The 56,142-nt window shown below is 44.8% G+C and carries 55 protein-coding genes (1 of these 55 cut by a window edge); 17 read left to right on the top strand and 38 right to left on the bottom strand.

Features of this window, described 5'->3' with window-relative positions; translation table 11 throughout:
* Positions 1-126: 126 nt before the first annotated feature.
* The 5 genes from QUB08_RS01725 to QUB08_RS01705 form a co-directional block, all read right to left on the bottom strand.
* Entirely contained in the window at positions 127-396 is a 270-nt protein-coding gene (locus QUB08_RS01725; protein WP_333222904.1) for a FitA-like ribbon-helix-helix domain-containing protein, read from the bottom strand.
* A 194-nt stretch (positions 397-590) separates the two neighbouring features.
* Positions 591-3,263 (bottom strand): protein-arginine deiminase family protein, encoded by a 2,673-nt coding sequence (locus QUB08_RS01720; protein WP_333222902.1) that lies wholly within the window; start codon positions 3,261-3,263, stop codon positions 591-593.
* A gap of 101 nt (positions 3,264-3,364) precedes the next feature.
* Positions 3,365-3,706 carry a DUF5615 family PIN-like protein gene (locus QUB08_RS01715; RefSeq protein ID WP_333222900.1) on the bottom strand — a complete coding sequence of 114 codons (342 nt, stop codon included), beginning with the start codon at positions 3,704-3,706 and terminating at the stop codon, positions 3,365-3,367.
* A gap of 3 nt (positions 3,707-3,709) precedes the next feature.
* Positions 3,710-4,036, bottom strand: a complete 327-nt coding sequence (locus QUB08_RS01710; protein ID WP_333136494.1) for a DUF433 domain-containing protein — start codon at positions 4,034-4,036, stop codon at positions 3,710-3,712.
* Positions 4,037-4,047: 11 nt separating this feature from the next.
* On the bottom strand, positions 4,048-4,221 hold the full coding sequence (locus QUB08_RS01705) for a DUF433 domain-containing protein (protein ID WP_445300878.1): 174 nt from the start codon (positions 4,219-4,221) through the stop codon (positions 4,048-4,050).
* 278 nt (positions 4,222-4,499) lie between these two features.
* On the opposite strand from QUB08_RS01705, the gene QUB08_RS01700 reads away from it, so the two are divergent.
* On the top strand, positions 4,500-5,696 hold the full coding sequence (locus QUB08_RS01700; RefSeq protein WP_333222898.1) for a GUN4 domain-containing protein: 1,197 nt from the start codon (positions 4,500-4,502) through the stop codon (positions 5,694-5,696).
* Between the two features lie 277 nt (positions 5,697-5,973).
* Here QUB08_RS01700 and QUB08_RS01695 read toward each other — a convergent pair whose 3' ends face one another.
* The gene (locus QUB08_RS01695; protein ID WP_333222896.1) at positions 5,974-6,588 is read right to left on the bottom strand and encodes a COP23 domain-containing protein; all 615 of its coding nucleotides are present in this window, start codon (positions 6,586-6,588) and stop codon (positions 5,974-5,976) included.
* Positions 6,589-6,713: 125 nt separating this feature from the next.
* Here QUB08_RS01695 and QUB08_RS01690 point away from each other — a divergent pair, with 125 nt between their 5' ends.
* Positions 6,714-6,914 (top strand): type II toxin-antitoxin system HicB family antitoxin, encoded by a 201-nt coding sequence (locus QUB08_RS01690; protein WP_333222894.1) that lies wholly within the window; start codon positions 6,714-6,716, stop codon positions 6,912-6,914.
* 317 nt (positions 6,915-7,231) lie between these two features.
* Positions 7,232-7,546, top strand: coding sequence for a hypothetical protein (locus QUB08_RS01685; protein WP_333222892.1), 315 nt, complete (start codon positions 7,232-7,234; stop codon positions 7,544-7,546).
* A 20-nt stretch (positions 7,547-7,566) separates the two neighbouring features.
* Here QUB08_RS01685 and QUB08_RS01680 read toward each other — a convergent pair whose 3' ends face one another.
* Positions 7,567-8,262 (bottom strand): hypothetical protein, encoded by a 696-nt coding sequence (locus QUB08_RS01680; protein ID WP_333222890.1) that lies wholly within the window; start codon positions 8,260-8,262, stop codon positions 7,567-7,569.
* 261 nt (positions 8,263-8,523) lie between these two features.
* Here QUB08_RS01680 and QUB08_RS01675 point away from each other — a divergent pair, with 261 nt between their 5' ends.
* Positions 8,524-8,724 carry a type II toxin-antitoxin system HicB family antitoxin gene (locus tag QUB08_RS01675; protein ID WP_333222888.1) on the top strand — a complete coding sequence of 67 codons (201 nt, stop codon included), beginning with the start codon at positions 8,524-8,526 and terminating at the stop codon, positions 8,722-8,724.
* 7 nt (positions 8,725-8,731) lie between these two features.
* Here QUB08_RS01675 and QUB08_RS01670 read toward each other — a convergent pair whose 3' ends face one another.
* Positions 8,732-9,322 (bottom strand): PIN domain-containing protein, encoded by a 591-nt coding sequence (locus tag QUB08_RS01670; RefSeq protein WP_333222886.1) that lies wholly within the window; start codon positions 9,320-9,322, stop codon positions 8,732-8,734.
* Positions 9,300-9,779 carry a helix-turn-helix domain-containing protein gene (locus QUB08_RS01665; protein ID WP_333222884.1) on the bottom strand — a complete coding sequence of 160 codons (480 nt, stop codon included), beginning with the start codon at positions 9,777-9,779 and terminating at the stop codon, positions 9,300-9,302. Before QUB08_RS01665 ends, QUB08_RS01670 begins: the two co-directional genes overlap by 23 nt.
* A 62-nt stretch (positions 9,780-9,841) precedes the next feature.
* Here QUB08_RS01665 and QUB08_RS01660 point away from each other — a divergent pair, with 62 nt between their 5' ends.
* Positions 9,842-10,204 carry a tetratricopeptide repeat protein gene (locus QUB08_RS01660; protein WP_333222882.1) on the top strand — a complete coding sequence of 121 codons (363 nt, stop codon included), beginning with the start codon at positions 9,842-9,844 and terminating at the stop codon, positions 10,202-10,204.
* Between the two features lie 108 nt (positions 10,205-10,312).
* Here QUB08_RS01660 and QUB08_RS01655 read toward each other — a convergent pair whose 3' ends face one another.
* The 3 genes from QUB08_RS01655 to QUB08_RS01645 all read right to left on the bottom strand — a co-directional run bounded on the left by QUB08_RS01655 (position 10,313) and on the right by QUB08_RS01645 (position 13,428).
* A complete protein-coding gene (locus QUB08_RS01655) occupies positions 10,313-11,722 on the bottom strand; it encodes an NAD(P)(+) transhydrogenase (Re/Si-specific) subunit beta (RefSeq protein ID WP_333222880.1) in 1,410 nt (469 codons plus the stop codon).
* The gene (locus QUB08_RS01650; protein WP_106150865.1) at positions 11,719-12,012 is read right to left on the bottom strand and encodes an NAD(P) transhydrogenase subunit alpha; all 294 of its coding nucleotides are present in this window, start codon (positions 12,010-12,012) and stop codon (positions 11,719-11,721) included. Before QUB08_RS01650 ends, QUB08_RS01655 begins: the two co-directional genes overlap by 4 nt.
* A gap of 267 nt (positions 12,013-12,279) precedes the next feature.
* The gene (locus QUB08_RS01645) at positions 12,280-13,428 is read right to left on the bottom strand and encodes a Re/Si-specific NAD(P)(+) transhydrogenase subunit alpha (RefSeq protein WP_333222878.1); all 1,149 of its coding nucleotides are present in this window, start codon (positions 13,426-13,428) and stop codon (positions 12,280-12,282) included.
* Between the two features lie 444 nt (positions 13,429-13,872).
* On the opposite strand from QUB08_RS01645, the gene QUB08_RS01640 reads away from it, so the two are divergent.
* On the top strand, positions 13,873-14,385 hold the full coding sequence (locus QUB08_RS01640) for a DUF2808 domain-containing protein (RefSeq protein ID WP_333222876.1): 513 nt from the start codon (positions 13,873-13,875) through the stop codon (positions 14,383-14,385).
* A 289-nt stretch (positions 14,386-14,674) separates the two neighbouring features.
* A complete protein-coding gene (locus tag QUB08_RS01635) occupies positions 14,675-15,946 on the top strand; it encodes an MFS transporter (RefSeq protein WP_333222874.1) in 1,272 nt (423 codons plus the stop codon).
* Between the two features lie 205 nt (positions 15,947-16,151).
* Here QUB08_RS01635 and QUB08_RS01630 read toward each other — a convergent pair whose 3' ends face one another.
* From QUB08_RS01630 to QUB08_RS01590, 9 genes are all read right to left on the bottom strand, one after another.
* Complete coding sequence (locus QUB08_RS01630; RefSeq protein WP_333222942.1) at positions 16,152-16,919, bottom strand: ATP-binding cassette domain-containing protein; 768 nt, start codon at positions 16,917-16,919, stop codon at positions 16,152-16,154.
* 222 nt (positions 16,920-17,141) lie between these two features.
* Positions 17,142-18,020, bottom strand: a complete 879-nt coding sequence (glyQ, locus tag QUB08_RS01625; protein ID WP_242720870.1) for a glycine--tRNA ligase subunit alpha — start codon at positions 18,018-18,020, stop codon at positions 17,142-17,144.
* 127 nt (positions 18,021-18,147) lie between these two features.
* Positions 18,148-18,435, bottom strand: coding sequence for an NfeD family protein (locus QUB08_RS01620; RefSeq protein WP_333222872.1), 288 nt, complete (start codon positions 18,433-18,435; stop codon positions 18,148-18,150).
* A gap of 113 nt (positions 18,436-18,548) precedes the next feature.
* Entirely contained in the window at positions 18,549-18,836 is a 288-nt protein-coding gene (locus tag QUB08_RS01615) for an NfeD family protein (RefSeq protein WP_333101688.1), read from the bottom strand.
* 935 nt (positions 18,837-19,771) lie between these two features.
* Positions 19,772-20,239, bottom strand: coding sequence for a GNAT family N-acetyltransferase (locus tag QUB08_RS01610; RefSeq protein ID WP_333222870.1), 468 nt, complete (start codon positions 20,237-20,239; stop codon positions 19,772-19,774).
* 57 nt (positions 20,240-20,296) lie between these two features.
* Positions 20,297-20,938, bottom strand: a complete 642-nt coding sequence (locus tag QUB08_RS01605) for a type I restriction endonuclease (RefSeq protein ID WP_333222868.1) — start codon at positions 20,936-20,938, stop codon at positions 20,297-20,299.
* 43 nt (positions 20,939-20,981) lie between these two features.
* The gene (locus QUB08_RS01600) at positions 20,982-22,031 is read right to left on the bottom strand and encodes a DUF1611 domain-containing protein (RefSeq protein ID WP_333222866.1); all 1,050 of its coding nucleotides are present in this window, start codon (positions 22,029-22,031) and stop codon (positions 20,982-20,984) included.
* An 81-nt stretch (positions 22,032-22,112) separates the two neighbouring features.
* Positions 22,113-22,916 (bottom strand): Uma2 family endonuclease, encoded by an 804-nt coding sequence (locus QUB08_RS01595; protein ID WP_333222864.1) that lies wholly within the window; start codon positions 22,914-22,916, stop codon positions 22,113-22,115.
* Positions 22,917-22,947: 31 nt separating this feature from the next.
* The gene (locus QUB08_RS01590; protein ID WP_333222862.1) at positions 22,948-24,027 is read right to left on the bottom strand and encodes a dipeptide epimerase; all 1,080 of its coding nucleotides are present in this window, start codon (positions 24,025-24,027) and stop codon (positions 22,948-22,950) included.
* A 121-nt stretch (positions 24,028-24,148) separates the two neighbouring features.
* Here QUB08_RS01590 and QUB08_RS01585 point away from each other — a divergent pair, with 121 nt between their 5' ends.
* Together QUB08_RS01585 and QUB08_RS01580 are read left to right on the top strand one after the other, a co-directional pair.
* Positions 24,149-24,862, top strand: coding sequence for a hypothetical protein (locus QUB08_RS01585; RefSeq protein WP_333222860.1), 714 nt, complete (start codon positions 24,149-24,151; stop codon positions 24,860-24,862).
* A 48-nt stretch (positions 24,863-24,910) separates the two neighbouring features.
* Entirely contained in the window at positions 24,911-25,357 is a 447-nt protein-coding gene (locus QUB08_RS01580) for an NADAR family protein (RefSeq protein ID WP_333222858.1), read from the top strand.
* Positions 25,358-25,810: 453 nt separating this feature from the next.
* On the opposite strand, the gene QUB08_RS01575 is transcribed toward QUB08_RS01580, so the two are convergent.
* A complete protein-coding gene (locus tag QUB08_RS01575) occupies positions 25,811-26,515 on the bottom strand; it encodes a hypothetical protein (RefSeq protein WP_333222856.1) in 705 nt (234 codons plus the stop codon).
* Between the two features lie 190 nt (positions 26,516-26,705).
* Positions 26,706-26,975 (bottom strand): hypothetical protein, encoded by a 270-nt coding sequence (locus tag QUB08_RS01570; RefSeq protein ID WP_333222854.1) that lies wholly within the window; start codon positions 26,973-26,975, stop codon positions 26,706-26,708.
* A gap of 300 nt (positions 26,976-27,275) precedes the next feature.
* Here QUB08_RS01570 and QUB08_RS01565 point away from each other — a divergent pair, with 300 nt between their 5' ends.
* From QUB08_RS01565 to QUB08_RS01555, 3 genes are all read left to right on the top strand, one after another.
* Positions 27,276-30,140, top strand: coding sequence for a tetratricopeptide repeat protein (locus QUB08_RS01565; protein WP_333222852.1), 2,865 nt, complete (start codon positions 27,276-27,278; stop codon positions 30,138-30,140).
* A 166-nt stretch (positions 30,141-30,306) separates the two neighbouring features.
* Positions 30,307-30,981 carry a Uma2 family endonuclease gene (locus tag QUB08_RS01560; protein ID WP_333222850.1) on the top strand — a complete coding sequence of 225 codons (675 nt, stop codon included), beginning with the start codon at positions 30,307-30,309 and terminating at the stop codon, positions 30,979-30,981.
* Positions 30,982-31,096: 115 nt separating this feature from the next.
* On the top strand, positions 31,097-32,617 hold the full coding sequence (locus QUB08_RS01555; RefSeq protein ID WP_333222848.1) for a 16S rRNA (cytosine(967)-C(5))-methyltransferase: 1,521 nt from the start codon (positions 31,097-31,099) through the stop codon (positions 32,615-32,617).
* 23 nt (positions 32,618-32,640) lie between these two features.
* Here the strand turns inward: QUB08_RS01555 and QUB08_RS01550 are convergent, their stop codons facing one another.
* From QUB08_RS01550 to QUB08_RS01515, 8 genes are all read right to left on the bottom strand, one after another.
* Positions 32,641-35,208 carry a penicillin-binding protein 1A gene (locus QUB08_RS01550; RefSeq protein ID WP_333222846.1) on the bottom strand — a complete coding sequence of 856 codons (2,568 nt, stop codon included), beginning with the start codon at positions 35,206-35,208 and terminating at the stop codon, positions 32,641-32,643.
* Between the two features lie 239 nt (positions 35,209-35,447).
* Positions 35,448-36,458 (bottom strand): chlorophyll synthase ChlG, encoded by a 1,011-nt coding sequence (gene chlG / locus QUB08_RS01545; RefSeq protein WP_333222845.1) that lies wholly within the window; start codon positions 36,456-36,458, stop codon positions 35,448-35,450.
* A gap of 86 nt (positions 36,459-36,544) precedes the next feature.
* Complete coding sequence (locus QUB08_RS01540; RefSeq protein WP_333105565.1) at positions 36,545-37,735, bottom strand: transposase; 1,191 nt, start codon at positions 37,733-37,735, stop codon at positions 36,545-36,547.
* 332 nt (positions 37,736-38,067) lie between these two features.
* Positions 38,068-38,550 carry a DUF29 domain-containing protein gene (locus QUB08_RS01535; protein WP_333222843.1) on the bottom strand — a complete coding sequence of 161 codons (483 nt, stop codon included), beginning with the start codon at positions 38,548-38,550 and terminating at the stop codon, positions 38,068-38,070.
* Between the two features lie 138 nt (positions 38,551-38,688).
* Positions 38,689-39,393 carry a helix-hairpin-helix domain-containing protein gene (locus QUB08_RS01530; RefSeq protein ID WP_333222841.1) on the bottom strand — a complete coding sequence of 235 codons (705 nt, stop codon included), beginning with the start codon at positions 39,391-39,393 and terminating at the stop codon, positions 38,689-38,691.
* 116 nt (positions 39,394-39,509) lie between these two features.
* Entirely contained in the window at positions 39,510-39,857 is a 348-nt protein-coding gene (locus QUB08_RS01525) for an NINE protein (protein WP_333035309.1), read from the bottom strand.
* A 94-nt stretch (positions 39,858-39,951) separates the two neighbouring features.
* Positions 39,952-40,164, bottom strand: coding sequence for a hypothetical protein (locus QUB08_RS01520; protein ID WP_333222839.1), 213 nt, complete (start codon positions 40,162-40,164; stop codon positions 39,952-39,954).
* 354 nt (positions 40,165-40,518) lie between these two features.
* On the bottom strand, positions 40,519-42,111 hold the full coding sequence (locus QUB08_RS01515) for a type II CAAX endopeptidase family protein (RefSeq protein ID WP_333222837.1): 1,593 nt from the start codon (positions 42,109-42,111) through the stop codon (positions 40,519-40,521).
* 385 nt (positions 42,112-42,496) lie between these two features.
* On the opposite strand from QUB08_RS01515, the gene QUB08_RS01510 reads away from it, so the two are divergent.
* From QUB08_RS01510 to QUB08_RS01500, 3 genes are all read left to right on the top strand, one after another.
* On the top strand, positions 42,497-43,858 hold the full coding sequence (locus tag QUB08_RS01510; protein WP_333222835.1) for a histidine phosphatase family protein: 1,362 nt from the start codon (positions 42,497-42,499) through the stop codon (positions 43,856-43,858).
* Between the two features lie 215 nt (positions 43,859-44,073).
* Positions 44,074-45,387: a dihydroorotase gene (locus QUB08_RS01505; protein WP_333222833.1), complete on the top strand. Its 1,314-nt coding sequence runs from the start codon at positions 44,074-44,076 to the stop codon at positions 45,385-45,387.
* Positions 45,388-45,509: 122 nt separating this feature from the next.
* Positions 45,510-46,268 carry a 4'-phosphopantetheinyl transferase superfamily protein gene (locus QUB08_RS01500; protein ID WP_333222832.1) on the top strand — a complete coding sequence of 253 codons (759 nt, stop codon included), beginning with the start codon at positions 45,510-45,512 and terminating at the stop codon, positions 46,266-46,268.
* A gap of 340 nt (positions 46,269-46,608) precedes the next feature.
* On the opposite strand, the gene QUB08_RS01495 is transcribed toward QUB08_RS01500, so the two are convergent.
* The 5 genes from QUB08_RS01495 to QUB08_RS01475 form a co-directional block, all read right to left on the bottom strand.
* Entirely contained in the window at positions 46,609-47,940 is a 1,332-nt protein-coding gene (locus QUB08_RS01495; protein WP_333222830.1) for an adenylate/guanylate cyclase domain-containing protein, read from the bottom strand.
* Positions 47,937-48,329 carry a response regulator gene (locus QUB08_RS01490; protein ID WP_333222828.1) on the bottom strand — a complete coding sequence of 131 codons (393 nt, stop codon included), beginning with the start codon at positions 48,327-48,329 and terminating at the stop codon, positions 47,937-47,939. Before QUB08_RS01490 ends, QUB08_RS01495 begins: the two co-directional genes overlap by 4 nt.
* 22 nt (positions 48,330-48,351) lie before the next feature.
* On the bottom strand, positions 48,352-51,105 hold the full coding sequence (locus tag QUB08_RS01485; protein WP_333222826.1) for an ATP-binding protein: 2,754 nt from the start codon (positions 51,103-51,105) through the stop codon (positions 48,352-48,354).
* Positions 51,106-51,556: 451 nt separating this feature from the next.
* Positions 51,557-52,297 (bottom strand): response regulator transcription factor, encoded by a 741-nt coding sequence (locus QUB08_RS01480; protein ID WP_333149702.1) that lies wholly within the window; start codon positions 52,295-52,297, stop codon positions 51,557-51,559.
* Between the two features lie 110 nt (positions 52,298-52,407).
* Positions 52,408-52,566: a hypothetical protein gene (locus QUB08_RS01475; RefSeq protein WP_333222824.1), complete on the bottom strand. Its 159-nt coding sequence runs from the start codon at positions 52,564-52,566 to the stop codon at positions 52,408-52,410.
* 264 nt (positions 52,567-52,830) lie between these two features.
* On the opposite strand from QUB08_RS01475, the gene QUB08_RS01470 reads away from it, so the two are divergent.
* Positions 52,831-53,577, top strand: coding sequence for a creatininase family protein (locus QUB08_RS01470; RefSeq protein ID WP_333222822.1), 747 nt, complete (start codon positions 52,831-52,833; stop codon positions 53,575-53,577).
* A gap of 153 nt (positions 53,578-53,730) precedes the next feature.
* Here QUB08_RS01470 and ndk read toward each other — a convergent pair whose 3' ends face one another.
* Positions 53,731-54,180 (bottom strand): nucleoside-diphosphate kinase, encoded by a 450-nt coding sequence (gene ndk, locus QUB08_RS01465; protein ID WP_333222820.1) that lies wholly within the window; start codon positions 54,178-54,180, stop codon positions 53,731-53,733.
* Positions 54,181-54,819: 639 nt separating this feature from the next.
* Between ndk and QUB08_RS01460 the strand changes: the two genes are divergently transcribed.
* A complete protein-coding gene (locus tag QUB08_RS01460; protein ID WP_333222818.1) occupies positions 54,820-55,578 on the top strand; it encodes a hypothetical protein in 759 nt (252 codons plus the stop codon).
* 1 nt (position 55,579) lies between these two features.
* Here the strand turns inward: QUB08_RS01460 and proB are convergent, their stop codons facing one another.
* Positions 55,580-56,142 carry the 3' end of a glutamate 5-kinase gene (gene proB / locus QUB08_RS01455; protein ID WP_333222816.1) on the bottom strand. 652 nt of this gene lie beyond the right edge of the window, so 563 of the gene's 1,215 nt are visible here — the last part of the coding sequence; the start codon falls outside the window, past its right edge — the gene reads right to left on this strand; the stop codon is at positions 55,580-55,582.

Genomic DNA, 56,142 nt, shown 5'->3' with positions numbered 1-56,142 from the left:
TGTGGAACAGGCATCTTGCCTGTTCATAAAAATGGTACTTGTGTGGAACAGGCATCTTGCCTGTTCATAAAAATGGTACTTGTGTGGAACAGGCATCTTGCCTGTTCATAAAAATGGTGCAAGATATTATTTGTCGCGCTCCTCTCTAATTAAAGCGGTACTATCTAGTATCATCCCCATATTCGCCGGACGAGACTCGCGACGACGGCTGATTTCTGCCAATATTTCTGTTACAGACTTTTTACCTTGTCCTGAGAGGGGTTTTGTCTCTGTTGACAACTCGGCTTCTAAAATGGCGATCGCAAACGCGGTAATCGAGAGGTTTTGAGCTGCGGCTAACTCTTGCAGTCTCGCGTACAATTCCTCTGGTATATTTTCTATTTGCAGGGTAGCCATCTGTTAAACTCCTAGCATAGTTTTGCTAAATATTAGCATAGGGAGGCGGGTTTAGGAGGTATATTGAGATTTACTGTTGGGTGGGGGCGGGTTTACGAGATTGTTCGTTACAGGCGAGTATTGTTGGTGAACCCGCCCCTACAAATTCCTGATTCACGATTCCCGATTCCCGATTCCCCATGCCCGATTCCCAATTAGTAATTATTAGGCAAAGACTGCCAAAAAGGCCGCTCTTCTGGCTTCCTCACAGTATTCGTCGCCGACTGCACGTTTCCTTTTAATTCTTGATAATACCTGTCATCCAGAAAACTAACGCTGACGCCCGCAGGAAGCAGCAGTTGGCGCAATCTTTCTTGAGTGTAATCTACACCGTCAATCATTGGCCCGCGCGGATTTGAAACTAACAACTTGCCGTTAACTGGCACCGAATTGACCATATTCGGCCACCAAGCATAACCGCTGTAGCCAAACATCGCCGGAACTTGAATAATTTGGTTGTCTCCGAGTAAAAACTCTCTTTTTAACTTCTCTACAATCGGATTGAGTTTCTGATTTTGTAAATTAAGATTGTGTTGAATTAAAGCGCGATTTTTCAAGGCGGCGCTGACTGTTGTTTGAGTGCTCAAACCGCGATTAATAGTAACATCGCCGTAACCTCTTCCCTCCAATTCTTCCAACAGCTTAACTCCGGCTTCGGGACTGGCGATCGCCATTACATATTGTCCGGGAGTTTGAGTGGGAATAAAATTGATAATTTCATCGACTTGGCGAGTCAAAAGCCAAGAAGTATCAATATCCACTGGCGGCCCTTGAATTCTCTGAGCTTGAATAAAATCAAGTACCTCTGGATTAAAACTAGCATTTCCCGAATTCCCGTAATAAACTCGACCCATTGGGTGTCCGGGAATCGGCGGTGTCACCTGCAAATTGCCGTATCCGTCAGACCACTGACTTACAGGGTCTAAAGAACGAGGATTGCCAATTTTAACTACTTTCAAATCCGGGTTTTGAGTTGATTTAACAGGCGGGTTGTTCTCGGTCTCGCTATTGCTTTTTAGGGCTACATTAAACTGGCGTATCTCCGATTCTTCGGGGAGTTGAACGTATCCGTTTTTCTGGGTATCTTGCATCCAAGTGCGATCGCCCTGGAGAATTTTTACTTTAGCGCCCGTGGGTTCAACTGCTTGTTTGAGTTGCGAGATAAATTCGCTGTTGACCGCGCCTCTGTCGCTGACCTGAACTTCGGTTACTGGTGCTGTATTGGGCGCTATCATCCAAGGACTAACGCCCATTTGGATTGTGGTGGAGGCAATTTCTTGACCGTTGTTTTGGGCAGTTGCTTTGAGATTAACAGTGCCGTTCCAGTTGCGATCGGCAAATTGTTTGGCTTCGACGCCTAAAACAATATTGGTGCTAAAAACTAGAGGTTTAGCACCGGATATATCTACAGGTTGCCAGCCGTCGCCCGTCTTCTGAAAAACGCTGATGTGAGGGCTAGCAATGCTGTCAGCCGTGATAAATAACTGAGAGGTTTTGAAGCTTTCCGACATTGTTAAGTTAACTTGAGAAAGCATTGCTGCACGGCGGGGAGCGCTAACTTTGGTTTGTTTCCAAGTCGGTATCTTGCCGCGATCGTTATTGCGATCGTTAAATAAAATAAGCGCGCCCTTAGACAAAGACCATTGTTCTTTGCCCGCTTCGTCTTGCTCGTTAATTTGGCCATCTCTGTTAGTATCTCCCGCAAAGAAAAAGTTCGACGGGGACGCAGCCGGCGTAACTGGGGCGGGAGTTGGTGTTGCAGTTGATTCAGGAGTTGGTTGAGAAGTTGCTTGCTGATTTCTCTCTAACTCTTGTCTTTCAAGTTCTTGTCTGGCTAATTCTTGTCTGGCTAACTCTTGCCTTTCAAATTCTTGCCTTTCTAGTTCTTTTCGGGCTAACTCTTGCCTTTGGAATTCTTGACTTTCAAGTTCTTTTCGGGCTAATTCTTGCCTTTCCAGTTCTTTTCGGGCTAACTCTTGCCTTTCCAGTTCTTGCCTTTCAAGTTCTTTTCTGGCTAATTCTTGCTTTTCAAACTCTTGCCTTTCAAGTTCTTTTCTGGCTAATTCTTGCCTTTCAAGTTCTTTTCTGGCTAATTCTTGCTTTTCAAACTCTTGCCTTTCAAGTTCTTTTCTAGCCCGGTCTTTTTTTTCTTGCTCTTTTCTCTCTATTTCTCGACGAGCAAATTCTTTTTTCTCTTGCTCTTTGCGGGCTCGCTCTCTTATCTCTTCTTCTTCGGCTCTAACTTTCTCAACAGAACGTGCAACTTGCATTTCATAGGTAGCGACACTGAGGTTTCCTTGGTATTCGATGGTTTTGTCGATCGCCCGATCGGCCAACAAAGAATCGTGAGGAATGAGTCGCAACGTATTGATAGCCAACTGCCACAGCCGCTGGGACTGTTCCCAAGTAGCAGAAGAAGGATTAGAAGTGCGTCCAATTAAGACTGCTTGGGCGGCTAATTTAGCAGCATCGTCCCAATTATATTTGGCTGTTTCTTCTATTTGAATCTGAATTTGAACGTTTTGGAGTTGCTCGCCCAGAGTTTGGGATTGCTGGCGGTGGATTGCTGATTTCCAAAGTTCTGCCGGAAAGGGGGCGCTGTCGGGATTTTTGGCAAGGTTATCTAATTGTACTTTAAGCCGATCGCGCAATTTGTAGAGTTCGGAAAGGGATTGCGGAGTTTCGCCCTCTGGCTGTCGCCCAGAGAGTGCGAGTTGGTAGTTTAGGGAAGGTTGAGCCACTGTTGTGGGGACTGCAACCCAAATAATACCGATGACGACACCGAAACCATTGACGATCGCGATCGCAATATATCGAACCCAGCGCATATAGTTTATCCTCAGACACGCCAATAATTTTACCTAATATTGGGAGCAATTGGGGATTTAATTATAGGGTTTTTGGGTCGGGAAGGGCGAGGGGCTTTTTTTCAGATTTGGGGACGTATTACCCGAATCAATTTGCCAGTCAATGTTTCTTCAGCAAAAATAGCTTCATCAATACGTGATGCCAACCTTTCCCAGTTGCGATCGTTAGTGCAAGTAATAATACCAGAATGATTAGGTTGGATGCGATGCAGTCGGATGAAATCTTGACGATTGAGTGTTAACACCGATCGAGAATCACTCGTTGCAAATTCTAACACTCGATCGTCAGGAATTTTAAGTCCAGCATTTCCTGCTTCTTGAACAGTTAAAACATCGTGACCGAGAGTTCGCAGAATTCTGACAACAGCTATTGGGTATTGCTCATCTGAATATAAACGCGCCATGTTTTAGGCTTCCTCATTTTCTCGGATTGCCAGTTCAATTTCATCAGGATAGGCATCAGCATAAGCCCAGGTATTTGCCAGATCCGCCGCACTAATAGTGGGATAATTTTCTAGCAAATCGGCTTCACTATATCCTATACGACGAGCTTCAACCATTACCCAAACAGGGATACGAGTCCCCGCAATACAAGCCCTACCACCACACACGCCGGGAGTTTTTTCGATTCCTTGCCAAGTATTGCTTAAACTTTGGACTAATAGCTGTATTGCCTGAGTTTTTTCAGCGGGAGTTAAGGCAAGGAGTTGTTTTTCTAATTCTTTCAGTGTCATTTTTTACGTTCTCAATCGTTTTCTCTAATTGTTTGTTCAATTTCCTCTGGGTAAGCATCGGCATAAGCCCACGCATTTACCAAGTCAGCGGCGGTTAGATCGGGAAATGATTCTAGGATGATAGCATCGGAAGCACCTAAATGGCGAGCTAGACTTAGCCATAAGTGAGTCCACAAAATCTCCATCCCCCCTAGCCCCCCTTAATAAGGGGGGGACAATAAAGTAGTCAAAGTCCCCCTTCTTAAGGGGGATTTAGGGGGATCTAGACTTTGCTACCAGCGAGATATCAAGAGGCTTTTAATCTTAACTTGTCACCTCCGAGCGCTCCAATCTCCTTACCCGTAGCTACGATGACAAAAAAATGGTATAATTTCATGTTAATCTCCTACCTGGAAAACAACACATCACTGTTGTAGAAATTATTCATTTACTGCCTTATTCCCTAAAACTATCAGCAAAATTCATGAAATTCCGCTCTTGCTGGCTAATTTTTCCCCTCATCGGACTCTCCTTAACAAGTTGCTCGCAGCCGAAGTCATCTCAAGAAATTGCTGAAACAGTTAACAAGAGCCTCGTGCTGATTTACTACGAAAATCAAGGCGGACACGGTACCGGATTTTTTGTACCAGGAAAAAAGGGAGTTTGCACTGTTCTCACCGCTGGTCATGTGGTTAAAGGCTATAGTTTGAAACTGCAAACTTATCAGGATAAACAAAGTCATAAAACTGACAGTATTCAAACAAGTCCCAATTTCGATTTAGCCGTCGTGACGTTTAAGTATGCCGGGGAAAATTGTCCTTATCCAAGCGTCAATTTTGGTAATTCTAACGATCTAAAAGTAGGACATAAAATCTATGTTTATGGTTTTCCTGTTCTTCAGAATGAAGATTTAGCGCCGGAATTTTTGGAAGGTTCAGTATCGAGGATTAATGTTGTATTGACGGAGGGATATGGAATTAACTATACAGCTCAAGTTTCTGTTGGCATAAGTGGTGCGCCTGTTTTAGATGCTAGCGGTAAAGTGGTTGCAGTTCACGGGCAGGCGAAGGATAAATTGCCGAGGGGGATTCCGATTCAAACTTATCTGGCAAATCAATCTTGGGAAAATCAACCCATTGCTAAAGCAGACTATACGAAACTGGAACAGTTACTGGCGGCCGGGCAGTGGAAAGAAGCAGATAGGGAAACAGCTAACAAAATGTTAGAAGTGGCGGGGAGACAAAAAGAAGGTTGGCTAGACATGTTCAGTGTCAAAAATTTTTCCTGTCCAGATTTGCGGGCGATGGATCGACTTTGGGTAAAATACAGTGATAGACGCTTCGGCTTTTCGGTGCAGAACCAGATTTATCAAAGTCTGGGTGGCACTAAAGAGTATGATGATAAAGTATGGAGAGCTTACGCTGAGGCGATCGGCTGGAAACAGAAAGATAAAGGAGAAAAGGAAGGAGAATGGGTGTTGTACTCTCAAGAAACTTTCAATACCAATGGACCATCGGGGCACCTCCCGCGACCAGGCGGGGAATTTCCGCCAAGTTACCGGGGGCGGCGGTTGGGGGTTGATGGGTGGGAGCCATTCATTCTCTCTCGATATCAGTTTATAAGTATTTATAACTACATAGGTTTTTCTCTCATGCAGAGACTTGTGAATTGTAACCTATAAAGGCTTTAAGTTTTTATTAAGAATTGGAGCGTGTAAAAATCCACTAAGTCATGCGGTGTCAGGGTTTCCGATACCTGGCACGTCCACGTACCAGCAAGGATGCTGCTCGCGACTTGAGGGTTATAACAATTAGCCAGAATAAACTTTTCAGTGAACCAGGACTTATGCACTCTGACCAAAGAAACCGGGTTTTTTTCCGAATCTGTGGGATGAAACGAAGTATTTTCGCAAAAAACCCGGTTTCTGAACCCCATGCGTAATTCCTATAAGTTGAATATCACTTAGCAGAATTAGATCCAGCAAGGCGATCCTCTTCAGCCAAAAAAGGAGTTAAATCAATCTCTGGCGAAGACGGAGAAAACTTAGAAGTTGCCAACTTGCCCTCGCTATTTTGATAAACCCCAGTACCATTGAGCAAATTTTCAGTCATATCTCGCATTGCTTGATAAGCCTCCTTATCGCTACCGGGATTCAACGTCAACACCAGCGGACAACCCTCGCCACTCAACTTAGTTTTAGCACAAATCACGTATTGCTTTGGCGTTTGAGGCTCATTTCTATAAGCTAACTTAATTAAACCATCTTTGCGATAACCGTTCAAGCTTTCAGAAATTATTTGGCAGCGTCTTACAGGCGTATAATCACCGCCTAAAGTTGTGACCATTTTCAGCCAAGGTTGTTGACCTTTATCGTGACGGTACATGACAGTCCAAACTTCACTACCCCGCTGAGTATCTGGCTGAAGTTGGCAGGAAAAACGAGCATTTTGTCCAACCAACAGAGGCGGCCAACCTTGAACAATAGCAATTCCCGCACCGCCAACAGCCGCTAACAAACCTAGTACACTGATAGTCAGGTTTGCGACGTTAAAGAAATTTCCACTATTACTCACGGTACTGAATCCTCGATAATGTTTTGAGAGACTACAAGAGCGATAATTAAGTTGAAAAGTTCTACATCAGCCAAGTAACGCATTCCCGAAAACTTGCCGGATGTCAATAATGCTATTATAGTATTATGAAGTCAACACAACAATTTACAGCAATTATTGAACAAGAAGGGGACGGATATATATCCCTTTGCCCAGAACTTGATATGGCCAGCCAAGGTGACAATATAGAAGCAGCGCGACGGAATCTGATCGAAGCGTTGGAACTATTTTTTGAAACAGCAGATTCTTCGGAAGTCAAGAATCGGCTGCATGGCGATCGCCCTTAACTACAACTTACGAAAATCATACACCGCTATTGTAGAAATTATTCGCAGGAATTACGCACTCAGACCAAAGAAACAGATTTTTTAAGATAATCTGTAGCTGTGTACGAAGTATTTCGTAAAAAACCCGGTTTCTGACCGCGCACTCAGACCAAAGAAACCGGGTTTTTCAGGGAATTTGTGGCTGTATACGAAGTATTTTCGCAAAAAACCCGGTTTCTGACTTCCCACGAGTCAGTCCTATATTTATTTAGTCGCTTTCTCCATAAATGGAAGTAAAAATCGTGAAATCGCCCTGTTATTTCTTAATTTTTATCCTTATGGGATTATCCTTAACAAGCTGCGAACAGGCGAAGTCATTTCAAGAAATAGATCGAAAACTTAAAAATAGTAATGCTATTGAACAACACAGTTTTAACTTGCAAGCGGACGATCGAACGGTCGAACGAACTAACAACATCCCAGCAAGTCCGAAGAGTGGGAAGTTCGATAGAACTACCAACTCACCGGAAGAAAGTGCGATCGTGTTAGGAATTTTCGGGTTTTGTTTGATGTGTTATTTATTAGTTTGGAAGTTTCGCGGGAGGGAAGAAGCTAACAAGATGCTGAGAAGAATCCGAAGAAGAGTAAAGTGAGAATAGATACTTGCTAAACCTCATTTTTTCTTGGTGCGGTTGCGTTTTCTCGATTCAGCCGCCGTATTTTTTTCTTTTTTTTGCTTTTCTTTACTTGCCTTAGAGTCATTGACAGCACTACCACTTATCGGGTTGCTGGAAAATCCCGATGTATCGGAGTTTTTAGCTGCCATTATAGGAGCAATGCTAGCATTATATATCTCCTGAAATTGTGTTAGACCTTCCCCCGTACTCATATCAAACCCTGCTTGATGACCGAGCGTTACAAAGGATTTGGCAAATCCAAATTTAGAGGAATCTTCCATAATCTCCTTAAAATCCGGCTCGATATCCCGCAGGTATTTGATAATTGAAGTGGCATTTCGCAGTTTAAATTCTCGCTTCAAAAATTGCCAGAACGCCAATAATTCCGGGATAGCATTTTCACCTTCTTCCGGCGAAAGCAAACTCACTTTCCTGGGAAACAACTCTTCGACTACAGTTGCCACATCTTCCGCTTTCATGCGAGGCAGCGTAAAACCTTCATAGCCGAAACCGTAATAAATGAACTGCGAGATCCAAAATCCAACGTCTGGATAAGTTTTACAGTATTCTTCTCCTTCGGGAGAATTGACAAATAGCTCGATTAGCGCTTCCTGATAATCTTCCAGGAGTGGTTCTGCTTCGTCATAATCTAAGCCATCTAGTTGGCGGATGTTAAAAGGTTTATCTGACATAGTTGAAAATTTTTTAATTGAATTGACTTTAGCTCTAAGGTTAGTACAATTTTTGCAGTTCTATTAATTCTTTAGGATTTCATTATATTTAAATAATCTCCGATCGCAGGTATATTTGACTAGCACCGATCGCCCGTGACTATTTAAACCAAGCTAGCATTGTATAGGGCGATCGCCAGTCTCCACCGAACAGCGAAAAATGTGATATAATCTCAAGTAAAACTATAATTGTTTGAGCTTGGCAGTCCGCCACTTCAAATTATGAAGTCAACACAACAGTTTACAGCAATTTTTGAACGAGAAGGCGACGGATATGTATCCCTTTGCCCGGAACTCGATATTGCCAGCCAAGGTGACAATATAGAAGAAGCGCGACAGAATCTCATCGAGGCGCTGGAACTATTTTTTGAGACAGCAGATCCTTCTGAAGTCCAGAATCGACTGCATAGCGATCGCCCTTAACTACAACCTACGAAATATTCTCATAATAACGTTGAATGTTATCTGCAAAAACCGGAACTTCTTCCCTCAACCTGACAAGTAATTCATCAACTCTCAGGGGTGGATTTTTCAAATCCTCAACTTGTTGGCTGACTACATTAGCCATCAAATCCGGTGCAACCTCATAAAGACGATTCAGAAAAACATCGGGGTGCATAGCCGTAATTCCCCAAGGATTTAAAGACTCTCGTGGAAAATCTCTCAGGTTGGATGTAACAATGACTTGAGCTTTAGCAACTACCGCAGCCGCAGCGACATGGCGATCGCCTGGATCGTTAGTCATCTGTTCAATCACATCCTCTGGAACTTCAACCATTGCATTAGGAAAAGCTTCTTTAAGTGCAGCTTCAAAACGCGCCACCCTCTCACTTTTCATCCTTCCAGTATTAACAAGATTGCGAGTTGCACCGTCTAAAATTTCTTGCGACCAATATAAATCATACAACCCAATCTCCGCAGCACGAAAGAGCGTATCACGCAAGTGCATAGGAAATATCACGCAGGAATCCAAAACCACAGGATAAGGAATCAACCTGCTAGCTGTATACTCTAGTCTCATGCAATTCCTCTTCTTGGCTAAACTCAGCTAATTCCTTGAGAATTTCACGGCGCTTAACACTACGCTGCTGTTTATAGGCGATCGCACTTGCCAAACTTATCCGCCGCTGGTTTCCTACTTTTCCATAGACAATTTCCCCATCATCGAGCAATTTGACTACAAATTCTGGCGACACATTGAGCAAAGTCGCAGCTTCTTCAACAGTCATATCTTGCTCAATTGGCACTAAAGACACTGCTTTACCAGCCGCCATTAAATGTGCAGATTGACACAACAATTGATAGAGGGATTCAGGAAGTGCGATCGCTTCCCCGCCAACTTCCACAAGTTTTACTTTGGATGTTTCAGAATCACCATTTTCTGTCTTGAGACATAGCATTTTATCCAACAATTTGATAGCTATTATTTCTTCCTCAGTCGGTAAAATCGGGTCGAGTAGTATTTTTGGTCTGTTCATAGTAATGTTTCCTGAATTCGTTTAATGCTATTATAGTATATTGAATTTATTAATGACCGTTAATGCCTGACTTAGAAAAAGGTCTAGCCGCTTTTAATACCCAAGATTATACCCAAGCCTTTACCTTGTTAAAACCACTAGCAGAACAAGGTAATGCTGCATCCCAGTGCATCATTGCCAGTATGTACCATTTAGGATTAGGTCGAGAAATGATGATATTAGAAGCAATTAAATGGTACATCAAATCCGCTGAGCAAGGCTATGGTGTTGCCTCAAACAACTTAGCAGGAATTTATCTTTGCGGTGCTGATGGTGTAGCCGCCGATCGCACTGAAGCAGATAAATGGTTTCAAAAAGCCAGAGAACAAGGATTTTCACATACACCGATTTCCAGTGAATATGTGAACCAAGCTAGCATTGCATAAAACAACACCAAAACAACCCCACAACAAAAACCCGGTTTCTTGGAGAAACCGGGTTTAATTATCAGCGTTAATCAGCGTTAATCCGCCTGAATCTGCGGTTGCAAAATCCTACAACTGCTTCACCTCAGAAACCAATTTGGCAACCACATCCTTAGCGCTACCAAACAACATCATCGTCTTATCCTTGTAGAACAACTCATTATCTACACCAGAAAAACCAGCACTCATCCCGCGCTTAATCACGATCGTATGCTTGGCCTTATCAACCTCCAAAATCGGCATCCCATAAATCGGGCTCGCCGTATCGTGACGCGCCGCCGGATTCACCACATCGTTAGCCCCGATTACCAACGCCACATCCGTTTCTTCAAACTGCGGATTGATATCGTCCATATCGTACAACTGCGGATAAGGCACGTTTGCTTCCGCCAACAGCACATTCATGTGCCCCGGCATCCGCCCAGCCACCGGGTGAATCGCGTATTTCACGTCAACACCCATTTTTTCCAAACCGTCGGCTAACTCGCGCACCGCGTGCTGTGCTTGCGCTACAGCCATTCCGTAACCGGGAATAATTACAACCGATCGCGCATAACCCAACATCATCGCACTTTCTTCGAGATTGATGCTGCGAACAGTTTTGTCAGTAACACCAGCAGCCCCAGCAGCAGCCCCAGCACTACCGCCACCGCTACCAAAGGCGCTAAACAGCACACTACCAAGCGATCTATTCATCGCCTTGCACATGATTTGCGTCAAAATAATCCCCGACGCGCCCACCAATGCACCAGCGATAATCAGCATATTGTTCATCAAAATGAACCCAGCCACACTCGCCGCAATCCCCGAATAAGAGTTAAGCAGCGACACCACCACCGGCATATCGCCACCCCCAATCGGGAGCACAAACATGATTCCCAAAATATTGGAAATCGCCACCAAAGCCAGGAATACCGGCACATTTTCGGGATTCGTCAGCATATAACCACTGCCGGCTAAAAGTGCGATCGCCAGCATGGCATTAAACGGCTGTTGCAGCGGAAACGTCATTGGAGCACCAGGCAGCAATTCTTGCAGTTTCGCAAACGCCACAAGGCTACCAGTGAAAGTAATTCCGCCAATCAACACACCCAAAAGGATCGTGATTGTCGCGTCTGGAGTTGGCGATTGGGGGATGCTGAGATAGCGCCAGAATTCGCCCACAGCAACGAGTGCAGAAGCCGCGCCCCCGAAACCGTTAAGCAAACCCACCATCTGCGGCATATCCGTCATCGCGACGGTTTTCGCCATAATTGTTCCCAAAATGGAACCGATGATAATTCCGACAGCAATCAATTCGTAGCTGATGACTTGCTTTTCCAGCAAAGTACCGACGATCGCAATTAACATCCCGATCGCAGCTAACACATTCCCTTGACGGGCGGTTGCAGGGGAACCCAACTGTTTCAAACCGATAATAAACAAAGATGCGGCAACTAAATAACCTAGTTGAATGCCACTGGGCAGAAAATCGCTCACGCTTTAACCTCTTTTTTCTTGAACATTTGCAGCATTCGATCGGTTACTAGGAAACCGGCAACTACGTTAATTGTGGCCAGGGCGATCGCGATCGTCCCCAAAATCGAAGTAACAGTCACATTGCCTTGGCCTGAAATCAGAATTGCACCTAAAACCGCAATTCCCGAAATCGCATTAGAACCCGACATCAAAGGTGTGTGCAGCGTCGGCGGGACTTTATTAATTACTTCAAATCCCACAAACGATGCTAGAGTAAACACCACTAAACCTGCAATCAATCCTTCTGCCATAACAATTGGTAATTGGTAATTGGAAATAACTCGTTCCCGGTTGCGTCCGCCAGTCCGCCAGGGAATGAATTCCCTGGCTAATAGCCAAAGTCCTCTTAAGAGGACTAATAGACATCTCCAATAATTCTTGTGGAACCGGCCGGAAAGCCTGTTCAAAAAAGCCTTTTTTGGAGATATTTAATCAGTTCTTCAGTCCTCATAGCGAGGACTTAAGCTTTGAGGCAGGGGTTTCAACCCCTGCCGGACTTTGCCTCATAAGGACAGAATTTAACTGACGGCTGAAGCCTGAGCGGCCAAAGCATCGCGAACTCGCTGGTTGCTAATCTCACCGTCGCGGGCAACGCAAGCACCAGCAATGATATCGTCTTCAAAATTCAAATTGAGTTCCTTATCTTTCACCATCAACTGAACTAAAGCCGAGATATTCTTCGAGTAAGTTTCGCTAGCGTGGACTGGCATCGACGAGGGCACATTAATCGGGCCGATGACATTAACGCCGTTCCATTCAACATCTTTCCCCGCTTCCGAACATTCGCAATTGCCGCCTTGTTCGGCCGCGAGGTCAACAATTACCGATCCGGGCTTCATTTGAGAAACCATTTCTCTAGTAACTAAAATAGGTGCTTTTCTGCCGGGAACTTGAGCGGTTGTAATCACTGCATCGGAAGCGCTGACGTGTTGGGTGAGCACTTGGCGGGTGTATTCTTTGGCAGCTTCTGATAGCTCTTTAGCATAACCTCCGGCGGCGACGGTTTCTTCCTTGAGTTCGACATCAAGGAATTTAGCGCCCAAACTTTGCACTTGTTCTTTTGTTTCCGGGCGGATGTCGAAGGCTTCGACTACCGCACCCAAACGGCGCGCCGTGGCGATCGCCTGTAAGCCAGCAACGCCCACACCCATTACCAATACTTTCGCGGGGCGAATTGTACCCGCCGCCGTTGTCAGCATTGGGAAATATTTCGGCAAAGCGGCTGCTGCGATCAATACCGCTTTGTAACCGGCGACGTTACCCTGAGATGACAGCGCATCCATGCTTTGAGCGCGGCTGGTGCGCGGGATCATTTCCATGCTGAAGGCCGTTACTTTGCGATCGGCTAAACGCTGCACTAAAGCTGGATCTCCCAGAGGATTCAAAAATCCGATGAAAACTCCTCCTTCCCGGAGTTGATGAACTTCTGATTCTTGCAGGGCCCCGATTTTCACGACGACATCGGCTTCGCCCCACAGCCTAGCGGTATCGGCGACAACCTGAGCTCCCGCTTCTTCGTAAGCAAGATCCGAGAAAAAGGATTTTGCGCCGGCACCGGCTTCCAGCCAAACTTCGACGCCTTGTTTTACCAATTTAGCCACAGCGTCGGGTACTAAAGCCACCCGGCGTTCCCCTGCTTCTATTTCTTTTGCGATCGCTAATTTCATACAGTCTCCTTATTTAAGCTTTCCTAGGACGGTTGAAACCGCGCCTACACAGACAAAACCTGCCTCTGCAGGTTTCTTGAAGTGCGATTTTTAATCGCCCCATGCCTTGCTTTACATTGAAGCAGCCGTTGCCCTAAACTTCTCTCGTTGATACTAAAGCCGATCGCCCAAATTCGACCCGTATCTTTAACTTATCTTATACATTCAAATTCGCTAAATTGTTAAGTTTGCCACCGATTATGATATAATTTTATGTCGCCTACTTCTGTAGTTTGAATGTCAGTTATCAGTATTACGCAAAAATTACGCAAAAAAAAGTGACCTCAGCCGGCGGGCGATCGCCCTCATCAAATGGCTGAGAGATTCGATATATTGTAGGCACGATCGCAAATTTCGGGCGAGCAATATTTAAGGTTCACCAAGAGTTTAATTAGAGGAGTTGTTATGCGACGATTATTTTCAGCACTAGCGGTTACAGGTTGCTTGGTGGCTGGATTACCCGCCATCAGTTTAGCCCAGTCCATGCCAGGATTCACGATTTTCGGCGGCCCCGATCGCGCCAACCAATTAAGCTATCGCTTGGATTACGGTACACCCGGGATGAGTGGCGATAGATATCGGCTGCGAATTCCTTCCAAAAAAGTAAGTTTGGCGATCGCCCAACTGAACATATCCTATCCAGACTACTACAAAGGCGAATTCGACCAAAAAGACATTAAAGTGCGCGTCAAAGACAAAACAATCGAATTGCAAGAAGTAATCTGGGACAAAGAAAATCGTTTCATAGAAATTTATCCCGCAGAACCAATTCCTGCAGGCAACAATGTTGAGGTTGTACTCTCCAACGTCCAAAACCCATCTCCGGGCGGAATGTACCATTTCAACGTCCGCATCCGCACTCCTGGGGACGTTCCCTTGCTGCGTTACCTCGGCACTTGGCTGTTAAGCATTAATTGAGGGAAGGGTTCGGGGAAGGAATTTCTCATTAGCCAAGCGATCGCGACAGAAAAATTTAAATGTTGCGATCGTTTTGCTGCGGGCAAAAGTTTAACAATACTCAAATCCGGGTTTTCGGGATCTGTAAAATAGAACCTCCGGCTCATATCGCAATTCTCAATGATTCGTAATAATGAGTCTAGGGGCAGTTCCCCGATGGTTGCCCTTTGCTAATTAGGGGTAAGCCCAGGGGCGCTACCCCTAAAAAATGTTTACCAATCAAATAGGATTGCTCTAGCCGTAATCACGCATGAATCTACTAGCAAAAATCAAAACAATAAAACTTCCTCCAGCGCTGCGATCGAGAAATTATCGCCTGTTTTTTGCAGGACAAGGCCTCTCACTGATTGGCAGTTGGATGACGCAAGTCGCTACTGTTTGGCTGGTCTACAATTTGAGTGATTCACCTTGGATGCTCGGCGTGGTGGGATTTACAAGTCAAATCCCCACATTAATTTTACTGCCTTTTGCAGGAGTTTTAATCGATCGCTGGAACCGCCACCGAGTCATAATTGCCACTCAAATATTAGCGATGGTTCAATCATTAGCGCTAGCATTTTTAGCGCTAACAGGAGTCGTTAACATTTGGCAGATCCTGGTACTGAGTTTCTTTCAAGGCGCAATTAACGCCTTTGACGCGCCAGCACGGCAAGCTTTTGTACCGGAACTTGTAGAAAAAAAAGAAGATTTAGCAAATGCGATCGCCCTCAACGCTTCCATGTTCAACGGCGCCAGACTAATCGGCCCAGCAATTGCAGGTTTGGTAATAGCTACAGTCGGGGCAAGTTATTGCTTTCTCATTGACGGACTCAGCTACATTGCTGTAATTGCAGGCTTATTAGCGATGCAGATCAAAGCCCGTAAAATTGCCGCAACTAATACCAAACCCTTACAAAGATTAAAAGAAGGATTCGTTTATGCCTTCGGTTTTCCCCCGATTCGAGCAATTTTACTGCTATTAGGATTAGTAAGTTTTGCGGGAATGTCCCACACAGTTTTAGTCCCGATTTTTGCCACCAAAATCCTGCAAGGCGACGCACAAACCCTCGGCTTTTTGATGGCATCTTCGGGAGTTGGCGCCTTCGCGGGCGCGATTTATTTGATTTCGCGCAAAAGTATAGTTGGCCTCGGCAAATGGATTGCGATTTCACCGGCAATTATGGGATTCGGACTGATAGGTTTTGGTTTGTCCCACGTCTTGTGGCTGTCATTAATCATGATGTTGTTTGTGGGGTTTGGTTTCATTTTGCAATTTGCAGGAGGAAACACATTTTTGCAAACAATTGTGGAAGACGACAAACGCGGAAGAGTGATGAGCATATACACGATGGCATTTTTTGGAGTGACACCCTTTGGGAATTTAGTTGCCGGCGGATTGGCCAATTATATCGGCGCTCCCAATACAGTCATAATTGGAGGTATAATTTGTGTTGTAGGCTCCATAATTTTTACCAAACAGTTGCCAGCTTTAAAAAACTTAGTCCGACCACTTTATCAAAAAATGGGTTTAATTTCCCAGTAACAATTTACCGTCAAATCACAAATGCCAACCTTAAACAAGATTCCCAAAGCTAATATCTGACTGTCTCTCTCTAGCAATCCTCAACAACTTGTAAAATTCTCTCTTTCCCTCTTATCTTCTCTTTCTCTGCGCCCTCTGCGCCCTCTGCGGTTAAAACATCCAAATTAATTACCCAACCCGTCGCAGAAAGTGTTTTTGAGCTTGTTTACCATTCTTGTTGGGCTTCTGCTTCTGCTTCGATTAAATTTTGCCGCAGTTGCACCCAATTTATTTGATGAGAGGGCGAGTCTTCGATGAGCTTTCCGCGCTGTAAATGCAGAATTCGCGTGCTAAATTGCTCGGCTAATTCTAATTGATGGTTTACCATTACAATTGTGGTTTTGCCGTTTGTTAGCTGTGTCAATACTTGCAAAAGGTGGGCGGCTTTTCCGGCGTCTAGGGCGGATGTTGGCTCGTCTAAAAGCAAGATTTTTGGTTGCAGGATGATGCCGCGGGCGATCGCCACAAGCTGTTTTTGGCCTGTGGAAAGCTGCAATTCAGTGCGATCGAGCCATTCTTGGGGTATGTGCAGTTGTTCGATCGCCCCGCTAATTCTCTCAGCAATGTTTGATGCAGTCACCCCCCGCAGCTTCAAAGGATAAGCCAATGCTTCTCGCACCGACATTCCCAAAAGCTTGGATTCTTGCAGGATGAGGGTGATTTGTTTGCGGAGTTCGATCGCGGGTATTTGGCGATATTCTGTATTTTCCAGATAAATCGAGCCACTGCTGGGAGTGCTGAGGCGATTTAGCAACCGCAACAGCGTTGTTTTGCCGGCACCTGAAGGGCCAACAATTGCCACGCGAGATCCCTTGTGTACCTGAAACGAGATATTTTCCAATAAGTAGCTTGAGGCGATCGGTGTTTTTAAACTAACATTATCAATTCGCAGTTGAGGATTTGTTTCTGTATTATTGTCCGAATAATTAGGCATTGAATTCATTAAAAATCCCAAAAAGTTGCACATATTTCGATCCCCCTAAATCCCCCTTAAGAAGGGGAGTAGGGGTTGACTTTGATCGGAATCTTGTCCCCCCCTTATTAAGGGGGGTTAGGGGGGATCGGAATTCTATGCAACGACCTATAAAATTGGTATGAGTCGAGGACGATAGCAACTAAATTCATCCGTGTATCCGTGTCGTTATCCTTTTCCTTCTCACACTTTCACTGCTTTTTCTAAAGGAAAACCCAGCTTTTCGCGCTGTTCCAAATAAAGCTGAGCCACTCGCCGCGCCAAGTTGCGAATTTTGGTAATGTAGCGGGTTCTTTCCGTTACCGAAATCACACCTCTAGCATCGAGTAAATTGAAAGTGTGAGAACATTTTAACACATAATCAAGACTAGGCAAAACCAATCCTTTCTTTGTCAATTGTTCTGCTTCTTGCTCGTACAATCCAAATAGAGTAAACAGCAATTCGGGATTAGAAGCTTCAAAGTTATAAGTACACTGTTCTATTTCTCCTTGCAGGTGAACGTCGCCGTAAGTTATGCCATCTTTCCACTGAATTTTCGTCATCGCATCGACTTCTTGGAGATACATTGCTAGGCGTTCTAGTCCGTAAGTAATTTCAATAGATACGGGGCGACAGTCAATGCTACCGCACTGTTGAAAGTAGGTAAATTGGGTGATTTCCATGCCGTCGAGCCAGACTTCCCAGCCGACGCCCCAAGCTCCGAGGGTGGGCGATTCCCAGTTGTCTTCTACGAAACGAATGTCGTGGTCTTCTGGGCGAATTCCTAATGCTCTGAGGGAGTCTAAATAGATGTCTTGGATGTTAGGAGGAGAGGGTTTAATTAAAACTTGATATTGATAGTAATGTTGGAATCGGTTGGGATTTTCGCCGTAGCGTCCGTCGGTGGGGCGGCGACAGGGTTCGATGTAGGCGACTGACCAAGGTTCGGGGCCAATTGCTCTGAGAAAGGTGTGGGGATTCATGGTTCCTGCACCTTTTTCTGTGTCGTAGGATTGGGCGATCAGGCAGCCTCGATCGCTCCAGAATTTGTTTAAGGTGGCAATGACGGATTGAAAATTCACTGGTTTAAATATGGTTAGTATGTGTCTCAACTTATTTAAGCATACTAAAGGCAGGGTTTATTTGCATAAACCCTGCCGAAATCAGATATGGGTGTGAAAAGTTAGGCAGTTTGGATCGAGTTCTGATTTAGTCTGCAGGAGCGAGGGAAACTAACAGAGTGATGTTGTCAACGCCGATGACATAAACGGTGTCTCCGGGTGTGAGGGTGATTTGGCGATCGCACCGTGCGGGCCACCAGCTACCTTGGAAGCGGACGCGACCTGTTTGATTCGGGTAAATCGATTCATCGACCACTGCTTCTTCGTTGAAGTAGTGGAAATTGGTGTTGATGTAGTTATCCATTAAGATATTCTTTTCTGTGCTGTAGGTGTGAGGAGAAAAAATTGAACCGAAAGCTTTTACTACGTTAAACATTTTGTTGACTCCTTTTGTGTTAAAATATATCGAAGTTTAATCGGCTATTTTGTGTTCTTTGAAAAGTAGCATTTCCTGCTTGAAATTGATTACCAGGTTGTTCATGCTCTGATTTAGTCTGCAGGAGCGAGGGAAACTAACAGAGTGATGTTGTCAACGCCGATGACATAAACGGTGTCTCCGGGTGTGAGGGTGATTTGGCGATCGCACCGTGCGGGCCACCAGCTACCTTGGAAGCGGACGCGACCTGTTTGATTCGGGTAAATCGATTCATCGACGACAGCTTCTTCGTTGAAGTAGTTAAAATTGGTGTTGACGTAATTTTTGATAAGCATATTGTTAGCTGTGCTGTATCCTTGGGTAGAGAAAATCGAGCCGAAAGCTTTTACTACGTTGAACATGATATTTACTCCTGTGGTGTTAAAATATATGGATGTGTAATTGTCTGTTTATGCTATTTGAGAGGCTGCATTTCCTCGGTTAAGATTGATTGATTGCCTTGATATTTCATTGTTCTTGCCTTCCCTGGTTTTATCAGGATAAAAGGCAAAGAATTTTTGAAATGTTGAGGGGATTTGAGAAGCGGTTGCAGGGAGTCTAAATCCAGTAATTCCGAGGTATTGAATTAAGGATTTAGTGTTGAGCAGTTGGTGGGATTTACCTTAAGGGTAGATGTGGTTAGCTACATTAGAGATTGGCTGATTCCGCATTACTGCTGCTGTGAAAATGTTTTATTTTTGGGTTGAATTTTGGGGTTGAGTTTTTTGATTGGGTTGTGACTCACTTGCTTTACACTTACTAATTTGCCAGGAGTCGAATATCTTTGGGGCGATCGCCAGTCCACTTTCCGAGTCTGGTACTGGCACATGACACTCCTAAACCCGCAAACAACCATTTTATAAAGGTTTTTGCCTAAATATCACGCTTGTAGCTGTGCCAATTTAGCTAACTGGACTACCGCGAACGGTGAATTATGAACTTACGCAGTCTCGATCGCCCAATCCGGAATATCCATAAATATCTAGTCCGTAACTTACGCACCAAACCCCTAAAAACCAGGTTTCTGACACCCTGTGCGCTATTAGGGGCCCGTAAGCGGATCTATGATATAAGCAAGTAAACTTCGCCTTTCACCCACCCTCCCCACGCGATATTGATTTGTACCTACCTCTTTAGGCAGAGAAAATAGGCGATCGAGACTGACGCAGATATCAGCAGGCGATAGGAGTTTTTGATCGATGCCGGTCGATCGCACCCTGTTATCCAATTATTGAACAAGTCGAACTTAAAATCCATTCATAAATTCAGAATCTTAAATTCATAAAAGTCATAATTATCAAAAACCTGCTTGATACTGCATAATCGTTACAGGAATTCTGAATAAAGTTTTAGCCAATTGAGACAAGCCAAATTTGAATTTAAGCGACTGCGGCAATTCTTGTACGGAAACTTCTGTGAAGCCAAAGCGAGTATAAAATGATGCGAGTCGGGAGCCCAAACACTCTAAATATAGCGGTTCTGTAGCTTGTTGAATTAAATATTTTGTGAGGTAGCTTCCCAAACCTCGATCGCGCCAATCTTTCGCCACCACCAAACTACCCAATTCTTGCGCGCCCGCAAAGTTCCGCAACTGTCCGCAAGCTGCCAATTTTCCCTCGCATTCGATAACCCAGAATTGCTCCCAGCGCAACTGAGTTGGATCGAGTTTGGCGCTCCACACTAACCTTCTAATTGACTTCATATCTTGCTCTGAGGCCGGGCGGACGGCGCATCCTGACTGCAACTCCAAAGAATTTTCATTCATTGTGATTTTTGTTGGCTGTCTCGTTTAGTTTGAGTTCTCAACAGCCTTATTATGTATTTAAGTAGAAGATGTGTTACTCGAAATTATACCAGCTAGCCGCTTCAAAATGCGAAAAACTTCGTAAAGTTCGTTTCCTTGACTCCCAATATCGAAAAGTTTAGACACGGCATACTGCGGTATGTCTCGTTTGGTCACTTTGATAAATCGAAAACTGCTGCCATTTGTCAAAAGCCCAAAGGTTACTTGTTCTGGACTGGGGTCATTCAGCATATAAAATAGTAACTGAGGAAGTCCAGCTTCAACGGAATATTGTGCTCGCTTCGCTTCGATCGCAACAACCCAAAAAGATTCAATTAAAAGCAGAACATCAATACTTCCTCTGACAAGTATACCTTCATCCACGGTGACAAGTTCCACCGATTTTTCTGCTTCTATATGAAAGGGATTCAGGTATAAATCTGCTAAAAATAGCAATGGAGCAAGTACCACCATTTTCACGGTATCTTCTATCATGGAGTGGTCGGCACTGTTAGTATAGCCAGCCTTTACTTTGTCTAAATATCGCTTTTCTTCATCAGTAATTTCTGGTAAATCGTCAATCCACTCCCGGAAGAATTGCTCGTCTTCACAAAGTTGGAAGTTAAATTTTGTTTTGACATCGTGCAGGGTCAGTGTTTTTGCTTGAATGCTTTGTGTCATAGTTTTATGTATTTATTTTTTAGTTGGTACGTATTGTAGCATATCAACTGTCGATCGCCTCCCACAAAACCTCCGCGCCAAACCTTACCGGATCGGTACAAGGCAATCCCGTTTCTGCTTGAACTTCAGCTATTGCTAACAGCGCTTCTGCCTCATTTAAGTGATGAGTGTTGAGGGCGATAGCGCTCACTTTTCCCCCAGAAAAAGCACCTGCCGCAGCCGCCAACATTTCATACAGTTCGACCACTTTTGATAAATTTGGAATCGATACGTGCGGGTGATTGCGAATGCTAGTTTGTCCGGCTCTGTGCGCTAAAATTAAGTGAGTTGGCTGCGAACCCCGCAACAGCGGCAAAGTCGCCGTCGAACCCGGATGCAATAGCGAACCTTGCCCTTCTACGTGCAGAATATCGCATTCAGAACCCAATTTGATCGCCATTTTTTCGACAGCACCAGCGGCGAAATCAACTCGCACTGCATCCAAAGGAATGCCTTCATTTCCGATCATTAAACCCGTTTGTCCCGTTGCTAAAAATTTGGAACGCAAACCTCGCCGCAAGCAAGTGCGATTAAGTTCCAGACTGGTTGACATTTTGCCAACACTCATATCTGTGCCGACAGTTAATACGCGGCGACAGCTTAATTTAGCAGCAGCGGCAGAGGCGATCGCACCGACAGATTTCGGTTCCTGACGCACATCCCAAATCCATTGATTTTCGGTTAACGGAACTGTTATCAAAGGTGCAAGTTTTGCGTGCAAACCGTTGACAATAGACAAACCTGCTGCTACCGCTTGATTAATTTCTGGCAGCCATTCTGCAGGCAAAACACCGCCGGAAGGAGCGATACCAATTAGCAGAATATCCGGCGCAAATTGCAGTGCTTCTGCAACGGAAGCAACTATCGGTGCTTGTTGAGGAAGGCGAGTTAATTCAGGTAAATATTGTCCGGCACATTGGCTGTCTATTACTGCTACAATTTGTGCTTCGCTGTAGCGCAAAAATGCTAAACCTGTTTTGCCGGAATAGCCGAGAATTCCCTCGTGCAGCAGGATAGCCACTTTGCCATTTTTGATCGGATAGTTTTTAGTCATTGATTCACTTTTGAGACGGGCGATTTTAGATTTTAGCTTCAATCTAAAATCTAAAATCTAAAATCTAAAATCGATTGGGTGTTAGCTGTGATTTGGGTTCAGGGTAAGATCATTCGGATCTTCTCCCAATTCTCGCAATCTGGCCTCTAGTCGCGAGGCTCGCTGGCGTTCCTGTTCCGCTTGCTGTTGAGCGGCTTCGGCTTGCTGTTGAGCGGCTTCGGCTTGTTGTTGAGCGGCTTCCTCTGGCAACAAAACTAAATTGCCAGATTCATCGAAAAAACGCACCCAAGTCGCTGTTTCTCGATCGACAATTCCTTCCCAAGTGCCCAACCAAAAACCTAACGTTTCGCACCACAGCCAACCCCGCTCGTTGGGAACTAACGGCTGATAGCGCAGGTTGGCATCTAAACGCCATCCTTGCAAAGAATTCGGCTCGAAAGGATCGAAAACAAAGTAATCAGGAGTTCTAAAAACCTGCTCGTAAATATCCTTTTTTTTGCCGGTATCCTGATTTGCCGTTGACGGCGACAGCAGTTCCACAATGACATCCGGGTAACGTCCGTTTTCTTCCCAAACTACCCAGCCTTGTCGGGAAGGATTGCTGTCTACACCCAACACAGCGAAAAAATCCGGGCCTCGGAAATCCTGATTCCGAATCTGTTTAGCGCTGTAATAAATAAACATATTGCCACCGACAAAAAAATCGTTTCGGTTAGCTAAACCTTGTTCTACGGAACGGATTAAAACGGTCATTGCTATACGGTGGCGGTTGCTTTCCATTTCTGCACCATCATCAAAAATTAAATCAGTCGGCGGTTTATGTTCTTCAAAAAAAAGCTTGGCTTCTCTATCAATTCCCTGTCCTATTGATTCTACTGGTATCATACTATCTCCAGATTTATTTTGAGCGATACTTCTATTCTACAATCTTCATTCGCTGCACTCCCAATCCCGATCGCCCGTTTGGCAGCAAACACCCATTTTCGACGATCGCACCGGTGAAAGGATCGTCTAATAAATTTAAGTGACTGTCCAAATCCAAATAGTCAGCTAGCGGTGAAAGTTGTGCTGCTGCTGTATTTGCGATCGCGCTATCTGAATAGCAGCCGAACATTACTTGCAAATTGCAGGCTTTGGCTGTGTGAATCATCCGCATTGCTTCAGTCAATCCCCCTGACTTCATCATTTTGATATTGATGCCGTGGACGCAGTGCGCTAACTTGGGTAGATCGGAACTATTAAAGCAACTTTCATCAGCAAAAATTGGTAGGGGGGATTGACGGTACAGTTCTGAGAATTCATCCATATCGGCGATGGGTGAAAGCGGCTGTTCGACATAATTTATCTTGTATTTTTCCAGCCAGCGACACATTTCGATCGCGCTGTTCAAACTCCAACCGCCGTTAGCATCTACACTGATTTGAATGTTAGCTGGTGCTTCGTCTAGCACTGCTATTAACATAGCTTTGTCGGCTTCGATTCCTTCGGAATTTCCTAATTTAACCTTAACGGCGCGGTATTTGATGCTTGCTGGATCTGTCGCATCTTTACCAAACCAATCGCGCACTCTTTCTCTTGCACTCCTCGGCGAATTAATGCCGATTGTGACGGAGGTGGGGACGATGCGCGATCGATCTAATCCCCACATTTTCCACAGCGGTAAGCCGGCTTTTTTGCCCAGCCAGTCGTGCATTGCCATGTCGATGCCGGCGCGGGCGGCTGAGGGTAAGTTGGCTTCTGTTAATACTTGTTCGATTTTTTGGCGATCGAACGGAGTAAACTTTTCTAGCAGCGGTGCAACTTCCTGCAATGCGGCTAACAGAATTTCGGTAGTTTGGGGCAGAGAACCTGTGGAAAACGGCGAAGCTTCTCCCCAGCCTTCGATGCCTTCGTGTGCTAATTTTACCCATAAATTCGTACTTTGGGCTGTTGTACCGCGGCTGATGGTAAGGGCAAACCGCTTGCGGACAGTGAAAGTTTCAATTTGAACGTGCATTGTCAGTGATTTGTGATTTTTTTTAGAGAAAAATCCGAGGTGGCAGATGGCGCCACTATTGCCATTTTTAACCTTTTACTTTATAGTTTGATTTTGCTTGTTCTAGTTTATCAAAAACTTGATGAAGTTCATTATTTCTGTTTCGCCGAAGAGAGTTGCTTTCTCTCTCAGCATTTGGGTGCTCTTTTTTGCTGTTGCTGGTTGCATCGTACAAGTTCTGCGCTACGGTTTTAATTATCAAGAACGCTGGATTAGTTTGTTTAACTTAGACAGAGAAATAAATTATCCTTCGTGGTACTCGTCATTTACTTTGCTGTTTTGCGCGATTTTGCTAGGTATTATTGCTAGTGCTAAGAAAAAGCAGGGCGATCGGTATTTTGGACACTGGAAAGCGCTGGCGTTCATGTTTGTATTTTTTTCTTTAGATGAAATATTGAGTCTGCACGAAATATTAATTATTAACGACTTGCGAAAGGCACTGAATTTAGGGGGAATTTTTTACTTCATTTGGGTAATTCCTGGGGCGATTTTTGTTGGGGTTACTGCGCTGGCTTATCTCAAGTTTCTCCGGCACTTACCCCGGAAAACAAGGGACTTTTTCTTACTAGCAGGCAGTATATATGTGGGTGGAGCACTTGGCATGGAAATGGTTACTGGCTATTATGCAGATGCGGTAACTAAACGAAACTTGATATATGGTTTGATGGTTTGTGTTGAGGAAATTTTGGAAATGGTAGGGGTGATCGTATTCATCTACGCCCTGCTGTCTTACATCGGTTCCCATCTTGAAACTATTGATTTGCGGTTGAAGATATTGGATAATCCAGAGAGGTAAAACTGACGATTAACCAAGATTATTAACGAAATTGAAATCGCAGACTTTATGGCTATCTACTTCTACACCACTGGCAGCGAATACGGCTGTTTTTCTAATTTTTCCAGTCATGGATTCGAGTTAGACGGAGAATATTGGCCAACTACAGAGCATTATTTTCAAGCACAAAAGTTTCCCAAAACGGCTCATTGTGACCAAATTCGCCAAGCAAAAACACCGAAAAATGCCGCAAAAATGGGACGTGATCGCTCTCGTCCCATCCGCAAAGATTGGGAAAAAGTAAAAGATGATATCATGAGAAAAGCCGTACTCCGCAAATTTGAAACTCATCCCGAAATTAGAGAAATTTTACTAGCTACTGGCGATGAGGAAATAGTCGAAAATTCCCCTGTTGATTACTATTGGGGTTGCGGTAAAGATGGTAGCGGCAAAAATATGTTGGGCCAGATTTTAATGGAAGTAAGGGAAATATTGCGAAAACGCACGTCAGAGTAAAACATAACTTAAATTTCCCAAACTAAAGCAGGACTTATTTAATCCTAAGTCCTGCAATGCTCGTCAGCGAGCATTTCCTCAATTTTCTTAAACACTGAACTTAAAAATCGGCATGAGCAACTGTCAAAACTTGTGTCAATCTCGTCGGGCTGTTCTAGTAGAGGGTTTAGCCTATCCTCAGAGACTGCGAAGCAGGGGAAACGGTAAAAACCCTGCACCACTTTTTTTGTTTTAACAACTACTCTCAACCGGAATTAACTTTTCTCGTCGCAAGTACAGCATTGTTAACCAGTCGCCTCCCGGACACCGTTCCCCTAAGGTTGGCGATTTACAGGTAAAACAGCAAAACTCCTGTTCTGGTTAAAGTTTGTTTTTTATTGATGCTGTATCTTTCTATTGTGTTGGATTTGGGGAAAGTGTTAGCTATTGTACAGAATTCTTTACATTTGTGATTTATTTAGGTACAATTGCGCCACTCTGTCGCAGTTGCTGTTGAATTCGGTTGAATTCTTTCTGTTCTGCGCTTAGCAAAGTATTGTCGATCGGCGATCGCATATCCCACTGCAATTCGGACAATAACAACAAACAGCCAGCCATAATTATTCCTGTGGTTAGATATTGCCAAGGTGCAACAAAAGTTAATAGAGGGATGCTAAATAAATGAGTTAGTCCGATCGCGATAAAAGTGCGCGATCGCAAACCGAGTCCCGTACAAAAATAGCCGATCGCGCTCAACCCCAACCACAAATCGCAAAGGTGCAGCAACAAACCTCCCCAACCGGCAAAAATACTGCCATCCGTCAGCACCAAACCAGTTATCATCAAAATCGCCCAAGAGTAAAGAATCCAGCTAACTCGCTCGACTCTTACCCAAAACAAAGTCAAAACAGCCATTACCGCAGTGCCAAATAGAGTCAAAGTTGACCACAGAATCGCCTGAAAGCTCCAACTGATGGGGAAAAACTGAGCCGTAAAAAAAATCCCCCCTGTCACCAAACCCCAAAGGAGAAAAGTTTGGTCGATGCGGGTATAAAATCCTGAGAAAAGAGTAATATTTCCAATTTGCCAGTGGAGTCGCAACAAGCCTTCGAGGTCTTGTACATCGAGATGTTCTTGTTTGCTGCGGAGTACGGGTTCGGAGGCGTTGAAAAAGGTCATCCAGTGTTGGGGAAAGTATGAAGTTTTGTGTATTGTAACAAGTCTTAAGGAATATTTTTGAGATTTTTTCTTGTTCCCCGGCTCTGCCTGGGGACGCAGATTGGGAGGATCTGCTTGCTGTTTTCCTCAGCAATCGAAGAGGCAGAAGGCTGCGTTAAGCTTTGGACTAACGCAGCCTTGAGATTTGAGTTCAAGCAAGTCTCCAATTCTTATCTTTTGGAGAATAAATGAAGGCAACATTCACAAGAATTGAGCCATCTTTTTTGCCTGTAGAGTAAATTTGCCACGTACCTGTGGGAACCTGCCGCAGATACGGTTTATTTTTCCTTAGCCGATCGTAGATTGAGCTTTTGGAGCATTTGGTATATTCGGCGGCACGTTCAACATTGCAGCCCATTTCCACCAAAACTGCGATCGGCTGGGTGAACAAATTGAGCTGTTCGTTGTTATAATTAGTCATGAAAAATCCTCGGTCTATATAGACCATAAACAACATGAGAGTGCTACTGGTTGCAGCCAGTGGCTCCCGAAAACTGATAAGCGATCGAAAGCGTCTCTAGTAACAGCTAGGGGCGCTTGTTTGCTTGTTAAGGGCAGTCTAACACTGCTCTTAAAAATATACAATAAAAATAACGTACATTTTTTAAATATATGGTAAATTAGACGTAGACGCCTTTAAAACCTTGTATAACAAGCATTTCATGGAAAACGGATTGACCAGCATTTCTCGTTCCCAGTTACTATCGAGGGGGTTGACAGTATGAAAAGTACACTTGTCTCTCGCTTCACGCCCAGTCTGATGAAGCACGAAGATTTAGAGGAGATGTTGGTGCAGCGTCACGATTTGGCAAACGAGCTAGTCGAGTCAATCCGCCAGAGTATCCTCAAGCCGATCGAGCAGCATCACCTATTGATTGGGATGCGAGGTATTGGGAAGACGCACTTAGTCTCGCTAATGTATCACCGCGTTTCCCAAATGGCGGATTTGCGGGAAAAAGTGCTGATTGCTTGGTTGCGGGAGGAAGAGTGGGGCGTCACGTCGTTTCTCGATTTGCTGCTGCGAATTTTGCGATCGCTCCAATCAGAATATCCGGCTGAATACAAGGCTGAATTGTTCGATCGGGTAGAATCGCTTTACGGTGAATCGCCCGATACCGCTCAACAGATAGCAGCAGAATTGCTGAAAGATTTTGCGGGCGATCGCACTCTGTTTTTACTGGTAGAGAACCTTGATGATTTGTTTGAAGGATTGGGCGACAGCGGGCAGCAGCAATTCCGAGACTATTTAGAAAATTATCATTTCTGTACGATTTTCGCGACATCTCAGCATTTATTCAAAGGAATTGACAATAAAAAAGCGCCATTCTATAATTTTTTCAATCTCCACTATTTAGAAAAGCTAAATTTAGCTGAAGTTGTCTGCTTATTGAAAAATCTGGCTAAATTAGAGGACAACAAAGAACTAGAGTTATTTATAGAAACGCCAAAGGGACGTTCTCGAATCGAAGCAATCCATCACTTGGCTGGCGGCAACCACCGCGTTTATATGATTTTTGCGGAATTTCTGACTCGCGACTCGCTCGATCGACTGGTAAAACCATTTTTGCAAACCCTGGATGAATTGACGCCATACTATCAGGCGCGGATGGCGTGGCTTTCCCCGCAGCAACGAAAGATAGTTGAATTTTTGTGCGATCGGCGCGGGGCTGTCATGGTGAAAGAGATTGCCCAACGCTGTTTTATGACGCATCAGACAGCATCCAGCCAACTTAAACAACTGTCTGGAATGGGTTATGTGACGAGCGAATCGATCGGGCGCGAGTCGTATTATGAACTTCAAGAAGTGTTGATGCGCTTTTGCATGGATGTGAAGAAGCATCGGGGCGAGCCGATTAGTTTAATTGTGGATTTTTTGCGGTTGTGGTACACGCAAGAAGAGCTGAAACAGCGATTGGAGCGCTTGGGAGTAAGATTTAGTGCGATCGGGAAAGAGCTAGTTGATCTTAGCTATGAAATAAGTCATTTTAAGTATCAGCTAAATCTGGAAACACTACCGCCTAATACTCTAGTTGAGCGAGAATATCTGCTGCGTGCGCTTGGGCCACGGAAAACAGAGGATTGTGAAGACTCTCGCGTGGCAGCTTGCGTGCAAGAAATTGAAAATTGCAAAGAGAAGAAAGACTATGTTTCTGCTTTAAATCTAGCAAATAAACTGGTGGCAATTCGCGGTAAGGCACGAGACTGGTTAGAAAAAGGACAATGCTTGCAAAATCTCGAACGCTATGATGAAGCATTAGAATCCTTTGAGAGGGCGATCGAACTTGACCCCAACGATCTGTCGGCTTTGGTTTTACGAGGCTATGTACTCTACAACCTCAAACGCTACGATGATGCTTTAGCATCTTTCGATCGGGCGATCGAACTTGAGGCAAATTATCAGTCTATTTGGGCTTTACGAAGCTACGTACTTGATAACCTCAAACGCTATGAAGAAGCTTTAGTATCTTTCGACCGGGCAATCGAACTTGGTGCCAATTATCAGGAGATTTGGCTTATACGAGGCAATGTACTCAACAAACTCAAACGCTATGAAGAAGCTTTAGCATCTTACGATCGGGCGCTCGAACTTGACCCCAACGATAAGTTAGCTTGGTATCTGCGAGCCGATGTACTCAATAATCTCGAACGCTATGAAGAAGCTTTAGAATCTTACGATCGGGCGCTCGAACTTGATAGTAATTATCAGCAGTATTGGATTAAGCGAGGAAATATACTCAAATATCTCGACCGCTATGAAGAAGCTTTAGAATCTTACGATCGGGCGCTGGAACTTGATCCCAATTATCAAGGGGGTTGGCTTTTACGAGGCGATTTTCTCCACTACCTCAAACAATATGAAAAAGCCTTAGAATCTTACGATAGGGCAATCGAAATTGACGACAACGCTCCGTTAACTTGGGCTACGCGAGGCGATATACTAAAAGACCTCAAACGCTATGAAGAAGCCTTAGAATCTTACGAGAGGGCGATCGAACTTGACGACAGCGATCGGTTCAATTGGGTTGGCCGAGGCGATGTACTTAACAATCTCCAACGTTATGAAGAAGCTTTAGTATCCTTCGATCGCGCCCTCGCACTTGGCCCAGATTTATATGCTTTCAACCGCGCTATCCCCATTCTCGGATTGAATCGTTGGGACGAAGGTATCGCCGCGTTAGATGACGCATTTCAAAGCGTTGAAGCTGACGATGAATCTGAGGCGCACGATGCAAAATTAATTATCAAAAACCTCTTCTCCAACAACGATATAGCGATATGGAAACCTCGCATCACTAGCCTAATTGCAGTTTACAAAAAACACGATGTCATCTCTATCTTAGGACAGGGAATTGTGCGAAACATCCCCGCGCTAATGTCAGAAATGGTAAGCGACAAAGCCGCACGCACTTGGTTAGAATTGTGGCAAGAACTAACCAGCAACTACGAAGAATTCCAAATTCCCATCCGCCTGCTGAATGCGGCAGTCCGCTATAAGGAAACAAAGGGCGACAGACGAGTTTTGCTAGAACTTGCCATAGAAGAACGCAATTTATTAGAACGATTGGTGTCAACCAAACCCGAATAAGTAAAACAGGACTTACGCACTCCGACAAAGAAACCGGGTTTTTTACCTAATCTTCGAGTACGAACGAAGTATTTTCGTGAAAAACCCGGTTTCGGCGCCCCATGCGTAAGTCATATAAAATAGATATAGAATAGAAATTGATGCTACTAGCAATGGAGTCATCCCCATGACAACAACCATTCCCACTCAAACTTTGCCAGAAATCATCTACCCAGACAGCGACGGAAAACCCATGTCTGACAATACCAAACAGTTCCAATTAATAGTAAAAATTCAAGGTGGAATAGATGCCTTATTCAAAGACAACGAAAATGTCTTTGTAGCAGGTGACTTGCTGTGGTATCCCGTCGAAGGAGATAACAAAACTCGCCAAGCACCTGATACTATGGTAGTCTTTGGCAGGCCCAAAGGTTACAGAGGTTCCTACCAACAGTGGCTTGAAGATAATATTGCGCCGCAAGTTGTCTTTGAAATCATCTCGCCGGGAAACCGACTGGGAGAAATATTTAAGCTTTTTAAGTTTTATGATAATTATGGAGTCGCAGAATGTTATTTCTACGATTTAAAGGATAATGAGTTAATAGGTTGGCTGCGAAGTGACGGAGAACTCAACTATATTGAATTAATGGATGGTTGGGTGAGTCCGCGTTTGCAGATCCGTTTTGAAACTGCATCGGGAGAGTTAGAAATTTATCGGCCTGATGGACTAAAGTTTTTGTCTTATGTGGAGTTGTCAAGACAAATGGAACAAGAACGACAGGAGAAAGAGTTAGTACAGCAAAAAGCCGATCGCCTTTCAGAAAAACTCCGAGAAATGGGCATAAATCCAGAGGACATTTGAGATTATAATAGTCCTCGAATCACGGGCGATCGGAAATTGGGTTTTTCACCAAATCTGCGGGCTGTAACGCGTCTTATCGTAAAAAACCCGGTTTCTAGACCCCCATATCTTAATTATGCAAAATCCTCGCCAAATAGCTTTTCTCGCACTCCGCGAAGTCCACCGCCGAGGTGCATTCGCAGATGCCGCACTCGATCGCGCTTTCGGCAATTCTCAACTCAACGACCTCGATCGGCGTTTAGTGACAGAATTAGTTTACGGTAGCGTCAGGAGAATGCGATCGATCGACTTCATCATCGACAAACTAGCCACAAAGAAATCCTCCCAACAACCTCCCGAACTTCGCACCATCCTACATTTAGGCTTATATCAACTCGAATATCTCAACCAGATTCCCCCCTCCGCCGCCGTCAACACCACCGTTCAACTAGCAAAAGAAAACGGATTTTCAGGACTCAGCAGTTTTGTCAATGGTTTGCTGCGACAGTATACCCGTTTAACCCCCCCAACCCCCCCTTACCAAGGGGGGGCTAAGAGTCTTCCAAATTCCCCTCAGCAAACAGAGACTAAAACCACATCTAACTCCCCCCCTTACCAAGGGGCTAAGAGTCTTCCTAATTCCCTTCAGCAAGCAGAGACTAAAACTACCTCTAACTCCCCCCCTTACCAAGGGGGGGCTGGGGGGGGTTTGAATTCCCTAAAATTACCCGAAAACCCAGTCCAACGCTTAGGAATTATCCACAGTTTCCCCGACTGGCTAATAGAATTGTGGATCGAACAAATAGGCGAAACCGAAACCGAACAACTCTGTGAATGGTTCAACCAATCCCCCACAATTGACCTGAGAATTAATCCCTTAAAAAGCTCGATCGCCCAAATTGAAACCGCCTTCAAATCCCAAAACATTAGCGTTAGCAGAATCCCACACTTGCCACAAGCATTAAGACTAAATGGCAGCATCGGCGCCATTCAAAACCTCCCCGGATACAGCGAAGGTTGGTGGACAATCCAAGACAGCAGCGCTCAATTAGTCACCCATTTACTAGCGCCCCAGCCTGGGGAAACCATCATCGACGCCTGTGCCGCACCGGGAGGAAAAACCACCCACAGCGCCGAATTAATGCAGGATGAAGGCACTATTTATGCCTGCGATAAAACCGCCAGCAGACTCAAAAAACTTAAAGAAAATGCCGACAGACTCCAGATGAAATCCATTAAAATTCATACCGGAGACAGCCGCCATTTCCCAGAGTTTGTTAACCTCGCAGACAGAGTTTTACTAGACGCACCTTGTTCCGGCCTCGGAACCCTCCACCGCCGCGCCGACGCCCGCTGGCATCACACGCCCGAAAACATTCAACAACAATCTCAACTGCAATCGGAATTGCTAGCAAATGCAGCGACATTTGTCAAGTCCGGCGGCGTATTAGTTTATGCAACTTGCACAATTCATCCCTTGGAAAATGAAACAGTTATTCGATCGTTCTTAGACAGCAATCCTCACTGGCAAATAGAACCGCCAACCATTGATTTACCCGTACAGCCATCACCCGAAGGATGGGTGAAAGTGTGGCCGCACAGAGATCACATGGATGGCTTTTTTATGGTAAGGCTAAAGCAATTGAAAAAGGAGTAAAGTCCTTACTCCAAACCGATAGTTTAATATCCCGGTTCTTGATAAGCAGGCTCTTGATAAGCCGGCTCTTGATAAGCTGGCTCTTCATAAGCCGGTTCTTGATAAGCTGGCTCTTGCGGTGGGTAATACTTCGGTTCAGGATTGGGATTGTAAGGTACGATCGCACCATCCTCATTCACAATCATCCCCCGAATAATCCTCTTAGGCTCCACCGGTTTAGCCTTAATACTGCCTTTGCGGCCCTCCAACTTCGGCAACTTCGGAAACTTCTCAACGGGCATTCCCTTAACAGCTTGACTCATAAAATCGCGCCAATTGTAGGCCGCCGTACCGCTAGTTCCCCAAGTCGGATAATTATCATCATTCCCCAGCCAAACCCCAGTCACCACCTGTGGAATGTAACCAATAAACCACAAATCCCGGACATTTTCCGAAGTACCGGTTTTGCCTGCTACAGCGCGATCGTTTAAAGCAGCAGGCCCCCCCGTACCGTCTTGCACAACACCCTCCAACATCCAAGTAGTAATCGCAGCACTATCCTTATCCAAAACCCGCTTCGGTTTAAAATTAGCCTGATAAATCACATCTCCCCGCTGATTAATCACCCGCTTAATTCCGTGGGCTTCAATAAAATTCCCTTGCGCGGCTAAAGTACCGTAAGCATTGGTTAACTCCAGCAAATTCACCTCCGAAGAACCCAAAGCCAGGGAATAAATCGGACTCAATTTCGACTTAATTCCCATATCGTTGGCTACTTTGATCGCCGGTTCAAAGCCCACATCCATCAACACCTTCACAGCTACGACATTCACCGAACGTGTCAAAGCATCAGAGATCGATCGCCAACCGCTAAATTTTTTGCCATAATTATTCGGTTGATAGCCGTCGATAATAATTGGTTCGTCTTCGTAACTGTCATAGGGAGAAAAACCCGCCGCCATCGCCGCGGCATAAACCAACCCTTTAAACGTCGAGCCAGGCTGCCGCAAAGCCTGCGTAGCGCGATTAAATTCACTTTCCTTAAAATTTCCCCCTCCTACCAGCGCCTTAACTTCCCCAGTCTTAGTGTCCATAGAAACTAAAGCCGCCTGTTCAAAACCCTGACGGCGGCCATCAACTTCGATCGCATCTTTAACCACCTTTTCCGCTATTTTCTGCCACTTCAAATCCACCGTCGTCTCGACAGTCAAACCGCCAGCTTCCAAAGCATCCTCAGAAACATAGCGCGGCAATTCCTTCCGAATGTAACTAGCAAAATAAGGTGCGACTACTTTAAATCGCTTCGGCGGACTTGGTTTAACTGCGATAGGTTCCGCCATCGCCTCCTTCGCCTGAACCTCTGTAATTACCTTCGCTTCCTGCATTTGTTGCAGCACAAGATTGCGGCGTTTCTTAGCAATATCGGGATTAACCAAAGGCGAGTATTCGCTCGGTGCCGGCGGCAAACCCGCCAAAGTTGCCATCTCTGCCAAAGTTAATTTATCGACTGTTTTGCTAAAGAAAACCAAAGCTGCATCTGCCACTCCGTAGGCATCCGAACCCAAATAAACCAGATTTAAATATCTTTCTAAAACTTGGTCTTTACTCAACTCCCGCTCTATTTTCTGAGCTAAAAGAGCTTCCCGAACCTTCCGCCTAATACTTCTTTCCTGATTAAGAAAAACAACGCGAGCCAATTGTTGCGTAATTGTACTGCCGCCCTGCACTAAATCTCTCGCTATCAAATTAGAAACAATCGATCGCACAATACCTTGATAATCCACCCCGCGATGTTGATAAAAACGGCGGTCTTCTATGGCAATAAAAGCTTTAACCAACAGTTCGGGAATTTCTTGAAGTTTCAGTTTATCTCTAGTTGCAGGCCCCGACTGCAACAAAATCGTATTATCTGCCGCCTTAATTGTCAGTGTCCCGTCGCGGTTAAAGGCGGACAAATCGTTAACATCTGGCAAACCTTTGTCTAAGGTGTACAAAATCCATAAACCGTAGATTAAAGCGCCCCCGCCTATACTTGCCACACCTAAACTTATCCAAAATCTAGGGCGGCGGGGGATACGTTTTTTAGTATTTTCCTGCGGTGCGCTATTTTCCTGTAGTGCCGTATTTATCTGCTGTTGGGTGTTCTGCGATTCGCTATTTTCCGGCAATTCGCTACTATCCGATTTTTGGGGTGATTTAGTTCCCAGCAAACTTAATCCCGGCCGCAACAATTCTTTTCCCTTGGTTTGCAAGCTGGTAACTTGAGGTTCAATTTCCAACCAAGCAATTAAGCGCTTTAACCCTTCCCAATTGCGCTTGACTATTGGATATCGAGCGTATTCTGGCTCTAAATATTCTGACTCTAAATATTCTGACTCTAAATATTCTGACTCTTCTAGAGGTGCAGCATCTTCTGATACCACATACTCGGAGCGCTCATCCCTTGTCTGTGTAGAAAATTCCGCCTCGGATTCCGGCGAGTTGAGCTTATTGCCCTTCGCAGCCTTGGGCGGTTCTCGATCGGAATTACCGCTTATTGCGTTAGTGACTTTGCTCAATGTATCTTTGATATTTGAGAAAAATTCTGCCACGTTCAGACCTTCAAACCTCATCAAGTCCGATTAAAAATTAAAAATCAAAAAAGCTAGTCTTCTTCAATTCTTAATTTTTAATTCGACATTTTTTCTTGAATAACACGCTGCCTTGAATTAGATTTTTTGAATTAAAAACTTTTTAATTCACCACTCAAAATTCAAAACTTTTCTTAACGCTGCAGAGCTTGGTATTTTTTCGAGAAGTGAATTAGATTTTTTGAATTCAAAATTTTTTAACTCAAACCTCAAAACTCCGCTTAACTCGCATGACCCAGTGCCAAGGCTGCTACCAGCATACCCAAAACCAGGAAAGGCTGAGCACTTGCCTGATATTTAACATCATTTTCCAGGGGATTACGCAAAAAGTACATATCCTGAAAAGTAATTTGGGGAATTATCAGCAGCAGCAGAATGACAGCGTAAAGGTTTTGGTGGATGCTGATCAGGTAGCCTGCAATCCCAGCTTGAAAGATGTCGATCATCAACACGCAAATCCAAGCTGCAGTGCTGATGCCAAACATCACTGGTAAAGATTTTAACCCTAATTGCCGATCGCCCTCAACACTTTTGAAATCATTGACGATCGCAATCCCCAGCCCTGCCAAACTATAAAACAGCGTCAAGATCATAATGGTGGGATCTAGTGTACCAAACAAAGCTTGACCCGCCCACCAAGGCAGGGCAATGTAGCTAGCACCCAGGGCATAATTTCCCAACCAGCCATTCTGCTTGAGTTTCAGCGGGGGCGCAGAGTAGATATAAGCTAGAAACGCGCCGCCGAGAGTCAAAACAGTCATTATCGGGAATTCATGACCCGCCCACAAGTCTAGAGCATAAGCCACCCCAATGCCAGTCGCTAATAATACCAAAATTTGCGTTACTACTTGGGGAATCGAGATAATCCCGGAGGGAATCGGACGGTAGGGCTCGTTAATGGCGTCGATGTCGCGATCGTAAAAATCGTTCAAAGTTTGAGTGTACCCTGCCAGCAACGGCCCTGACATCAACATACAAGCGGCTGCGATCAAAAAATTCTCTAGGTTCCAAACATAGTTTCCAGAAGAAGCCGCCCCGCACACCACGCCCCAAATTAGGGGAATCCAGGTAATCGGTTTCATCAATTGCAAGCGAATCTTCCAGATAGAAGTTTCCCCGCTAGCGGCCCCTTTCATGCCCAACAGTTGCCGAGTTTTGGCACTGCGGTTTTCGGTAGCAGCACTTTCCGGTGCAGCTTCTGGGGAGATTTGGGATGGAGGAGAGTCAGACATAATTTGATGTTAGCGGTACTGCTACTATTGTGTCGTTTTGCATTTCATTGACACTCTCCGGGCTAAAGCCACAGAGATTCTTTGATCTACGAGTCAATTTGCTGAGACAGGATTTCTCCAGCCAAAGTAGAGATTGATTCTCCCAAAGCGTTACTTGCATCAAGTGCAAAGGTTCCGGTATGCCCTACCGTACCCAATCCTCGACTTAGGATGTTTTTGGCTGCATTGAAATCTCTATCCAAGGTACACCCGCACTTGCAGACGTGCGTTCTTGTGGACAGCGTTTTCTTAACAACTTCTCCGCAGTTAGAGCATTCTTGGCTGGTATATTGCGGATTTACCGCAACCGTTACCCGCTCAAATACTTTTCCAAAATATTCAAGCCAGATGCGGAACTGATACCAAGATGCGTCGTTAATAGACTTAGCTAAGCAATGATTTTGCACCATATTCTTGATTCTCAAATCTTCGTAGGCTATCAAGTCGCTTGACTGAACTACGCACCGTGCAAGTTTTATTGCATGATCTTTGCGTTGTCTACTTATTTTGAGATGCTGCTTACCTAAAATCTGTCTAGCTTTGCCTCTATTTTTGGAACCTTTAGTTTTTCTGGATACGCGACGCTGACAACGCTTGAGAACTTTCTCACCTTTTCTCAGGAATCTAGGATTTTCCACCGTAACTCCGTTTGAATCGGTGTAATATTCTTTCAACCCAACGTCTAGTCCGATGGTATTGCCAGAGGGCTCCGTGTTTTCCTTTCTATCGACATCGATACAGAATTGGACGTATACACCGTCTGCACGTTTTACTAATCGAACCCGTTTAATTTGGTTGATTTGGTAGAAGTGCAGATCGCGTGTACCTTTTAGCTTGAGCTTGCCAATTCCTTTTTTGTCGCTAAATTTAATCGATTTCCTGTCGTCTGCAAGTTTCCAGCCAGTCGATTTATACTCGACAGAACGACAGTCTTTCTGGAATTTTGGATACCCTTTTTTGCCGGGAGTTCCTTTTTTACAGTTGTCGTAGAATCGGGAGATAGCAGACCAAGCACGTTCGGCGCTAGCTTGCCTAGCCTGCGAATTGAGTTCATCAGCAAACGGAAACGATGCTGCCAATACCGCACAGTATTTGTTCAAATCGTACTTGTTCACTTTTTTGTTGTCGATCCAATAGCGTAAACAACTATTGCGAACAAACTGGGCAGTGCGAATTGCTTCGTCTACTGCCGTGAACTGGCTTGATTTTCCGTAAGCTTTTAACTCGAAGACTAGCATTGTTTTACCTCCCACCTTATGCTACATCATCTGGCACAAAGTAAGAGGTGGTACAACAAAAGTTTACATAAAAGTCGTCCTAGAAGGACGGGGTTTTAAACCCAGTTTTTTGATATAGCAATCCGATCTGAGTCTCACAACACCACGCCCTCTTGTCTTCCTAGACTTCTTATATAGCAAGACTTTCAGATTTTACATATCTAGAAAATCACTTAGGATTGCTATAAATACTTTTTTTTATAATTTCGCGCTTGCCCGCCTGCAGGGGGAGATTTTTGCCAGCCGGTGCATTTAATGTCAATTACCAGGAGGCGATCGAGTTTTTTGCCATACTACCCTTGAATGATCTCATCTGCCAGAAAATCTGGCAAAAATTCAGAATCTAGAACCTCGACCGAAGTGTAGATACATAATTGCGGAAACGTTTCTACAGGCAATCCAGTTTCAGCAATTGCTTGTTCTGCTGCATCCGCATAGCATTCAGTCAATACCTCTTCAAGATATGGTTTGAGACTGGGGGAATCTTTGATAGCTTTGCGAATGCGTCTGCGATGTTCGGCAATGCTGCCTTTCCAACTACCGCTTCTTTGATCCGGTTGAAATTGCCACTTAAGCAAGTGCAGGAGAATTACAACCAGATTACTCTCTAAACTCCGGCGTTCACTTCGCCCCATGTCTTCTATTTCTGCAATCAGATTTTCCCAGTCGATGTTTGAATAGTCGCGAACCCGCAACTTTTCCACAGTAGTTTCAATCCATCTCAGGTAATCTGTATCATACAATTTTTGTCGTTCTACTTCTAATTTTGTCGTCATAATACTTTTTAGTTGGGCGGGGGCGGGTTTACGAGATGATTGGTTTTAGGCAATTATTGTTGGTCTAACCCGGCCCTACAAGGTTCGATCGCATATTATTGTTTTTTTTTTGCTTTGGACTTACTTAACAACTGCAAATTAACAAATATGGCGGTATGAATCAAAAGGCAGTCCCGTCCGCCGCTTGACTTCCACAACTGATTTATAAGCACCTTTTCTCTGCCTTTCTCTAACTATTCTTTCAGCAACAGCTCGATCTAAACCGCTGGCGATTAACTCTTCCGGCGAAAGAATATTTAACCGTTTCCAAGTAAACTGAGATTCTTTTTGATAATTGTAGCTGAAGCAAATCATCGGGGCGATGCGTCTGACGTGACTTTCGGGAACTCCGGCTATTTCTGATAACTCTTCGGCGTGGGTGAAAATGTAGCCTTCGTTTTGCAAAGATTCAATATCGTTGGCGTAGACGATCGGCAAACCCAAGATTCTGACCATATCGTCTTTGGTACACTCGTTAATATCTATTTTGCCGCGCACGTTTGCCAGTTCTTCGGCATTAGTCGCACTCGCCGGAACCAGTAAACCTCTGGGTGCGGTTTTGATGAGATAGCGCTTTTTCAAACTAAAAGCGGTGACAATTTGAGCAATCCAAACGATCGTACCCAAATTAACTGAAGAAGAAACCGCTAGTGCTGCTAAAGTAATGCCAACACCCCATCCCATCCAACTGCGAATATTTGACTTTTGGCCTGCATAGGCGATCGCCAATCCGCCGAAGTAGGGAATAAAAGCATACCACACCCAGTTGGGAGTTTGACGCAGCCAGTATAAATCTTGAGACACTTTATTTTTATCCTTAAATAGCTGTGATCTCACACTTACTTATTTCACTCCCACTTTTTTAATAGTGGGCTTCCTTCTTCCTTCTTCCTTCTTCCTTCTTCCTTCTTCCTTCTTAATTACAATTCTCGCAACAGTTTTTGGCGTTTTTCTTCATATTCTTCGGCCGTAATTGCGCCCATATCGTAAAGTTTTTTCAATTCGCCGATCGCCCCGGTTACATCTTTTGCCGCTCTGAGGACATACCCTGATGGCAACGTGCCGCCATTGTACTGAACCTGAAAAGCTTGTTCCGACATCAGCAGCAGTCCAAGAAAATCGAAAAATGCGATCACGAACGGAATTAATGTCCCAGAAAATAGCAAGTATAATACCCCTGCTAAGTTATTGCCCAAATAAAATTTGTGAATTCCGAAACCTCCTACAAAGAAAGCTAACAGAACTGCTACGGTTTTATCTTTTACCATTTTTACTTTCCCCAGTTTTTTATTTTAACTTCCGCCATCGACTTTGAATGCACGACCTTGAACAATCGAGCTAAGTAATTTTACTAATTTTTACTCATTTATTTGGGTTTTTGCGAAACTTAGACATCGCAAAATACAGCAGAACTATACCGGCTTGAGCTTGTAGAATGACCAAGTAGCCTCTCAAGAAATAATTGAGTTCGCTGCCTGAATTGAGAGAAAATATTAAAATGCCCAAGGCTGCGTAGGGTGCGAAACGCATCCAACTCGGCGTTCCCTCTAACTTGTGGCTGTTCAAATTGCTCATTGGGTTTAAGCCTCATCCTAAATTAAAATTTAGCTATAAATTAGCCGGATTGTCAACTTCCGTTTGGTGCGATCGCCCGCGTGAGTCTCTCAATCCATCAGCCGACAAGATATTACTTCCATGTTAAACCCTGTTTTTCCGCTAAAGTAAGGGAACCGGGCGGGCAGATCGGGCTCTGTTGCTGAGATTACAGATTAGGGTGAACCCGCCCCTAATGAAATTCCGGTTATTTTACCGGGCTAGATATCAGGGGCGCACCGAACAGCCTACTGCTGTTTTTGGCAAGAGTCGATCGCCCGCACGAAAACTGTCAAAAAAACTCTGTTAATTCACAATTATTAACAACCGCCCCAATTAACTCGCGCCACCACCCAAAAGAAACAGACTCAGGAGAGTACCGCTGTTCCAAAGACTGTGGAGAAGCATAGGAGCAAGTAGATTGCGCGATCGCGTGTACACAAACCCCAAAACCGCACCCAAAGTCGCCAAAGGCAGAATCTCAGAGACACTCAAGTGAGCCACCGCAAACAAGAAAGCAGAAGCTGCGATCGCCCCCCAAACAGGCAAATAGCGAGTCAGAGAAGGCAGTAGAAAGCCCCGAAACACAATTTCCTCAAAAACCGGAGCCGCGATCGCCGCAGTGCCAAAAAACACCGCCAAAGCCACGTTGTCCCTACCTTCGAGAACGATCGGCAAAATCGGATTACTGCCACCTTGTCCCTGCCAAAATTGCTGATTGATCAGCGATACCAAAACTACCAAAGGCAAAGCAACAAAATAGCCGCCAAATCCCCACAAAAACCAATTTCCCCGCCAATTAATCCGAAACCAACCTTCAGGTAAAGGCAAAAAAGACTTGACCGAAAAATACAGTACCGAAAGCCCCCCACCCGACAGCAACAAATAAGTAGCAAAGATATAAAAAGCCTTGTCGCGCGGGTCAAAAGTAGCTGGATTGAGTTTTAAAACAGCCAGAGAAACAGGCAGCAACAAATAGGGAATCAAGATTTGCCCGACAAAGAAAAAGCCGACCACAAGTACCTGCCAAACAATCTCACCGTCCCAAGGCACATCCCAAGTCAAGCTCGCATTTCGCGCCAACAGCGGGCCGGAACCTGCTGTATCTAACTGCTTCCGCTGCAACAACCACTGCACGGTCAAACCAACCAGCAAAACCGTACCAATACAAAGTGCGATCGCCGGAACGCCAACTATAATTGCCAACTTTTCTACAGCTTGCTCTGCCGTTGCTTGCTCTGCAGCTTGCAGCGCCGCCAGCTCTTTAGAACGTTCTTGCAGCTTGTAAAGTTGAGCTAGAGCGCGATAGCGAAACCACCCATCCAAAGACTTTTGAATGCGCGGCTCGGCATCCGGCAGCAGTTGAGCCGGATTGCTCCAAATTCCAGTTAAAACTTGAGCAGTTTCCACCGAAGAATCATCATCACTTTTAGTTTTGTAGCGCTCAACTAAATTTTTCCAACTTTGCAGAGCCGCCTCAGTTTTGCCACTGCTTGCCTGCAAAATTCCCAATCGCAAGTCAAGTTCGTTTAGCAGCACTGACTGTTGCTTTATCGACTCGGACGCCGCCTTATTCTGAGCCAAATTCAGAGTATTATCAGGCGACTTGGAGGCAATGGCAGACTGAATTTCTTTAACTTGTGCTTGAGATGTTTCGAGAGTTTTGCGAGTCGAGTCTCGCGCTTCTTGATATTGCGTCAAAGCCGTATTTAAAGGATCTGCACCGACAATATTGGTGCGCGCCGAACTTAAATTAGCACTCTGATTATTTTCTCCTTGCCACTCCGAGGCGTGCAACAGCAAATTTGTCTGGTAGAGTTCCAGTCGGCTTTGAATTTGCGGCTGATTCCAACTAGCAAGTAAAGATAAACCGACCAGGGCGATCGCGATCGCCGTTAAAATACCTAAAATAACCCGCTTCAGTGTCATTCCTCGTTTTCCGTCCCGCGCGAATCCGTGGCTAAATCTTTTCCGTCTTTAATCATAGGTCGTTGCAGACGAGAGTATCCCGACAACTGGTAAAATTTCACTGGCTCATCTTTTTGACTCGCCTCGCACCCTTCGACTGGGTAAGGTAGGCATCGCATTGGTCTACAGTTTGACGACTGGGTTCCGATCCCCCCTAGCCCCCCTTCTTAAGGGGGGGACAGGAAACGCTCAAAGTCAACCCCTACTCCCCTTCTTAAGGGGGATTTAGGGGGATCGAGACTACGGTAGAAGCGAGGTTTTTCAATGGGGTAAGGTGCTTATGGGTACACCCTCCGACTCGGTAGCAGCGTAAATCTAAAATCTAAAATCTAAAATCTAAAATCGAATGACTCGCATTATCTTAGTCCGTCACGGCAAAAGCACATACAATCAAGAACGCCGCATCCAAGGCCGCCTGGATAAATCGATTTTGACAGAAGCAGGCCGCAGCGCCGCCCTGCAAGTAGGCGACACACTCAGCAGTATCGCCTTTGATGCCGCCTATACCAGTCCTCTACAACGAGCCAAAGAAACAGCGGAAATCATCCTGTCGCGCTTGACAAATCCGCCGCAGCTCCAGCCAACTGATAATTTGATGGAAATCGATTTGCCTCTGTGGGAAGGAATGCTGCGGCAAGATGCGATCGACAAATTCCCCGAAGCATATCAGCAATGGCAAAAACAGCCAGACAAATTTTCCATGAAACTGCTATCTGCTGACGGAGAAATCGAACACTTTCCCGTATTGGCAATTTTTGCTAACGCACGTCATTTTTGGCAAGAACTTTTATCGCGCCACCAGGACGGCACAATTCTAGTAGTAGGTCACAACGGAATCAACCGCGCTCTTATCGCCACCGCGTCGGAAATTACCCCGGATTACTATCAATCAATTCAACAGTCAAATTGCGGAATTAGCGTCATTAATTTTGGAACTTCCCCTGTTACCAACGACGCAATTGGAGAGCCACAAAAGAAAGTTGCAGTTCAATTAGAGTCGGTGAATTTAACTTCCCATACCGGGGAAATTTTTCCCAAACCGAGGGACGGACACCAAGGCCCGCGCTTGTTGCTGGTGCGTCACGGCGAAACCGACTGGAATAAAGCCGGTAAATTTCAGGGACAAATTGACGTGCCTCTCAACGATAACGGTCGCGAACAATCCCGGCGAGCAGCAGAATTTCTCAAGGACGTAAAATTAGATTTTGCGATCAGCAGTTCGATGCTGCGCCCGAAAGAAACTGCGGAAATTATTCTCCAATATCACGGCGGTTTGCAACTGGAACTGCGCGATGAGTTGAGAGAAATCAGCCACGGACTTTGGGAAGGAAAATTTGAATCAGAAATCGAACAATCCTATCCGGGTTTGCTAGAAGAATGGAAAACATCTCCTGAAAAAGTGCAAATGCCCGAAGGAGAGAATTTGCAGCAAGTTTGGCAGAGAGCGATCGCATCTTGGCGAGAAATAGTACAATCAGTTTCTGGTACTGGGATTGTCGTTGCTCACGACGCCATTAACAAAGCAATTCTCTGCCATCTATTCGGTTTGGAACCAGAACATTTCTGGAAATTCAAACAAGGAAACGGAGCCGTTAGCGTGATTGATTATCCCCACGGCCCCGATGGTTTGCCGGTATTACAAGCGATGAATGTCACAACTCATTTGAGCGGCGGAGTTTTTGACAAAACAGCAGCCGGAGCACTGTAATTAGTAAAGTGCTCGGCGCGAACCCGTAGCGGCAAGAACGCCCACCGCTACGGGTTCGCGCCTGAAAAATGTTTGAATTTTGATAACAACCGCGCCGACGCTTAGGAAGTTCTTAATTCCTGAAACTAATGCGGTGGATTGCTTCTTCCATCTTCCTGACATCCGTTACATCCGTTACATAATCCGTTGCCGAACTTCCTTCTTCCTTCTGTTATATGAGCCGCGAACTGCTACAAAATGTACGAGTGCTAGATCCAGTTTCAGGGAGCGATCGCATCGCTGATATTCTGATTGCTGAAGGTAATATCAAAGCAGTTGAGGAAAAAATTGCTGAGTTTCCCGCTGACACAGAAGTGCGGGATTGCCAGGGACTGATTTTGGGGCCGGGGTTAACTGATATCTACAGCCACAGCGGAGAACCGGGTTTTGAGGATCGGGAAACCCTAGAATCCTTGATGCAGGCTGCGGCGGCTGGCGGTTTTACGCGAGTGGCGATTTTGCCGGATACCTCCCCACCTGTTGACAATTTGGCCGGTTTAGCTTTGTTGCAGCAACATATCCGCAATTTGTCGCCCGGCCTGCCCCGCTTGTATTTTTGGGGAGCGCTGACAGCGGGCGTTAAAGGGCAGCAGATGGCCGAGTTGGGCGAGCTGGCCTCCTGTGCAGTGGTGGGTTTTGCGGACGGTTTGCCGCTGTCTAATCCGGCTCTGGTGAGGCGTTTGCTTGAGTATATCCAGCCTTTGGGCAAGTCTGTGGCTTTGTGGCCGTGCGATCAAACTTTGGCAGGAAAGGGCGCGGCGCGGGAGGGTGCGGTGTCGGTGCGCTTGGGTTTGCCTGGAATTCCGGCGAGTGCGGAAACTTCGGCTTTGGCGGCAATCCTGGAGTTGGTGGCATCTGCGGGCACTCCAGTGCACATTATGCGCGTTTCTACAGCGCGCAGCGTGGAATTGATTCGAGATGCGAAGGCGCGGGGTTTGCCGGTGACTGCGAGTGTGACTTGGATGCACTTGCTGTTGAATGTCGGGGCAATTTCAGGAAACTCTCAAGATTCCGGCGGGAAAAATGCTCTGACTGCTTCGTTTGGCTACGATCCGAATTTACGCCTAGAACCGCCGTTGGGCAATCTCAGCGACCAATTAGCACTAATTCAAGCTGTGAAAGATGGCGTAATTGATGCGATCGCGATCGACCACAAGCCGCATACTTATGAGGAGAAAACAGTGGCTTTTGCTGATAGTCCGCCCGGGGCGATCGGCTTGGAATTAGCTTTGCCTTTACTGTGGCACGGACTGGTAGAAACTGGCGAATTTTCAGCTTTGCAACTGTGGCGAGTGTTGAGCGCAGGCCCTGTAGTTGGTCTCGGACAAACCCCCGCCACGGTTGCACCAGGAGTCTCTGCTGAGCTGATTTTGTTCGACCCGGAAATAAGTTGGACTGTTGACGGGTCAAGTCTGAAGTCGCGATCGGCAAATACGCCTTGGTTGGGACAGCAATTAGCCGGAAAAGTTGTGCAAACTTGGATTTATTGACCGTTGAAATAGAAATTCATCTGTTGTAGAACAGGCATCTTGCCTGTTTCAAAAATTATAACAGGCATCTTGCCTGTTTCTGGGAATGCTGCCTGATGTGAGTCATCAGAAAGGATAAATACATGATTGCTGGTCTTGATTCGTGGAATTTCCCACCGCAAAACCTGACATTAGACATCAACGAAATTCATGTTTGGCGCGTATCTCTGGCTCAAACAGAATCTTGCTTGCAGAGTTTACAAGAGACTCTCTCTACCGACGAGCGGACAAAAGCCGAGGGTTTTCACTTTCCCAAAGGTCGATCGCAATTTATTGTGAGTCGTGGCGCGCTGAGAGCAATTCTGAGTAGCTATCTTCATATAAATCCTCACATTTTGCGCTTTGATTACAATCCCTACGGCAAACCCTCTCTCATCGCCACCCAAGGTGGAAATACCCTGCGTTTCAATTTGTCTCACTCAGGGAACATGGCACTAATTGCGATTACCAAAAATCGAGATATTGGTGTCGATATTGAAAGCATAAATCCCAACTTTCCTTGCCTGGAAATTGCAGAAAAGTTTTTTTCACCATTAGAAAATTCTGTGTTGCGTTCGCTCCCAGAACATCTCCAATGCACCGCTTTTTTTACCTGCTGGACTCGCAAAGAAGCCTATATCAAAGCAGTCGGTAAAGGACTTTCTATTCCCCTGAATCAGTTTGATGTCAGCCTCGCACCAGGAGAACCTGCCGCGCTATTAAATGTTGAAGACAACCCCGAAGAAGCATCGAGATGGTCTTTAATGGAATTAATTCCGAGTTCAGATATGGTGGTGGCGGCTGTTGCGGTTGCAGGAGATTGCTCTAAACTTCATTGTTGGCAGTGGACAGGGGAGTTTTGAGTGATGGTTCGTATCATTTCATTTATCAAAATAACCTTGGTTTCAACTCAACAGAAAGCACTTAAAAAATACAATTTTATGCCAGATTCTAATCCCTACAAAATCTAAAATCTAAAATCCTCTGAGACTGTTTTCTCCTTTATGACGCCGGAAACTCGACGCTCATAAACCCGGTGAATGAGTATATTTTTTGTTACTAAAACCAAGATTGTTCCGAGAAAGCGCGTTTCTCACATAGAGAGTAGAAAAACAGGATTTTGATTGAATAGTAGAGACTAAATCAAATAATTATTGTTTTTATCCCAAGTTGTGATTCATCACTTCTTTGTCCCGGAATATATTAAATAAAGTCCGATAGACTTTTGGGCAAAATTACCTGCAATTCCTGACAGCGTTGCAGATAGTTGTGCGCCACCTGATCCAAGGGATTCTTTCGCAGGCAATCAGCAAACAGTTCTGCTGCTTCTTGATGTTTAGCAGCAGCGTAGTTGTACAGCGCTTCTAAAAATACGGGCAAAGTTGCTAACTTGCCCTCTTTCACTTCTGGTGCATCGGCATCAAAGACTTCGTAAATCGTCAGCAAATCCGATTTACCTTTCACTCGAACACAGCCGATATTTCGGATTGCGTAACTTGCTGTATCGCTCAACTCTAAGAAAGTATTTTGAGTAATCAGCATCGACACAGCGTAACTTTTCGTCAAGCTTTCCACCCGCGAGGCTAAATTCACCGCGTCGCCAATCACCGTACTGTCCATCCTGTTAGTTGACCCGACTGTTCCTAACATCAATGAACCCGTATTGATGCCAATCCCAATTTTAATAGGTTCGTAGCTGCAACTAATGCGATGTTGATTGTATTCATGGAGACTGTGCAGCATAGCAATTCCTGCCTTGACTGCATCCTCTGCACTGTAGCCAAACAACGCCATAATTGCATCGCCAATATATTTATCAATAAAGCCATGATTTTTAATAATGCTTGGCTCCATTCGACTCAAATAAGAATTAATAAAATTGAAATTTTCCTGCGGTGTCATTTTCTCGGAAAGAGCCGTAAAATCCCGAATATCGGAAAACAATATTGACATTTCCTTTTCTACGCTCTCGCCGAGTCGAACGTCGCTCAAGCTATCGTGGCTTAGCAGCGAGACAAATTCATTCGGCACAAAGCGTTTAGCAGCTTCTGTTAATTTTAATTGCTGTGATAGGGCAAATTCTAATTCCTGATTGATTTTCCGAAGTTCGGCATTTTGTTCTGCTAGTTTTTTATCCTGACTGTAACTGTGGACGGCTTCTGTCACAGTCAATTTCAAGTCTTCAGTTTGCCAAGGTTTGCTGATGTAGCGGTATAGTTTGGCCTGTTTGATGGCATTTCCTACCGCCTCAATAGTAGCCTGACCGGTTAGCATCACTTTGAGAGTTTTGGGAGAAATTTCGTGAACTAGCCGCAACAATTCATCTCCTTTCATGTCAGGCATCACGTAATCCGAGATAATTAAAGGGATTTCATACCCGTCTTCGAGCAATTCAGCAATTAACTCTAGGGCATCTTTACCTCCTTCGGCAATTTCAATCTGATAAGTATTGCCTAAAGTCTCTTTTAATTCAGCTTTAAGACTTTTCAAAATAGTTTTTTCATCGTCAACGCAAATAATGACTTGTTTGGTCATAGCGATAAAGCCGTTTTAACGGTTTCGATCAGCTCTGATTCCGACCAAGGTTTCTGCAAACACCGATGGAGGTTGGCTTCGTCAAAAGCCCTGTTCACTGCCTCTTCATCGGCTTGACCTGTCAGCATAATTTTTACTATGCTCGGAAATTTTTGATGGACGCGAACCAGAAGTTCATCTCCTTTCATTCCTGGCATTAACCAATCAGATACAATCAAGATAATTGAAAGTTCTTCGTCATTTAATTCATCAATTAACTCTAAAGCCTCGGTGGCATTTTCCGCTAGCTCATACAAGTAAGCATTCCCAAATGCTGATTTTAGCTGGGTTTTGAGGCTGTGTAAAACTACTTTTTCGTCGTCAACACATAGGATAATTGGTTTAGACATTTTTGCAGTATTAACTAAGTGTTCAAGCGAGATTTACAGGCAAAACAACGGTAAAAGTAGTTTTGCCGGGGACAGATTCAACTTCTATTTGACCGCGATGTTTGTCAACTATTTTTCTGACTATATCAAGACCCAGACCGCTGCCTTCTCCGGGGGGTTTAGTTGTGAAGAAGGGAGCGAATATTTTGGGCATGACTTCTGGAGGAATTCCTTTGCCACTATCTGTAACTCTGACTTTGATAGAGTTGCCTTCTTGAAGGATATCTAGAGTTAATGTGCCTTTATTCTCCATGGCTTGCAGGCCGTTGTGAATCAGATTTGTCCATACCTGATTCAGTTGGTCTACATAGCACAGCACCTGCGGTATTTTTTGGAAGTTGCGGATCACTTCTACGCCGTATTTGAGGTTATTTTGATACAGTGTAAGTACGGTTTCTATTCCTTCAGTTATATTAGATTGAACCATCGCTTCTGATGAGTCGTAACGGGCATAATTTTTCAGGGCAAAGACGACTTTAGAAGCGCGATCGGCTGCGGTATTAATTGTTTGGGTTCCTCGCTGGATTCCTGAGAGTTTGTAAGCCATTTCTAAGATACGATCGCGATCGACCTTTTGCAGCAGAGATAGAAAGTCGTCGGCCTCGTAAATTCCCATATCTACCAAGGTGTCGGCGATATCATCCGCTTCGTCAATGTCTTCACCTTCGAGTTGACTAATTAAAGCGCGCTTTAACTTCCTTTCTTCTTTAGCTGTTAAAGTCATATCTTTTTGTAGCGAACGATACAGTAACTCGCAGAATTTTTCAGCTTCTGCGGGCGAAAGCGACTGAAACAGTGACGGCAAGTTGGTGAGAGTTTGACCCAAAAATTTAGTCATATTTCCAGCACTCGATCGGATCGCACCCAGCGGAGTATTCAATTCGTGAGCAACTCCGGCGACTAATTGGCCTAAAGCTGCCATTTTTTCCGATTGAATCAGCTCTTCCTGAGTGGTTTGCAGGTGGTCTAATGCTGTTTTGAGTTCTTGGGTTCTTTCGGCGACTTGGAATTCGAGAGTGCGGTTGTATTCCGCTACCAACTTTTCGGCTTGTTTGCGTTGAGTGATGTCGGCAAAAGCTGCGATCGCATAACTCACCTTTCCTTGATCATCATAGATGGGCGTTCCCCAAACCTCGATCGGAATAATCCTGTCAGGCTGGCGAATTTCCATATCATCAACGTTAACACTCGCTCCTTTAAAAGCATTAATAATTGGATCTTTTTCGGCGGGATAAATTTCGTTAGTACCTGCCAGATAAGCTTGATAAACCTCTCGAATTTCTGACGGATTGTTCGCAACTTTATCTGTACCTAACAAATCCAGAGCGCGAGAATTAACATAATAAGGTTTGTCACTAAAATTGGCGACAAATATCCCGATTGGAACCGCTTCTAAAATTTGATAAAGTCTGCTTTTACTCTCCGACAATTCGGCATTTAAAGCTTGCAATTCTGCAAAGGATACTTGCAGTTGCGCCGCCATACTATTAAATGAATTGGCAAGTTCTCCGACTTCATCATCCCGGTTAATTATTACATTTTTACCCCATTCACCTTTAGCAATATTTTTAGCAGCATCATTCAAAGATAAAATGGGTTTTGTTACCCATCTAGCAGTCAAAATGCCGACAATTATAGCCACGACTAAAGCAGCAGCGCATAAGAACATTGTTGCGGTATTATTGGCATTAATTTGTGCCATAAAATCTGCTTCGGGAACCACAACTACAATCAACCAATCCAATCCTTTGTCATCTTGCCAAGGTCGAACTTGTAAAAATTGTTTTTTACCCTGAACATCAAATTCTAGTGACTGCGAAGTTTTCAGAGATTGGAACTTGTTAAAATAGGCTGATAAATATTGAGCCGTGGCTTTGGTAAAAGTATTTTTACTGTCAATTGCTTTAACTCGTTCGGCTCCGTAGTCTTTTTTTACGGTGTGAAACGGTCTTTCTCCTGTCGAAGTTGCGACCAACATTCCCGATCGCTCGATAATAAAAACTTGTCCGCTTTTGCCGATTTCCAAGCCTTGCAAAAACTGGCCAATGGTGGACAAATTAATATTAGTTAGCAGCACCCCTTGTAATTTTCCTTGTTTGTCGTAGAAAGGCATAGATGCGCCGAGATAAGACGTAAGGCCGGCCGTATTGGGATAAATCTCGCTCCAGGTGGGTTTGCCAACAGCTACCGCAGCTTTGTACCACGGGCGAGTGCGCGGGTCGAAATTAGTTTTGTTGTTTAATAATGCGCCGATTTGCCCTGATTTATTGGTATTATAGGTACGAAAATCATAGTTACTTGCTGCTGTTGATACTCTCAAAGTCAGCGAGCCATTGTCAAGCCTTTCTGCCCCCAAGTTGTCTCTTTGTTCTAAACCTAAACCCGTAAAAGTGAGCGTGTCAAATATCTGAAGCTGCCGCCAAAAATGACGCTGTAAAACAGGTAAATCTTGCAGGTTCAGCGTACCGATATCGATCGCCGCAGCATTGATCTGGTTGACCTGATGGGGTACAGTCAGGTAAGTCCCCAGATTTTGTTTGACGCGGCTGGCTACTTCTGCCATCAGTCGATCGGCAATTTTATTGACTGCCTTTTGTCCGTTTTTAAATGAGAGATATCCTACCAGTCCCACCGCCACGAAAATTTGCAAGACGAAGGGAACTATCAGAACTGTTCGCAGGGTGCGGGAGCGAGCAGTTTTGGCAGCGAAGCTACCAGCAGATTTAGTTCTGTTCATAATGAGAATCCTCGATCTTCATATCCTTGTACGTTTTATTCACTGCGTCATAGTCATAAATTAACCCGGATTTAATGACTAAGTGCGGCAGATTCATCAAACGGCACGTATCCTAAAGGCACTTATTCTGAAGCCAGGAGGAAGGAGGCACTTATCCTAAAGCCAGGTTTGGGTCCAACTCCTTGATACAATCCTTGCCCTGAACCATAACCTTTTTTAACACAACCGACTGGAGCTAGTCTTCATGTAGGCGATGCTCCCAGCCCTACATACACAGGACTTACGCACTCAAGGGCGTTAAATCAAGGGTTTGAGATGGCTTCACTAAGTTCTCTTCTGACAGAAAATCATAGTACGTGGGTAAGTCCTAATAGACAAATAAGGACACAACAATGTTGTGCCCCTACGTCTATTCGACGGCAACTTGCCACCCTACAACTGATTTAAAATTTCAACCAAATCGATAGCCGAATCCCCGTACCGTAATGATATATTCCGGTTGGCCCGGATCTATTTCCAACTTTTCGCGTAGCCAGCGGATGTGAACGTCAACTGTTTTGCTGTCTCCGATAAAATCTTGGCCCCAAATTTTTTCCAGCAACTGATCACGAGACCAAACTCGCCGGGGATAACTCATAAATAGTTCTAGTAAGCGAAACTGTTTAGGAGAAAATTTCACTTCCAGACCACGAACCAACACGCGGCACTCTTCAGGATACAGAGTTATGCTCTTATATTGCAGCGTCCTCGGTTCGGGTAACCTACTGAGGCGCTGGCGTCGCATCAGCGCCCGACAGCGAGCGATAAACTCCCGCATTCCAAAAGGCTTGGTCAGATAATCATCCGATCCGGCTTCTAGGTAAAAAGCGCAATTGTTGGCACTTCCTCTAGCACCGATAATCAAAATAGGGACGGGATTTCCTTGATGCCGTAACATTCGACACAGATCCAAACCGTTAATTGAATCCATAATTAACAGGTTGAAGGCAAATTCACCGTGGTATGACGAAGAAGCTTGTACAGAAGGCAGGGCGTTGCGCCCGTCGCTAGTAACCACCACCTCGTAGCCCTGTTCTTTAAGGGCTAAAGCTAGCATTTCCCGCAACAGGTCTTCACCTTCCAATAACAAGATACGGCCGGCTTGTCCAACAGCCAGCCTAGAAGGACTTTCGCTTAATTCAGCAGAAGACATAAATATCAGGGGGAGTGATGTTTGTATGTGGCTAGCGCGAGGTACCTTCTTCAGTAGCTGAGGTACTCTCGCGCTGCGATCGCTTGTACGATCGCCATTTGTTCGATCGCTTAGAATCCTTCGCCAGTCCATCCCACAGACACGCGCTCGACTTTTGCTACTTGCTCGTGCAAGGAATACAACCGTAGAGCAGTTGCCGGAGCCACGCTGTCTGCCTGCGTCCAGGCGTCAGAAGTCTGGTCATTTTTCGGGGTCGGTGTTAATTTCATAAAACATTGCCCGCTGTTAATCGACCAGGTAACACCCAATCTATAGGGAGATGCTTGCTATACTACTCTTAAAAGGTTATTAAAAGGTAAAATTTTGGTAATCAATTGGTTAAATTATTAACGTTAAGTAATATAACGGTAAAGTTGCGATCGCACTGTAGAGCTTTTTTTAAGAATACAATAATAAGTTGGTCCAAATTTCTTTTTCTTCCCGTGCCGGCTACGATCGACGATAGCAAGTAAAAATTCTGTAGACTGCCTATCATGTTGCTGCATTTGAGTACGTGGCCCGAGGTAGAAGCTTATCTCGAAAGCTCCCGAGGCATAATTATCCCGATCGGCTCCACCGAACAGCACGGGCCCACCGGCTTGATCGGCACTGACGCCATTGCTGCCAGTGCGATCGCCCGTGGAGTCGGCGAAGCTGCCAATGCCTTAATCGGCCCGACAATTAATGTCGGGATGGCATTGCACCACACTAGCTTTCCCGGCACAATCAGCCTCCGACCGCAGACGCTGATACTGGTAATCAGGGATTATATCACATCTTTGGCAAAAGCTGGATTTGAGAAATATTTCTTCATTAACGGTCACGGTGGCAACATTGCGACAATGAAAGCAGCATTTTCCGAGACATACGCGCATTTGTCGGACTTAAATTTACCAAATGCCACAAGAATCCAGTGTCAAATCGGCAACTGGTTTATGTGCGGTTCAGTCTACAAACTAGCAAAAGAATTGTACGGAAACCAAGAAGGTTCCCACGCCACCCCCAGCGAAATCGCCTTAACCCAGTACCTTTATCCAGAAGCAATCAAGCAAGCTCCGCTTTCGGAAGAAGTCGCTTCCGGGCACAAAATTTTCGGTGCTGCTGACTTCCGCCGCCGATTTCCAGACGGGAGAATGGGTTCAAATCCGGGTTTAGCAACCCCCGAACACGGTCAGCAGTTTTACGAATTAGCAGTCAAAGAATTGACTAATAATTATTTGGAGTTTTTAAGTTCCGATTAACGTTTTTTCTTCTCGTTACCAGGAATAGCTTGGTAACGAGTAAAAATGCCAAACTCTTCTATATTTTACAGTTATGAGTGAGTCATAAACATAATATTTCATCTATCTGAGAAAGGCTATATCTCCCGATTAACCACCGGGAGAATATCAAAACTATTCCACAATCCAAGGAGTTAAAGAAGGTGTCCAAGCACTCAATTCTTCTTCCTTGAACCAAAGGCTAATTTCCGAACGGGCAGTCTCTACAGCATCAGAACCGTGAATGAGATTACGGCCGACATTGACGGCAAAATCTCCCCGAATAGTCGCAGGTTCTGCATTCAGAGGATTTGTGGCGCCAATGATTTTTCTCGCCGATGCCACAACGCCGTCACCTTCCCACACCATCGCCACTACAGGGCCTGAAGTGATAAAGTTTACCAATCCTGCAAAGAATGGTTTTTCTTTGTGAACATCATAATGTTGTTCCGCTAGTTCGCGACTCGCCGTCATCAGCTTCATACCAACTAGCTTAAAGCCCTTGGCTTCAAAACGACCGATAATTTCGCCGACGAGTCCGCGCTGTACGCCGTCGGGCTTAATCGCTAAAAAAGTCCGTTCCAAGATTAACTCCTATAATTGTGTTAACTGATCCAAAAGATAGAGTAACTCAGAACGCACCTAAAGGCAATTCTGAGAATTGGAAATTGTCATTTGGAGACTGATGGCCGCAGGAAGAAGCAAGAAGGAATAAGAAGAGGGAAGAGAAGAGAGGGAAGAAGCAATAAAAGCAAGGGTTAAAGAAACCGGGTTTCTTAGAAAAATTTTTGTTGAGTAGCGATGAATCTCCGAAGAAAACTGGTTGCGAGACTTCTATGCGTCTAGGACTGATTTGCATGGAGCACCGCGATTTTGTTAAAAGCATTTTTTAGCAGTGCCAACAGGATGCTCACTTGCCTATATAAGTTAATCAGCCTTTAAATTATCGGTAAATAAATAATCCAACTCTTGTGGAGTGGCTTTGAGCCACGCCTGAAATATGCAATCTAAATTTAGAACATTTTATCTCTAGGCAACAAGATGCTCGAACTTCTGGCACAATATGATACAAGTCACAATTTTCTGTGACTCCAAACACTGTTACCCTATGATATCAAATACAAATATGTATGATAATAAACACAATTATTTAGGCTCGAAAATATAGATAATTAACAGAGGTAGGAAGATTATCTTGACAGCAACTATTCAGGCGAAAAAAGTATGGAAGCCATTGTAGCATTCATTGAACCCAAAAAGCAAGAGTTTGCAAAATTGCCCTTGTTTGACTTTCTAGCCAATAAACAAATTCACGCGAATCAACGACTAATTTATGCACCTGTACTCGCTCCTTTGGCTGTGGGATTGAGCGATTTAAATAAATATGTACTGCGAGAATCTTCTAGTAATAGCAAAGTTCAGGAACTAATTAATAAATATACTTATAAAAAAAACTATTATTGGCACGACTATCTAGAATATCTAGAGGAACTGGGCTTAAACCAATTAATGAGTTACGGCGATTTCAGGCTGCTTTGGGGTGAAGAAACTAAAAAAACTCGATCGCTATGTTCAGTGCTCGAACGCTACGCTTGGAAAGCCTCTCCCATTCAGAAACTGGTGTTAGTGGAAGCCCTAGAAGGAACGGCCCAAGTTTTTTTTGAAGCGGCGCTAACAGTGGTAATGGAATTACAGCAAATTAACCAAAAAGAATCTGTTGATTTTGGAGGAGGTTATGGGGGTTTAGAAAATTATAACCTTTTAAACACGCCAGAGATGTTGCAACTTTTAGCAGAGATCAAACTTACTAATGCGGAATGCCAAGCAGCTTTAGAATTAGCACAAAATGTATTTGAACTGTTTACAGAAGCGATGAACGAGCTATTACGACACAGCCAAACAAATTCTTGCAAGACTGTGCTGCAAATATCCTCAATTTCTGCCTTCGCTCATTGCCCGATCGACTTTCTCGATATTTGTTAGTTTAAACAATCACTAAATTATCTCGGTGTACCGCCGTTTCTACGCCTGCATAGCCTAAAATCTCAGCAATTTTCTCTGACTTGCAGCCCTGGATTTGTCTCAATTCTAAACTGCTATAATTCACAAGTCCTCTAGCAATTTGCTTGCCGGCTGCGTCGCACAACTGCACGGAATCATCAGCTTGGAATTCTCCTTCTACTTGAGCAATACCCGCAGCTAAAAGCGATTTTCCGCCGTGGGAAATTGCCTTGACAGCACCCGCATCTAAATATAGTTTTCCTGCCGGAATTAGCACGTTAGCTATCCAGTGTTTGCGAGCGTTTACAGGGCGCGGTTGAGGCTCGAATTGAGTGCCGATCGACTCTCCGTTAAGTATTTTCTCGATATTACCAGGAAAGCAGCCGTCCGTGATGACAGTCCGCACTCCCGATGCAGTTGCTATTCTGGCTGCTTCAATTTTTGTCACCATTCCGCCGGTTCCCCAACCGCTGCGGGAATCTCCTGTTTGCACCTGAAATTCTGTGAGCTGTGCCATACTTTGGACTAGGGCGATCGGCTGCGCGT

The organism is Microcoleus sp. BR0-C5 (genome assembly GCF_036705045.1).
Taxonomy (GTDB): domain Bacteria; phylum Cyanobacteriota; class Cyanobacteriia; order Cyanobacteriales; family Microcoleaceae; genus Microcoleus.
This window is presented reverse-complemented; position numbering and strand designations above follow the sequence as displayed.

What these genes read in the sequence shown, in the direction of transcription:
- QUB08_RS01475 (WP_333222824.1), bottom strand. Translation starts at nt 52,566, where the DNA reads ATGAAATTAACACCGACCCCGAAAAATGACCAGACTTCTGACGCCTGG.
- QUB08_RS01620 (WP_333222872.1), bottom strand. Translation starts at nt 18,435, where the DNA reads ATGTTTAACGTAGTAAAAGCTTTCGGTTCAATTTTTTCTCCTCACACC.
- QUB08_RS01565 (WP_333222852.1), top strand. Translation starts at nt 27,276, where the DNA reads ATGAAAAGTACACTTGTCTCTCGCTTCACGCCCAGTCTGATGAAGCAC.
- QUB08_RS01680 (WP_333222890.1), bottom strand. Translation starts at nt 8,262, where the DNA reads ATGTCAGATAAACCTTTTAACATCCGCCAACTAGATGGCTTAGATTAT.
- QUB08_RS01710 (WP_333136494.1), bottom strand. Translation starts at nt 4,036, where the DNA reads ATGACACTGAAAGAATTAGAAAAACAACTCCTTGCCTTAACTCCCGCT.
- QUB08_RS01705 (WP_445300878.1), bottom strand. Translation starts at nt 4,221, where the DNA reads ATGGAGATTTTGTGGACTCACTTATGGCTAAGTCTAGCTCGCCATTTA.
- QUB08_RS01520 (WP_333222839.1), bottom strand. Translation starts at nt 40,164, where the DNA reads ATGAGCAATTTGAACAGCCACAAGTTAGAGGGAACGCCGAGTTGGATG.
- QUB08_RS01725 (WP_333222904.1), bottom strand. Translation starts at nt 396, where the DNA reads ATGGCTACCCTGCAAATAGAAAATATACCAGAGGAATTGTACGCGAGA.
- QUB08_RS01470 (WP_333222822.1), top strand. Translation starts at nt 52,831, where the DNA reads ATGTTGCTGCATTTGAGTACGTGGCCCGAGGTAGAAGCTTATCTCGAA.
- QUB08_RS01645 (WP_333222878.1), bottom strand. Translation starts at nt 13,428, where the DNA reads ATGAAATTAGCGATCGCAAAAGAAATAGAAGCAGGGGAACGCCGGGTG.
- QUB08_RS01555 (WP_333222848.1), top strand. Translation starts at nt 31,097, where the DNA reads ATGCAAAATCCTCGCCAAATAGCTTTTCTCGCACTCCGCGAAGTCCAC.
- QUB08_RS01640 (WP_333222876.1), top strand. Translation starts at nt 13,873, where the DNA reads ATGCGACGATTATTTTCAGCACTAGCGGTTACAGGTTGCTTGGTGGCT.
- chlG (WP_333222845.1), bottom strand. Translation starts at nt 36,458, where the DNA reads ATGTCTGACTCTCCTCCATCCCAAATCTCCCCAGAAGCTGCACCGGAA.
- QUB08_RS01685 (WP_333222892.1), top strand. Translation starts at nt 7,232, where the DNA reads ATGGGATTATCCTTAACAAGCTGCGAACAGGCGAAGTCATTTCAAGAA.
- QUB08_RS01560 (WP_333222850.1), top strand. Translation starts at nt 30,307, where the DNA reads ATGACAACAACCATTCCCACTCAAACTTTGCCAGAAATCATCTACCCA.
- QUB08_RS01660 (WP_333222882.1), top strand. Translation starts at nt 9,842, where the DNA reads ATGCCTGACTTAGAAAAAGGTCTAGCCGCTTTTAATACCCAAGATTAT.
- QUB08_RS01700 (WP_333222898.1), top strand. Translation starts at nt 4,500, where the DNA reads ATGAAATTCCGCTCTTGCTGGCTAATTTTTCCCCTCATCGGACTCTCC.
- QUB08_RS01495 (WP_333222830.1), bottom strand. Translation starts at nt 47,940, where the DNA reads ATGACCAAACAAGTCATTATTTGCGTTGACGATGAAAAAACTATTTTG.
- QUB08_RS01590 (WP_333222862.1), bottom strand. Translation starts at nt 24,027, where the DNA reads ATGCACGTTCAAATTGAAACTTTCACTGTCCGCAAGCGGTTTGCCCTT.
- QUB08_RS01575 (WP_333222856.1), bottom strand. Translation starts at nt 26,515, where the DNA reads ATGACCTTTTTCAACGCCTCCGAACCCGTACTCCGCAGCAAACAAGAA.
- QUB08_RS01610 (WP_333222870.1), bottom strand. Translation starts at nt 20,239, where the DNA reads ATGAATGAAAATTCTTTGGAGTTGCAGTCAGGATGCGCCGTCCGCCCG.
- QUB08_RS01670 (WP_333222886.1), bottom strand. Translation starts at nt 9,322, where the DNA reads ATGAGACTAGAGTATACAGCTAGCAGGTTGATTCCTTATCCTGTGGTT.
- QUB08_RS01595 (WP_333222864.1), bottom strand. Translation starts at nt 22,916, where the DNA reads ATGATACCAGTAGAATCAATAGGACAGGGAATTGATAGAGAAGCCAAG.
- QUB08_RS01715 (WP_333222900.1), bottom strand. Translation starts at nt 3,706, where the DNA reads ATGGCGCGTTTATATTCAGATGAGCAATACCCAATAGCTGTTGTCAGA.
- QUB08_RS01605 (WP_333222868.1), bottom strand. Translation starts at nt 20,938, where the DNA reads ATGACACAAAGCATTCAAGCAAAAACACTGACCCTGCACGATGTCAAA.
- QUB08_RS01580 (WP_333222858.1), top strand. Translation starts at nt 24,911, where the DNA reads ATGGCTATCTACTTCTACACCACTGGCAGCGAATACGGCTGTTTTTCT.
- QUB08_RS01600 (WP_333222866.1), bottom strand. Translation starts at nt 22,031, where the DNA reads ATGACTAAAAACTATCCGATCAAAAATGGCAAAGTGGCTATCCTGCTG.
- QUB08_RS01540 (WP_333105565.1), bottom strand. Translation starts at nt 37,735, where the DNA reads ATGCTAGTCTTCGAGTTAAAAGCTTACGGAAAATCAAGCCAGTTCACG.
- QUB08_RS01485 (WP_333222826.1), bottom strand. Translation starts at nt 51,105, where the DNA reads ATGAACAGAACTAAATCTGCTGGTAGCTTCGCTGCCAAAACTGCTCGC.
- QUB08_RS01690 (WP_333222894.1), top strand. Translation starts at nt 6,714, where the DNA reads ATGAAGTCAACACAACAATTTACAGCAATTATTGAACAAGAAGGGGAC.
- QUB08_RS01550 (WP_333222846.1), bottom strand. Translation starts at nt 35,208, where the DNA reads ATGAGGTTTGAAGGTCTGAACGTGGCAGAATTTTTCTCAAATATCAAA.
- QUB08_RS01630 (WP_333222942.1), bottom strand. Translation starts at nt 16,919, where the DNA reads ATGCCTAATTATTCGGACAATAATACAGAAACAAATCCTCAACTGCGA.
- QUB08_RS01490 (WP_333222828.1), bottom strand. Translation starts at nt 48,329, where the DNA reads ATGTCTAAACCAATTATCCTATGTGTTGACGACGAAAAAGTAGTTTTA.
- QUB08_RS01585 (WP_333222860.1), top strand. Translation starts at nt 24,149, where the DNA reads ATGAAGTTCATTATTTCTGTTTCGCCGAAGAGAGTTGCTTTCTCTCTC.
- QUB08_RS01615 (WP_333101688.1), bottom strand. Translation starts at nt 18,836, where the DNA reads ATGTTCAACGTAGTAAAAGCTTTCGGCTCGATTTTCTCTACCCAAGGA.
- QUB08_RS01675 (WP_333222888.1), top strand. Translation starts at nt 8,524, where the DNA reads ATGAAGTCAACACAACAGTTTACAGCAATTTTTGAACGAGAAGGCGAC.
- QUB08_RS01535 (WP_333222843.1), bottom strand. Translation starts at nt 38,550, where the DNA reads ATGACGACAAAATTAGAAGTAGAACGACAAAAATTGTATGATACAGAT.
- QUB08_RS01665 (WP_333222884.1), bottom strand. Translation starts at nt 9,779, where the DNA reads ATGAACAGACCAAAAATACTACTCGACCCGATTTTACCGACTGAGGAA.
- QUB08_RS01515 (WP_333222837.1), bottom strand. Translation starts at nt 42,111, where the DNA reads ATGACACTGAAGCGGGTTATTTTAGGTATTTTAACGGCGATCGCGATC.
- QUB08_RS01635 (WP_333222874.1), top strand. Translation starts at nt 14,675, where the DNA reads ATGAATCTACTAGCAAAAATCAAAACAATAAAACTTCCTCCAGCGCTG.
- QUB08_RS01570 (WP_333222854.1), bottom strand. Translation starts at nt 26,975, where the DNA reads ATGACTAATTATAACAACGAACAGCTCAATTTGTTCACCCAGCCGATC.
- QUB08_RS01510 (WP_333222835.1), top strand. Translation starts at nt 42,497, where the DNA reads ATGACTCGCATTATCTTAGTCCGTCACGGCAAAAGCACATACAATCAA.
- QUB08_RS01505 (WP_333222833.1), top strand. Translation starts at nt 44,074, where the DNA reads ATGAGCCGCGAACTGCTACAAAATGTACGAGTGCTAGATCCAGTTTCA.
- QUB08_RS01480 (WP_333149702.1), bottom strand. Translation starts at nt 52,297, where the DNA reads ATGTCTTCTGCTGAATTAAGCGAAAGTCCTTCTAGGCTGGCTGTTGGA.
- QUB08_RS01720 (WP_333222902.1), bottom strand. Translation starts at nt 3,263, where the DNA reads ATGCGCTGGGTTCGATATATTGCGATCGCGATCGTCAATGGTTTCGGT.
- QUB08_RS01500 (WP_333222832.1), top strand. Translation starts at nt 45,510, where the DNA reads ATGATTGCTGGTCTTGATTCGTGGAATTTCCCACCGCAAAACCTGACA.
- QUB08_RS01460 (WP_333222818.1), top strand. Translation starts at nt 54,820, where the DNA reads ATGGAAGCCATTGTAGCATTCATTGAACCCAAAAAGCAAGAGTTTGCA.
- QUB08_RS01650 (WP_106150865.1), bottom strand. Translation starts at nt 12,012, where the DNA reads ATGGCAGAAGGATTGATTGCAGGTTTAGTGGTGTTTACTCTAGCATCG.
- QUB08_RS01525 (WP_333035309.1), bottom strand. Translation starts at nt 39,857, where the DNA reads ATGGTAAAAGATAAAACCGTAGCAGTTCTGTTAGCTTTCTTTGTAGGA.